General features: G+C 66.5%; 53 protein-coding genes, 2 tRNA genes, 1 other RNA gene and 1 pseudogene (2 of these 57 only partly in view). 27 read left to right on the forward strand and 30 right to left on the reverse strand.

The annotated features are described in order from the left end of the window. Positions 1-957, reverse strand: partial view of an autotransporter outer membrane beta-barrel domain-containing protein gene (locus SMAL_RS04380; protein ID WP_012510200.1) — the beginning only. The gene continues 2,058 nt to the left of window position 1, outside the view; the window shows 957 of its 3,015 coding nt (coding positions 1-957); its start codon is at positions 955-957; the stop codon falls past the left edge of the window. A gap of 291 nt (positions 958-1,248) precedes the next feature. Between SMAL_RS04380 and SMAL_RS04385 the strand changes: the two genes are divergently transcribed. Continuing rightward, positions 1,249-1,653, forward strand: coding sequence for a DUF6165 family protein (locus SMAL_RS04385; RefSeq protein ID WP_012510201.1), 405 nt, complete (start codon positions 1,249-1,251; stop codon positions 1,651-1,653). Between the two features lie 18 nt (positions 1,654-1,671). Here SMAL_RS04385 and SMAL_RS04390 read toward each other — a convergent pair whose 3' ends face one another. After that, positions 1,672-2,718, reverse strand: a complete 1,047-nt coding sequence (locus SMAL_RS04390; RefSeq protein WP_012510202.1) for a glycosyltransferase family 9 protein — start codon at positions 2,716-2,718, stop codon at positions 1,672-1,674. Positions 2,719-2,738: 20 nt separating this feature from the next. Here SMAL_RS04390 and SMAL_RS04395 point away from each other — a divergent pair, with 20 nt between their 5' ends. Genes SMAL_RS04395 through SMAL_RS04405 form a run of 3 tightly spaced genes read left to right on the forward strand, consistent with a single transcriptional unit; the run spans position 2,739 to position 4,641 of the window. After that, positions 2,739-3,488, forward strand: coding sequence for a 3-deoxy-D-manno-octulosonic acid kinase (locus SMAL_RS04395; RefSeq protein ID WP_012510203.1), 750 nt, complete (start codon positions 2,739-2,741; stop codon positions 3,486-3,488). Continuing rightward, on the forward strand, positions 3,488-4,255 hold the full coding sequence (locus SMAL_RS04400; RefSeq protein ID WP_012510204.1) for an MBL fold metallo-hydrolase: 768 nt from the start codon (positions 3,488-3,490) through the stop codon (positions 4,253-4,255). The genes SMAL_RS04395 and SMAL_RS04400 overlap by 1 nt, the downstream gene beginning before the upstream one ends. After that, entirely contained in the window at positions 4,252-4,641 is a 390-nt protein-coding gene (locus SMAL_RS04405; protein WP_012510205.1) for a nuclear transport factor 2 family protein, read from the forward strand. Before SMAL_RS04400 ends, SMAL_RS04405 begins: the two co-directional genes overlap by 4 nt. A gap of 106 nt (positions 4,642-4,747) precedes the next feature. On the opposite strand, the gene ffs is transcribed toward SMAL_RS04405, so the two are convergent. Next, an RNA gene (gene ffs, locus SMAL_RS20700) (signal recognition particle sRNA small type) lies at positions 4,748-4,844 on the reverse strand. Positions 4,845-5,144: 300 nt separating this feature from the next. Between ffs and SMAL_RS04410 the strand changes: the two genes are divergently transcribed. Beyond that, positions 5,145-5,462, forward strand: coding sequence for a DMT family transporter (locus SMAL_RS04410; RefSeq protein WP_004146694.1), 318 nt, complete (start codon positions 5,145-5,147; stop codon positions 5,460-5,462). A 357-nt stretch (positions 5,463-5,819) separates the two neighbouring features. After that, positions 5,820-16,709 (forward strand): autotransporter-associated beta strand repeat-containing protein, encoded by a 10,890-nt coding sequence (locus SMAL_RS04415; protein WP_012510206.1) that lies wholly within the window; start codon positions 5,820-5,822, stop codon positions 16,707-16,709. A 57-nt stretch (positions 16,710-16,766) separates the two neighbouring features. On the opposite strand, the gene SMAL_RS04420 is transcribed toward SMAL_RS04415, so the two are convergent. After that, positions 16,767-17,210, reverse strand: coding sequence for a GNAT family N-acetyltransferase (locus tag SMAL_RS04420; protein WP_012510207.1), 444 nt, complete (start codon positions 17,208-17,210; stop codon positions 16,767-16,769). A gap of 120 nt (positions 17,211-17,330) precedes the next feature. Between SMAL_RS04420 and SMAL_RS04425 the strand changes: the two genes are divergently transcribed. Further along, positions 17,331-18,125 (forward strand): isocitrate lyase/PEP mutase family protein, encoded by a 795-nt coding sequence (locus SMAL_RS04425; RefSeq protein ID WP_012510208.1) that lies wholly within the window; start codon positions 17,331-17,333, stop codon positions 18,123-18,125. 419 nt (positions 18,126-18,544) lie between these two features. Here the strand turns inward: SMAL_RS04425 and SMAL_RS04430 are convergent. After that, a tRNA-Ser gene (locus tag SMAL_RS04430) sits at positions 18,545-18,637 on the reverse strand. 144 nt (positions 18,638-18,781) lie between these two features. Between SMAL_RS04430 and dnaX the strand changes: the two genes are divergently transcribed. From dnaX to SMAL_RS04450, 4 genes are all read left to right on the forward strand, one after another. After that, complete coding sequence (dnaX, locus tag SMAL_RS04435; RefSeq protein WP_041864476.1) at positions 18,782-20,845, forward strand: DNA polymerase III subunit gamma/tau; 2,064 nt, start codon at positions 18,782-18,784, stop codon at positions 20,843-20,845. 6 nt (positions 20,846-20,851) lie between these two features. Beyond that, positions 20,852-21,172: a YbaB/EbfC family nucleoid-associated protein gene (locus SMAL_RS04440; protein WP_004154630.1), complete on the forward strand. Its 321-nt coding sequence runs from the start codon at positions 20,852-20,854 to the stop codon at positions 21,170-21,172. Positions 21,173-21,283: 111 nt separating this feature from the next. Then, positions 21,284-21,883 carry a recombination mediator RecR gene (gene recR, locus SMAL_RS04445; RefSeq protein WP_012510210.1) on the forward strand — a complete coding sequence of 200 codons (600 nt, stop codon included), beginning with the start codon at positions 21,284-21,286 and terminating at the stop codon, positions 21,881-21,883. 67 nt (positions 21,884-21,950) lie between these two features. After that, entirely contained in the window at positions 21,951-22,310 is a 360-nt protein-coding gene (locus SMAL_RS04450) for a histidine triad nucleotide-binding protein (protein ID WP_004146872.1), read from the forward strand. A gap of 80 nt (positions 22,311-22,390) precedes the next feature. Here SMAL_RS04450 and SMAL_RS04455 read toward each other — a convergent pair whose 3' ends face one another. Genes SMAL_RS04455 through SMAL_RS04470 form a run of 4 tightly spaced genes read right to left on the reverse strand, consistent with a single transcriptional unit; the run spans position 22,391 to position 26,757 of the window. Next, entirely contained in the window at positions 22,391-22,918 is a 528-nt protein-coding gene (locus tag SMAL_RS04455; protein WP_012510211.1) for a Slp family lipoprotein, read from the reverse strand. Then, positions 22,915-24,864: a transglutaminase TgpA family protein gene (locus tag SMAL_RS04460; protein ID WP_012510212.1), complete on the reverse strand. Its 1,950-nt coding sequence runs from the start codon at positions 24,862-24,864 to the stop codon at positions 22,915-22,917. The genes SMAL_RS04455 and SMAL_RS04460 overlap by 4 nt, the downstream gene beginning before the upstream one ends. After that, positions 24,857-25,780, reverse strand: coding sequence for a DUF58 domain-containing protein (locus tag SMAL_RS04465; protein ID WP_041864477.1), 924 nt, complete (start codon positions 25,778-25,780; stop codon positions 24,857-24,859). Before SMAL_RS04465 ends, SMAL_RS04460 begins: the two co-directional genes overlap by 8 nt. A gap of 23 nt (positions 25,781-25,803) precedes the next feature. Then, entirely contained in the window at positions 25,804-26,757 is a 954-nt protein-coding gene (locus SMAL_RS04470; protein ID WP_012510214.1) for an AAA family ATPase, read from the reverse strand. A gap of 42 nt (positions 26,758-26,799) precedes the next feature. Between SMAL_RS04470 and SMAL_RS04475 the strand changes: the two genes are divergently transcribed. Further along, entirely contained in the window at positions 26,800-28,635 is a 1,836-nt protein-coding gene (locus tag SMAL_RS04475; protein ID WP_004146882.1) for a glycosyltransferase family 39 protein, read from the forward strand. A 120-nt stretch (positions 28,636-28,755) separates the two neighbouring features. Here the strand turns inward: SMAL_RS04475 and SMAL_RS04480 are convergent, their stop codons facing one another. Beyond that, positions 28,756-29,325: a Maf family protein gene (locus SMAL_RS04480; protein ID WP_012510215.1), complete on the reverse strand. Its 570-nt coding sequence runs from the start codon at positions 29,323-29,325 to the stop codon at positions 28,756-28,758. A gap of 113 nt (positions 29,326-29,438) precedes the next feature. Here SMAL_RS04480 and SMAL_RS04485 point away from each other — a divergent pair, with 113 nt between their 5' ends. The 15 genes from SMAL_RS04485 (at position 29,439) to SMAL_RS04555 (ending at position 41,474) form a co-directional block, all read left to right on the forward strand. After that, positions 29,439-29,948 carry a YceD family protein gene (locus tag SMAL_RS04485; protein WP_004146886.1) on the forward strand — a complete coding sequence of 170 codons (510 nt, stop codon included), beginning with the start codon at positions 29,439-29,441 and terminating at the stop codon, positions 29,946-29,948. A 108-nt stretch (positions 29,949-30,056) separates the two neighbouring features. After that, on the forward strand, positions 30,057-30,251 hold the full coding sequence (rpmF, locus tag SMAL_RS04490; protein ID WP_004154640.1) for a 50S ribosomal protein L32: 195 nt from the start codon (positions 30,057-30,059) through the stop codon (positions 30,249-30,251). 91 nt (positions 30,252-30,342) lie between these two features. Then, positions 30,343-31,320: a beta-ketoacyl-ACP synthase III gene (locus tag SMAL_RS04495; RefSeq protein ID WP_004146896.1), complete on the forward strand. Its 978-nt coding sequence runs from the start codon at positions 30,343-30,345 to the stop codon at positions 31,318-31,320. 76 nt (positions 31,321-31,396) lie between these two features. Beyond that, positions 31,397-32,179 carry a BUD32 family EKC/KEOPS complex subunit gene (locus SMAL_RS04500; RefSeq protein ID WP_012510216.1) on the forward strand — a complete coding sequence of 261 codons (783 nt, stop codon included), beginning with the start codon at positions 31,397-31,399 and terminating at the stop codon, positions 32,177-32,179. Between the two features lie 168 nt (positions 32,180-32,347). Continuing rightward, positions 32,348-33,292: an ACP S-malonyltransferase gene (gene fabD / locus SMAL_RS04505; protein WP_012510217.1), complete on the forward strand. Its 945-nt coding sequence runs from the start codon at positions 32,348-32,350 to the stop codon at positions 33,290-33,292. A gap of 82 nt (positions 33,293-33,374) precedes the next feature. Further along, entirely contained in the window at positions 33,375-34,118 is a 744-nt protein-coding gene (fabG, locus tag SMAL_RS04510; RefSeq protein ID WP_004146899.1) for a 3-oxoacyl-ACP reductase FabG, read from the forward strand. A gap of 152 nt (positions 34,119-34,270) precedes the next feature. Next, positions 34,271-34,510 (forward strand): acyl carrier protein, encoded by a 240-nt coding sequence (gene acpP, locus SMAL_RS04515; protein ID WP_012510218.1) that lies wholly within the window; start codon positions 34,271-34,273, stop codon positions 34,508-34,510. 143 nt (positions 34,511-34,653) lie between these two features. Then, entirely contained in the window at positions 34,654-35,916 is a 1,263-nt protein-coding gene (gene fabF, locus SMAL_RS04520) for a beta-ketoacyl-ACP synthase II (RefSeq protein ID WP_012510219.1), read from the forward strand. A gap of 92 nt (positions 35,917-36,008) precedes the next feature. Further along, positions 36,009-37,373, forward strand: coding sequence for an aminodeoxychorismate synthase component I (locus SMAL_RS04525; RefSeq protein WP_012510220.1), 1,365 nt, complete (start codon positions 36,009-36,011; stop codon positions 37,371-37,373). A 197-nt stretch (positions 37,374-37,570) separates the two neighbouring features. Then, the gene (gene mltG, locus SMAL_RS04530) at positions 37,571-38,632 is read left to right on the forward strand and encodes an endolytic transglycosylase MltG (protein ID WP_012510221.1); all 1,062 of its coding nucleotides are present in this window, start codon (positions 37,571-37,573) and stop codon (positions 38,630-38,632) included. Continuing rightward, on the forward strand, positions 38,629-39,294 hold the full coding sequence (gene tmk / locus SMAL_RS04535) for a dTMP kinase (protein ID WP_012510222.1): 666 nt from the start codon (positions 38,629-38,631) through the stop codon (positions 39,292-39,294). Before mltG ends, tmk begins: the two co-directional genes overlap by 4 nt. After that, the gene (locus tag SMAL_RS04540) at positions 39,291-40,247 is read left to right on the forward strand and encodes a DNA polymerase III subunit delta' (RefSeq protein ID WP_012510223.1); all 957 of its coding nucleotides are present in this window, start codon (positions 39,291-39,293) and stop codon (positions 40,245-40,247) included. Before tmk ends, SMAL_RS04540 begins: the two co-directional genes overlap by 4 nt. Further along, positions 40,244-40,597 (forward strand): PilZ domain-containing protein, encoded by a 354-nt coding sequence (locus SMAL_RS04545; RefSeq protein WP_004146965.1) that lies wholly within the window; start codon positions 40,244-40,246, stop codon positions 40,595-40,597. Before SMAL_RS04540 ends, SMAL_RS04545 begins: the two co-directional genes overlap by 4 nt. Before the next feature lie 169 nt (positions 40,598-40,766). Continuing rightward, positions 40,767-40,841 (forward strand) — tRNA-Val (locus SMAL_RS04550). Between the two features lie 252 nt (positions 40,842-41,093). Next, entirely contained in the window at positions 41,094-41,474 is a 381-nt protein-coding gene (locus SMAL_RS04555) for a tautomerase family protein (protein ID WP_012510224.1), read from the forward strand. A 31-nt stretch (positions 41,475-41,505) separates the two neighbouring features. Here SMAL_RS04555 and SMAL_RS04560 read toward each other — a convergent pair whose 3' ends face one another. The 20 genes and pseudogenes from SMAL_RS04560 to SMAL_RS04650 all read right to left on the reverse strand — a co-directional run. Beyond that, complete coding sequence (locus SMAL_RS04560; RefSeq protein ID WP_012510225.1) at positions 41,506-42,579, reverse strand: phage late control D family protein; 1,074 nt, start codon at positions 42,577-42,579, stop codon at positions 41,506-41,508. Next, positions 42,570-42,785 (reverse strand): tail protein X, encoded by a 216-nt coding sequence (locus tag SMAL_RS04565; RefSeq protein ID WP_012510226.1) that lies wholly within the window; start codon positions 42,783-42,785, stop codon positions 42,570-42,572. The genes SMAL_RS04560 and SMAL_RS04565 overlap by 10 nt, the downstream gene beginning before the upstream one ends. Next, a complete protein-coding gene (locus SMAL_RS04570) occupies positions 42,769-43,236 on the reverse strand; it encodes a phage tail protein (protein WP_012510227.1) in 468 nt (155 codons plus the stop codon). Before SMAL_RS04570 ends, SMAL_RS04565 begins: the two co-directional genes overlap by 17 nt. Positions 43,237-43,238: 2 nt before the next feature. After that, a complete protein-coding gene (locus SMAL_RS04575; RefSeq protein ID WP_012510228.1) occupies positions 43,239-45,710 on the reverse strand; it encodes a phage tail tape measure protein in 2,472 nt (823 codons plus the stop codon). A 120-nt stretch (positions 45,711-45,830) separates the two neighbouring features. Then, a complete protein-coding gene (locus SMAL_RS04580; RefSeq protein WP_005412456.1) occupies positions 45,831-46,121 on the reverse strand; it encodes a phage tail assembly protein in 291 nt (96 codons plus the stop codon). A gap of 80 nt (positions 46,122-46,201) precedes the next feature. After that, entirely contained in the window at positions 46,202-46,705 is a 504-nt protein-coding gene (locus SMAL_RS04585; RefSeq protein ID WP_012510229.1) for a phage major tail tube protein, read from the reverse strand. 2 nt (positions 46,706-46,707) lie between these two features. Next, positions 46,708-47,910, reverse strand: a complete 1,203-nt coding sequence (locus tag SMAL_RS04590) for a phage tail sheath C-terminal domain-containing protein (RefSeq protein WP_012510230.1) — start codon at positions 47,908-47,910, stop codon at positions 46,708-46,710. A 106-nt stretch (positions 47,911-48,016) separates the two neighbouring features. Further along, positions 48,017-48,676 (reverse strand): hypothetical protein, encoded by a 660-nt coding sequence (locus SMAL_RS04595; RefSeq protein ID WP_012510231.1) that lies wholly within the window; start codon positions 48,674-48,676, stop codon positions 48,017-48,019. 1 nt (position 48,677) lies between these two features. Next, positions 48,678-50,648 (reverse strand): tail fiber domain-containing protein, encoded by a 1,971-nt coding sequence (locus SMAL_RS04600; protein ID WP_012510232.1) that lies wholly within the window; start codon positions 50,646-50,648, stop codon positions 48,678-48,680. A gap of 7 nt (positions 50,649-50,655) precedes the next feature. Continuing rightward, on the reverse strand, positions 50,656-51,234 hold the full coding sequence (locus tag SMAL_RS21080; RefSeq protein ID WP_198283154.1) for a phage tail protein I: 579 nt from the start codon (positions 51,232-51,234) through the stop codon (positions 50,656-50,658). Between the two features lie 81 nt (positions 51,235-51,315). Then, positions 51,316-51,969, reverse strand: a pseudogene (locus SMAL_RS21325) (phage head spike fiber domain-containing protein); the annotation flags it as partial. Next, positions 51,950-52,846: a baseplate assembly protein gene (locus SMAL_RS04610; RefSeq protein ID WP_012510234.1), complete on the reverse strand. Its 897-nt coding sequence runs from the start codon at positions 52,844-52,846 to the stop codon at positions 51,950-51,952. The gene SMAL_RS04610 and the pseudogene SMAL_RS21325, both read right to left, overlap by 20 nt. Positions 52,847-52,848: 2 nt before the next feature. Then, positions 52,849-53,187 (reverse strand): GPW/gp25 family protein, encoded by a 339-nt coding sequence (locus tag SMAL_RS04615; RefSeq protein WP_005408332.1) that lies wholly within the window; start codon positions 53,185-53,187, stop codon positions 52,849-52,851. Between the two features lie 52 nt (positions 53,188-53,239). Next, a complete protein-coding gene (locus SMAL_RS04620; protein WP_012510235.1) occupies positions 53,240-53,830 on the reverse strand; it encodes a phage baseplate assembly protein V in 591 nt (196 codons plus the stop codon). Next, positions 53,827-54,381, reverse strand: a complete 555-nt coding sequence (locus SMAL_RS04625; RefSeq protein WP_012510236.1) for a hypothetical protein — start codon at positions 54,379-54,381, stop codon at positions 53,827-53,829. The genes SMAL_RS04620 and SMAL_RS04625 overlap by 4 nt, the downstream gene beginning before the upstream one ends. 117 nt (positions 54,382-54,498) lie before the next feature. After that, positions 54,499-54,810 carry a hypothetical protein gene (locus SMAL_RS20965; RefSeq protein WP_041864478.1) on the reverse strand — a complete coding sequence of 104 codons (312 nt, stop codon included), beginning with the start codon at positions 54,808-54,810 and terminating at the stop codon, positions 54,499-54,501. After that, positions 54,734-55,027 carry a hypothetical protein gene (locus SMAL_RS04635; protein WP_232274010.1) on the reverse strand — a complete coding sequence of 98 codons (294 nt, stop codon included), beginning with the start codon at positions 55,025-55,027 and terminating at the stop codon, positions 54,734-54,736. The genes SMAL_RS20965 and SMAL_RS04635 overlap by 77 nt, the downstream gene beginning before the upstream one ends. A gap of 80 nt (positions 55,028-55,107) precedes the next feature. Further along, positions 55,108-55,593, reverse strand: a complete 486-nt coding sequence (locus SMAL_RS04640) for a glycoside hydrolase family 24 protein (protein WP_012510238.1) — start codon at positions 55,591-55,593, stop codon at positions 55,108-55,110. Beyond that, on the reverse strand, positions 55,590-55,940 hold the full coding sequence (locus SMAL_RS04645) for a hypothetical protein (protein ID WP_012510239.1): 351 nt from the start codon (positions 55,938-55,940) through the stop codon (positions 55,590-55,592). Before SMAL_RS04645 ends, SMAL_RS04640 begins: the two co-directional genes overlap by 4 nt. Next, positions 55,937-56,307, reverse strand: the 3' portion of a protein-coding gene (locus tag SMAL_RS04650) for a Mor transcription activator family protein (RefSeq protein WP_232274011.1). 58 nt of this gene lie beyond the right edge of the window; only the last 371 of its 429 coding nucleotides appear in the window; its start codon lies off the right edge, out of view — the gene reads right to left on this strand; it ends in the stop codon at positions 55,937-55,939. The genes SMAL_RS04645 and SMAL_RS04650 overlap by 4 nt, the downstream gene beginning before the upstream one ends.

The following is a 56,307-nucleotide window of genomic DNA, read 5'->3' on the forward strand; positions in this document are numbered from 1 at the left end:
CAGGGTGCCACCGTCCACGACCACGTACTGGGCAGCGGAAGGAGTATCCAATGACCAGACGCCGCCCTTGCCGATGCGGATGACCCCGAAGGCATCGTCCAGCCGGATGTCCGACGCCGACTGCTGGAAGTAGCGCAGGTTGGCGACCGCGTTGGTGTAGCGACCGCGAACCGCCAGATGCGGATTGAGATCCCCACTCACCTCCTTCTCGACGGAGAGGACATCGCCCGGCATCACGTAGCCGGCCTCGGTCACCACGCGATCGCTGTACATCGTGACACCTGGATATTCAGTGCAGTTGCCTGCAGCGCTCTGGTCACGGGTCGGGCAGAAGCGCGTGGCCACGGCCACGGTGGTGGGGTCGAAATAGCGCAGGAAGCCCGATTGCTGGGTCAGTTCGTAGTGGGCCTGGATGATGCGTGCTTCGATGACTGCGAAATCGGTGGGGCCGAACATGTCCCGGTAATACTTGATGTACTTGTCCTGCCCCGGATAGGGCGTGGGTCCATTGGGGCCGGATTCACCATGGATCCCCAGCACGGTCTGGGTGTAGTTGCCATGTGCTGGCAGCAGGCCGAACTGCGTCACCTTCCGGTTCACGCCTGCGACGAAAGCATCCGCGCATGCCGAGTAGCAACCGCCGTCCAACACGGTATCCAGCCCGTGCTGGCGGATGATGGCGCCCATTCCCACGCCACCGGAGGCGGCGCCACCGGGTGAGTTGCGGAACACCACCTGGCGCAGTGGCGTGCCGCGTGCCTTGGCGGCAAGGACATAGGCCTCCAGCGTACCGGGGTCGGTCGCCAGCACATTGCCGGTGTAGTAAAGCGTGTCTCCATTCACATGGAAGGCACTGGCACGGGCTGCGGGCGCGGCCGCCATGCCGAGGAGCGCTGCAAGAAGGGCGCTGCCGAGGATGGCTTTGCGGTGGGCGGGCAGGGCGGGAAATGGGTGCATGCGAAGTTCCACGGCAGAGGGGTGAAGTGCGGTCCCGCCGCTACCCCGCTGCATGAACGTGCTGATATCGCGTGATATCAACGCGTTACGGCGTGAGCGCAGGGTGTGCCGCGCTCCAGTCCGTCAGGGTCGGGCCGGGAGAGTCCGGCACGCAGGCCGTCTCTCCCGATCACTAACGGATGGACAGGGCGTTCTCCCCCAGTCCTGCCTGGAGGACCCATGCAACGAAGAGGCGAAGCGTCCGCGCCGCGCGGGTTACCATGTGCGCATCACCTGTTGGAGCGTGCCCCCATGACCGCTGAAATCCTTGTTCCTGTTTCTTTCGGCGAGTTGCTGGACAAGATATCGATCCTGCAGATCAAGTCCGAGCGCATCAGCGACGAAGGCAAGCTGGCCAACGTGCGCAAGGAGCTGTCGGCGCTGGAGCAGACCTGGATGGCGCACCCGGCGGCGGTGAAGGACATCGCCCGGCTGCGGGCCGAGCTGAAGACGGTCAACGAGCAGCTGTGGGACATCGAGGACGACATCCGCCTGAAGGAGAAGGCGCAGGCGTTCGACCAGGGCTTCATTGATCTGGCGCGCAGCGTCTACCTTCGCAACGACGAGCGCGCGCGCATCAAGAAGGCGATCAACCTGGCGCTGGGTTCGGCGTACGTGGAAGAGAAGTCGTACCAGGATTACGCGCAGCGCGCGTAATCCGGGGCAGCCTGCCGCTCACCCCAGGTGGTCGGCGACGTAGCGCTCGAACGCAGCGATACCGTCTTCCACGGTGATCAGTTCCATCACATCGTCGAACTCGATCTTGGTGCCCCACTTCAGATCCGAGGCCTGCTTGGCTAGGTACTTGCGCGCGGCATCGTCGTAGCGGTCCACGCAGTAGCGGCGGTCGGAATACGGGCCGCTGCGGTTCGGGTTGCTGGCCGCATGCAGGCCCAGTACCTTGGCGCCCATCGCGTTGGCGATGTGCATCGGGCCCGAATCCGGGGTCATCACCAGGTTGGCGCGGGCAAGCAGGGCAGGCAGCTGCTTGAGCGTGTCCTTGCCGACCAGGTCCAGCGCCGGGGTTTCCAGCTGCGCCAGGATCGCGTCGGCCATGCTGCGCTCCAGTTCGCTGCGGCCACCACACAGCACCACCTGCCAGCCGCGCTGTGCGGCGTGGTTGGCGACGGCGGCATAGCGGTCGGCGTACCAGTTGCGGCGCACGTGGCTGGAGCACGGCGAGATCATCAGCACCGGACGGCCATCGTCCTGCCACTGCGCGGCGGCCCACTCACGGGCCGCCGGCGGCACGGCCAGGTCCCAGCTGACCTCGGTCTGGCGCAGGCCCATCGGCTCGCAGAAGCTGCCGATGGCGTCGAGCACGTGGATGCCGGGGCGGTCGGGAATGCGTTCGTTGATGAAGAGACCATGCAGGTCCTTGGAGCGGCTGCGGTCATAGCCGATGCGGCGTTCGGCCGGAATGAACGCCGACAGCAGGTTGGCGCGGAACGCGACCTGCATCTGCAGCAGGGCCTCGAAACGCCCCGGTGGCAGCTGCTTGCGCAGTTCCTTGACCCCGGCCATGCCGCTCTTCTTGTCGTAGGCATGGAAGGTCACGCCGGGCAGGCCGTCCAGCAGCTTGTGGCCGGCCTTGTCGATGATCCAGTGGATCGGCGTGTCCGGTCGCGCCGCCTGCAGCGTGCGCACCAAGGGCACCACGTGGGTGACATCGCCGAGTGCGGACAGGCGCAGGAGGCACAATGAGGAGGACGCTGATGCCATGTGTTGTTAGACTCAAAGAAATGGTCGCATTCGACGCCAATGAAGCGCTGACGCCATGCCGCGAGGGTCGCGGCATCGGGGCCATTCTGTTCGACCGCGAGCGGCTGCGGCAAGCCGAGGCCGACCTGTTCTCGCCCCAGCACTGGGGCAGCAAGGCCCGGCCGGTGGGCGAGGGTGGCCGTGGCAGCGCCTGGTTCATCGATGCGCCGTTCGGTGCCAGCGTCCTGCGCCACTACCTGCGCGGCGGCCTGGCGGCGAAAATCAGCCATGACCAGTACCTCTGGCGCGGCGCAGACCGGACCCGCAGCTTCGCCGAATTCCGGCTGATGCGCGCACTGCGCGAGAAGAAGCTGCCGGTACCCCGGCCCCTGGCGGCGTTCTACATGCGCGAGGGCCTGCGCTACCGGGCGGCGATCCTGATGGAGCGGATCGAGGGCGTGCGTTCGCTGGCCGACCGCGCGCTGGTCGCCGGCCGTGGTGCGCCGTGGGAAGAGACGGGGCGGTTGATCGCCCGCTTCCACCGGGCCGGGCTGGATCATGCCGACCTCAACGCGCACAACATCCTGTTCGATGGCAATGGCCATGGCTGGTTGATCGACTTCGACCGTGGGGTGATCCGCATTCCGGCCACCGCCTGGCGCGAGCGTAACCTGAAGCGCCTGCTGCGCTCGCTGATCAAGCTGCGCGGCGAGCGTAGCGTGGAAGACGTGCAGAAGGACTACGTGCGGCTGCGCCGCGCCTATGACATGGCCTGGAACCGGGGCACCTGATGGACTGGTCGTTGCGTTTCCTTGGCGTCGGCAATGCGTCGGCGGTTGAGCTGGGGTCGCCGATGTCGGTGATCGAGCGCGATGGCCGGCCGTGGCTGACCATCGATTGCGGTGGCGAGGGATTGACCGCGTTCAAGGCGCACTACGGGCACATGCCGCAGGCGCTGTTCGTCACCCATGTGCACCTGGATCACGTGGCCGGCTTCGAACGGCTGTTCGTCGACACCTTCTTCAGCGGGCAGCGACGCGGCAAGGTGCGCCTGTACGTGCCGGCGCCGGTGGTGCCTCTGCTGCACAAGCGCATCGGCGATTACCCGAACGTGCTGGCCGAGGGCGGTGCCAACTTCTGGGACGCGTTCCAGCTGATCGTGGTGGGCGAGGCGTTCTGGCACGAGGGCGTGCGCCTGGAAGTGTTCCCGGTACGCCACCACTGGCCGGAGACCGCCTATGGCCTGCGCCTGCAGGGTGCGCTGGCCTGGAGCGGCGATACCCGGCCGATTCCGGAGATGCTGGCGCGCTATGCCGGTGACAACGAGCTGATCGCGCATGACTGCGGCCTGCACGGCAACCCGTCGCATACCGGCGTGGAAGACCTGGAGCGCGAGTACAGCGCTGAGCTGCAGGCGCGGATGATGCTCTATCACTACGCCAGCGAGGCCGACGGCCAGGCGCTGGCCGCGCGTGGACACCGCGTGGCCCAGCCAGGGCAGTGCGTGCCGCTGGCCAATCCGACCGCACCGCACGTCCTGGCCCAGGACCCACCGTGAGCGGCGCCGGCCGGCCCGCCGATGCGGCGCTGGCCGCCGAACTGGAAGCGCTGGAGCGTGCGCTGCACGAGCCGCAGGTGCGCGGTGACCGCGAGCGTCTGGCGGCACTTCTGGACGAGGATTTCAGCGAGATCGGCAGTTCCGGCCGCTGCTATGGGCGTGTCGCTGCGTTGCAGGAGATTCCGCAGGAGCGCTCGGAGGTCGGGATTGAATCGGGCGACTATGCCGTGTGGCTGCTGTCCGATGGCCTGGCACAGGTGCGCTACCGCAGCCGCTACCACGTTGATGGCCAGGCCCAGGGCTGGGTGTTGCGCAGTTCGCTGTGGCGACGGCATGCGCAGGAATGGCGGGTGGTGTTCCACCAGGGCACGCCTGAGGCGCGGTAGCGCCGGGCAGGGTTGAGGGCATCGGTAGCGCCGGGCCATGCCCGGCGAAAAGGGCCAACCACGGTTGGCAGCTACCAGAAGTGGGGCAGCGCCCGAAAAGGCGGTGGCCCCGCCGGCTGACCTCGGCGCCCGCGTCGATCGATACCGTTGCTGCCTTCCGGCCCTGGCGGGATTTTCGACCTAGCGTCGCGAGGGGCCGACGGGGCCACCATAGAGACGTTGGCCGCCCAGAAGGCGGCCAGTTCGCGGATCAGGGGAAGCAGCGCGCGTCGCGCCGGAGACCACAGCCGGACTGCACATCGGTTGGCCGATGGCAGAGGCGTATTCTAGCCCAGGCATGCACGCCGACGCCAGCTTCACGCGCTGAATCGGTTGTAACCCGTGCCCGCCGGCAACGGCCCGGGCCAACCGTCGTTGCTAGAATGCCGGCCAGGAGGAACGACCTCCCCCACATCGGGAATCAATGACCAGGACGGCCTGGCCCTACCAAGAGGAGGGCTGTCATGGCCTGGATCTATCTGTTGTTCGCCGGCCTGCTGGAAATCGTCTGGGCCGTGTCCATGAAGCAGTCCGAAGGCTTCACCAAACTCACGCCCACCGTGGTCACCATCATCGGCATGATCGCCAGCTTCTGGCTGCTGGCGGTGGCGATGCGCAGCCTGCCGTTGGGTACCGCCTACACGATCTGGACAGGTATTGGTGCGGTCGGCGCCTTCGTGGTCGGTATCGTCTTCCTCGGCGAGCAGGTCAGCCCGATGCGGATCGGCGCGGCACTGTTGATCGTCTCCGGCCTGGTGCTGATGAAACTCTCGAGCAGCTGAGTGCATTTGGTTGGGCGGAGAAGGGAATCTCCGCCTGCAGCAGGTATATGCATTTTCGGCAAGATGATTTTCTTCACGCATTTTATTTGACGCGCGTCATGAAAATAATGCGTGTGATTCACATGCCGCTGGCGCCATCGGCCGCACAGTGCCGCCATTCGTCATGCGAAATCGGGGAGTTTTCGCCTTGGCGGACACGTTGGCCTGCCTGTTTCAGGTGCGGCCGCGTGAAGATGTGAAGATTTTCAGAAGTTAATGAAGCCAGGCCTTGTTCCCGTGTCGGGAGCCGGGGTGGGCCGCATTGTCTTCAAAAAACCTGCCTGCAGTGCCATCTGGTCTTTTCATGGAGATTTACCGATGAACCGCATTTACCGTCTGGTTTTCAATCGTGCCCTCGGCGTAATGCAGGTTGCTTCGGAGGTCGCCCAGAATCCCGGCGGAAGCGCGGTCTGCGCAGGGCGGGTGCCGCGATTGAGGGCGCACCAGCTGGCGGTCGCGCTGGCGGCCACGCTGGCCAGTGGTTCGGCGTTCGCGGCGTGCAATACGGTGGGCTCAACGGTCACGTGCGACCCTGGCTCGGTCAGCAACTACATCAACGCTAATTCCGGCATCACGGTGAACGTGCTGGCAGGGGCCACGCTGCGCACGCCTCCGGTTATCGGTGGTGGCAATGCGGCGACGTTGAGCGGCGACAACGTGACGGTCAACAACAGTGGCACGATCGATCCGAGCTCGCTCATCCTCGCGTCGCCCGGACTGGTCATCGGCAACGGTTCTGCCAACAACAGCGCGATCGTCGTCAACAACAATTCCGGCGGACAGATCAAGGGTGTCGTCAACATCGCAACGCTGCTGGGTTTCGGGGGGCAGGCGCTGGTGGCACAGAATGTCAACGGCACTACCACAATCAACAATGCCGGCCTGATCAGTACGTCGTTGATCGGCGCAGGCAGCGTTTCCGACGCGACCACGGTGGTGACCTATGGTGGCGCGGCAGCCAATGTGACCAACACAGGCACCATCGACGGACGCACCGGCCTGGGTGCTTCTGGCGGTAATACGTTCCTCAATGCGGGGGCTGTCAGTGGCAGCGTTCACCTGGGTGATTCAACTGGCGGCAATACCTTTACCGCAGTGTCGGGTTCCAGCGTTGTGGCAGGCGGCGGCAGCGCCCTTGCCGGCGTGATTACCGGTGTTACCGGGGTGAAGGTTGCGGCTGCGGGAACGGTCGACGCCGGTACGGGCAGCGGCGCCGCCAACAACACGCTGGTGCTGCAGAACAGCGCAGCCGGCCCAGGCGCGGGCACTGGCGGTGCAGTGACCACGCTGGGCTGGAACCGGTACCTCAACTTCCAGAAGCTCACCGTCAACAGCGGCACCTGGAACCTGCAGGGCGCATGGGGCGGAACCGGGCAGACGACGCTCAATGATGGCCTGGTCAATTTCAACGACACCGACTCCTTTGGCACAGGGTTGTTCACGGCCAACGGCGGTGCCATTGCGTCCTCCACAGCGGGCCTGAATCTGGCCAACGCTTTCAGCCTCGGTGGCAATCTGTCCCTGGCCGGGACCAATGCGTTTGGTCTGGGGGGCGTGCTTTCAGGCACTGGCGGGCTGACGGTCAACAACACCGGCATTGTCACCCTGGGCGGCGCGAACCTGTTCTCAGGTGGCGTCAACCTCAATGCCGGTGGCCTGGTGCTGGGCAATGCCGGTGCACTCGGCAGCGGCAACCTGACCGTCGGTGGCAGCGCTTCGCTGGATACGACGGCGGGCTTCACCCTTGGCAACAATCTGGTGATCAATGGCGCGGGCTCGCTGAACCTGCTGGGCAGCAACGCGTTGTCTTTGAACGGTTCGATCTCGGGCGCCGGCAACCTGATCAAGGCGGGTCCGGGTACCCTCACCTTGAATGGTGCCAACCTGCTTACAGGCTCCTTCGCGGTCACCGGTGGTGCGCTGGCATTGGGCGTCGGTGGCAGCCTGTCGCCGACAAGTGCGATCTCGCTGGGCGCAGGTACCAACCTCGATCTCTCGGTTGCAGCCAGCCAGACCATCGGTTCGCTTGCCGGATCCGGTGCGCTCAACCTCGGCGCGCGCAGCCTCACCCTGGGTGGCCTGAACACCAGCACCAGCTTCTCCGGCGTCATCGGCGGTGTCGGTGGCGCGCTCGTCAAGGTCGGTACGGGTACCCAGACCCTGTCTGGTGCCAATACCTTCACCGGTGGCGTCGCGCTCAACGGCGGCGGCCTGCTGCTGGGCAATGCGGGCGCGCTGGGCACCGGCGCACTCGGTGTCGGCGGCAACGTGTCTCTCGATGGCACTGGCGGGGCACTTGCTCTCGCCAACGCGGTCAATCTGGGCGCGGGCGGCATCCTCAATCTGTCCGGGAACCAGGCGTTGACCTTCAACGGCGTCGTCGGTGGTACCGGCAGCCTGGTCAAGAACGGTGCGGCCACCCTGACCCTCAACAACGCCAACACGTTTGGTGGAGGGCTGTCGCTCACGGCTGGTGGGCTGGTCCTCGGCAACGGCGGTGCGCTGGGAACCGGTGCACTGGGTGTCGGTGGTGTGGCAACGCTTGATGCCAGCACGGCGCTGAGCGTGGGCAATGGCATCAACCTGGGGGCCGGCGGCTCGCTCAGCGTGCTGGGTAGCAATGCGCTGACCCTGGGCGGCGTCATCAGCGGCACCGGCAGCCTGGTCAAGAACGGCGCTGCTACGTTGACGCTGGGCGGCGCCAATGCGTTCACCGGTGGATTGGCGATCAACGCAGGCAAGGTCGCGCTGGCCAGTGGCGGCAGTCTCGCAGCCACCGGTGCAGTGAATCTGGTCAATGCAGGGACGGAGCTGGACATCTCGCTCGGCGGCAACCAGACCATCGGCGCGCTGTCCGGCATCGCCGGCAGCACCGTGACGCTGGGCGGCAGCACGCTCACCTTTGGCGACGCCACCAACCAGACCTTCGGCGGCGTGATCGGCGGTACCGGTGGCCTGGTCAAGCAGGGAACGGGCACGCAGACGCTCAGCGGCGCCAATACCTTCAGTGGTGGCCTGAACCTGGCGGCCGGTGGCCTGCTGCTGGGCAACGGCAGTGCACTCGGTACCGGCGCGTTGACGGTCAGCGGCAATGGCTCGCTCGACGCAACCGCAGCACTGAATCTGGGCAATGCCATCAACCTTGGCGCGGTGCTGACCCTGCCCGGCAGCCAGAACCTGACCCTGGGCGGCAACATCACCGGCAGCGGCAGCCTGACCAAGAACGGCGCCTCGCTGCTGACCTTGAACGGCACCAATGCGTTCAGCGGCGGCCTGAACCTCAATGCCGGCAGCCTGCTGCTGGGCAACAGCGGTGCACTCGGCACCGGCGCATTGAGCGTGGGTGGCAATGCATCGCTCGATGGCAGCACGGCACTGAACCTGACCAACAATGTGGCGCTTGGGACGGGGGCCTCGCTGTCGTTGCCGGGCACGCAGGCGGTCACGCTTGGCGGGGTGGTTTCCGGCGCCGGTGGTCTGATCAAGAACGGTGCCACCACGCTTACCCTCAACGGTGCCAATACCTTCGGTGGCGGGCTGGTGCTCAACGGTGGTGGCCTGATGCTGGGCAACGCCGGCGCGCTGGGAACCGGTCTGCTTGCAGTGGGCGCCAACGCCACCCTCGACAGTTCGGTGGCATTGAACCTGGCCAACGCCATTGACCTGGACGCTGGTGCGCAGCTGAGCCTGACCAGCAACCAGAATGTCGCACTGGGCGGGCTGGTGTCGGGTACCGGCAGCCTGATCAAGACCGGCACCGGTGTGCTGTCGTTGAACAACAGCAACACCTTCAGCGGTGGTCTTGCATTGAATGCAGGTGGCCTGTCGGTGGGCGCCAACGGTGCGCTCGGTACCGGGGCGCTGAACATCGGCGGCAATGTTTCTCTGGATGCGAGTGCCCCGGTTTCGCTGGCCAACGCGGTGAGCCTGGGCGCCAATACGCTGACCCTGCCGGGCAGCAGCAATCTCACTCTGAGCGGTGTGGTGAGTGGTGCCGGTGGCCTGATCAAGAACGGCGCCTCGACGCTGACGCTGTCCGGTGCGAATACCTTCCTCGGGGGCGCCACGGTCAATGCCGGCACGCTTGCACTGGGTGCAGGTGGCAGCCTGGCCGCGGCCGGGGCGGTGAATCTTGCTGGCACCGGTGCTGCACTGGACATCTCCGCAGCGGGGGCGGGCCAGACCATCGGGGCGTTGAACGGCGTCGCCGGCAGCCAGGTGACCCTGGGCGCGCAATCGCTCACCTTCGGCGGGGCCAGCAACGGCGCATTTGCCGGTGTCATCGACGGCAGCGGCGGACTGATCAAGATCGGTACCGGCGTGCAGACCCTGTCCGGCGCCAACACGTTCAGCGGTGGCGTGGCACTCAATGCGGGTGGCCTGGTGCTGGGCAATGCGGGTGCGTTGGGTACGGGCGCGCTGGGGATCGGTGGCAACGTCAGCCTGGACAGCACGGTCGCTCTGAATCTGGGCAATGCCGTGAACTTCGGCGTTGGCACCCAGCTGACCCTGGGCGGCAGCAGCGATGTCGCGCTCAGCGGTGTGGTGGCGGGCGCCGGCAACCTGGTCAAGAACGGTACTGGCCTGCTGACCCTCAACAACAGCAATACCTTCGGAGGTGGCTTGGCCTTGAATGGCGGCGGTCTGGTGGTCGGTGCCAATGGCGCACTGGGTACCGGCGCGCTGGCCGTGAATGCGAGCACCACGCTGGATGCCGGTGCTGCGGTCAGCCTGGGCAATGCGGTCAATCTGGGCTCGGGTGTTGCGCTGACCCTGCCGGGCAGCAATGCGCTGACGCTGTCAGGTGTGATCGGAGGCAACGGCAGCCTGGTCAAGAGTGGTGCGGCCACGCTGACGCTGTCCGGCGCCAACACCTACACCGGCGGCACCACCATCAATGCCGGCACGCTGGCGTTGGGGGTGGGTGGCAGCCTTGCCGCAGCGGGTGATGTCACGCTGGGCGCAGGCGCTGGCTTCGATATCTCCGGTGCCGGCGGCAGCCAGACCATCGGCGCGCTCAATGGTGCGGGCGGAAGCACGCTGGCGCTGGGTGGCAATTCGTTGACCTTCGGCACGGCCGGCAATGCTGCCTTCGACGGCGTGATCAGTGGCGGTGGTGGTCTGGTCAAAGTGGGCGCGGGCGTGCAGACGTTGTCTGCTGCCAACACCTTCGGCGGCGGCGTCACGCTCAATGCCGGCGGCCTGCTGCTGGGCAACGACGCGGCGCTGGGCTCTGGCGCGCTCACCGTCGGCGGGGCGGCCACGCTGGACACCACCGGCCTGGCAGCACTGACCAACAACATCGCGCTCAACGCAGGCCTGACCGTACTGGGCACCAATGCACTGACGCTCAACGGGGTGATTTCCGGTACCGGCAGCCTGACCAAGGATGGCGTCGCAACGCTGACCTTGAACGGCATCAACACCTATACCGGTGGTACCAACATCAACACCGGCACACTGGCGCTGGGTGCCGGTGCAAGCCTGGCGGCGAGCGGTACCGTGAACCTCGCCACCGGCGCGACGCTGGATCTGTCGGCCGGCAGTGGCACGCAGGTGTTCGGCACCCTGGTCGGCAACGGTACGGTCAACCTGGGCGCCAATTCGATCGAAGTCGGCGGGGCGACCAATGGCACCTTCAGTGGCTCTATCGCAGGTACGGGTGGCCTGACCAAGGTCGGTGCGGGCATCGAGACGCTGACCGGTGCCAACACCTACACCGGCGGCACCTTCATCAATGCCGGCACACTGGCGATCGGTCCGGGTGGCAGCCTGGCGGCCACCGGTGCAGTGACACTCACCGCAGCGGGAACCGGCTTCGACATCTCGACGTCCGGTGCCAGCCAGACCATTGGTTCGTTGGCCGGCGTGATCGGCTCCACGGTCAGTCTGGGGGCGCAGTCGCTGATCCTCGGCGGCAACGGCAACAGCGTGTTCGACGGCGCGATCTCCGGTACCGGCGGCCTGGTCAAGAACGGCACCGGCATCCTGACGCTGGGCGGCGCCAACCTGTTCAGTGGCGGCCTGGCGCTCAATGGCGGCGGCCTGGTGGTCGGCAACAACGCCGCGCTCGGCAGCGGTGCGCTGACCGTGGGTGCCAACGCTACGCTGGATGCTTCGATCGCGGCCAACCTGGCCAACAACATCGCGCTGGCATCGGGCGCCAACCTCGACCTGCTGGGCAGCAATGCGCTCACCCTGGGCGGCATGGTTTCCGGTACCGGTGGCCTGATCAAGAACGGTGCGGCCACCGTGACCCTGACCGGTGCGAATACCTACACCGGAGGCACCACCATCAACAGCGGCACGCTGGCCATCGGTGCTGGTGGCAGCCTGGCCTCGACCGGTGCGGTGGACCTGGCCGGTACCGGTACCCTCGACATCTCGGCCGGCAACCAGAGCATCGGTTCGCTTGCCGGTGTGGCCGGCAGCACCGTGGCGCTGGGTGGTAGCGCGCTGACCCTGGGCGGCACCGTTGACAGTGCCTTCAATGGCGCGATCACCGGCAACGGTGGCCTGATCAAGAACGGTGCGGGCGTGCAGACCCTCAACGGCGCCAGCACCTTCAGTGGTGGTGTAACGCTCAATGCAGGCGGCCTGGTGGTCGGCAACGATGCAGCTCTGGGTACCGGGGCGGTAACGGTGGGTGGCAACGGCACGCTCGATTCGAACACTGCGGTGACGCTGGCCAACAACTTCGTCCTCAACGCCGGGCTGACCGTGCTCGGCAGCAACAACCTCACCCTCAACGGCAACCTGAGTGGCACCGGGGCGCTGACCAAGGACGGTTTGGCGACGCTGACCTTGAACGGTACCAATACCTATACCGGTGGCACCTTCATCAATGCCGGTACGCTGGCATTGGGCGCCGGCGCGAGCCTGCATGCCAGTGGCATCGTCAATCTGGCTTCGGGCGCGACCTTCGATCTGTCGGCGGGCAGCGGCACGCAGCAGTTCGGCACCCTGGTCGGCAACGGTACGGTGAACCTGGGGGCAAACACCTTGACCATTGGCGGTCCCGCCAATGGCACGTTCAGCGGTTCGGTGGGTGGTACCGGTGGGCTGATCAAGGAAGGCACCGGCACCCAGACCCTGACCGGTAACAATACCTTCACCGGTGGCACCACCATCAATGCGGGCACGCTGGCGATTGGCGCCGGTGGCAGCCTGGCATCGAATGGTGCGGTGACATTGGCCAATGCCGGTACGGCGTTCGACATTTCTGCCGGGGGTGCGCAGAGCATCGGGTCGTTGGCTGGTGTTGCCGGCAGCACGGTTGCGCTGGGCGGCAGCACGCTGACCCTCAATGGCGTGGGCAACACCACCTTCGCCGGTGACATCACCGGCACCGGCGGGCTGGTGAAGAACGGGGCGGGCGTGCAGACCCTGATCGGCGCGAATACATTCAGCGGCGGCGTGGCGCTCAATGCCGGTGGCCTGACGCTGGGCAATGGTGGTGCGCTGGGTACCGGTACGCTGACGGTGGGCGGCAACGCCATGCTGGATGGCACCACTGCGTTGACCGTGGGCAACAACGTGCAGCTGACCAGCGGCACGCTGACCCTGGCGGGCAGCAACGCGCTCGCGCTGAATGGTGTGATCAGTGGTGCGGGTGGTCTGCTCAAGGATGGCGCCGCGACCGTCACTCTCGGCGGTGCCAGCAGCTATGCCGGTGACACCACGATCAACAGTGGCGTCCTGGCAGTGGGTGCCGGTGGCACCCTGTCGGGTGCGAGCACGGTCAATCTGACCGGTGCCGGCACGCTGGACATCAGCGCCGGTGGCAATCAGAGCATCGGTGGCCTGGCCGGCGTGACCGGCTCCAGCGTCGTGCTGGGTGGCGCAACCCTCACCACCGGCGGCAACAACGGCAGCACCGCCTTCGCTGGCGTGTTGAGTGGCAGCGGTGGCCTGGTGCAGAGTGGCACCGGCACGCTGACCCTGAGCGGCGACAACGTCTATACCGGTGGCACCACCATCAACGGTGGCAGCACGCTGCAGCTCGGCAACGGTGGCAGCACCGGTTCGGTGCTGGGCGACATCACCAACAACGGCAGCCTGGTCTACAACCTGGGCAGCACCGCAACTGTGGGCGGCGTGGTCAGTGGCAGTGGTGGCCTGACCCAGGCTGGCAGCGGCACGCTGGTGCTGACCGGCAACAACACCTACACCGGCGGTACCACCATCAATGCAGGCGGCACGCTGCAGGTCGGCAACGGCGGTGCGACCGGCGCGATCGTCGGCGACATCACCAACAACGGCGCGCTGGTGTCCAACGTGGCGGGCAACACCACGCTGGGCGGCACCATCAGCGGCAGCGGTGGCCTGACCCAGGCCGGCGCTGGCACGCTGGTGCTGACCGGCAACAACACCTATACCGGCGGCACCACCATCAATGCCGGTGGCACGCTGCAGGTCGGCAATGGCGGTGCGACCGGTGCGATCACCGGTAATGTCGCCAACAACGGCAGCCTGGTGTTCGACGTGGCGGGCAACACCACGGTCGGCGGCGCGATCAGTGGCAGCGGTGGCCTGACCCAGGCCGGTGGCGGCGTGCTGACGCTGGTCGGCAACAACACCTACACCGGCGGCACCACCATCAATACCGGTGGCACGCTGCAGGTGGGCAATGGTGGAGCGACCGGTTCGATCGCTGGCGACATCACCAACAATGGTTCGCTGATCTCCAACGTCGCGGGCAACACCCTGCTGGGCGGCACCATCAGTGGTACGGGTGGCCTGACCCAGGCGGGCAGTGGCACGCTGGTGCTGACCGGCACCAACACCTACACCGGCGGCACCACCATCAACACCGGCGGCACGCTGCAGCTGGGCAACGGTGGTGCGACCGGCTCGATCGTCGGCGACGTCATCAACAACGGCACGCTGGTGTCCAACGTCGCGGGCAACACCACGCTGGGCGGCACCATCAGCGGCAGCGGTGGCCTGACCCAGGCCGGCAGTGGCACGCTGACCGTGACCGGCAACAACACCTACACCGGCCCGACCACCATCAATACCGGTGGCACCCTGCAGGTGGGCAATGGTGGCGCCACCGGTTCGATCGGCGGCAGTGTCACCAACAACGGCAGCCTGGTGTTCAACGTGGGCGGCAACACCACCGTCGGCGGCGCCATCAGCGGCAGCGGTGGCCTGACCCAGGCCGGCAGCGGCACGCTGATCCTGGGCGGCAACAACACCTATACCGGCGGTACCACCATCAACACCGGTGGCACGCTGCAGGTCGGCAACGGCGGTGCGGGCGGGTCGATTGCCGGCAACGTCAGCAACAACGGCAGCCTGGTGTTCAACGTCGGTGGCAACACCACCGTCGGTGGCACCATCAGCGGCAGCGGTGGCTTGACCCAGGCCGGCGCTGGCACCATCACCCTGACCGGCAACAACACCTACACCGGCGGCACCACCATCAATGCCGGTGGCACGGTGCAGGTCGGCAACGGCGGGGCCAGCGGTTCGGTCACCGGCAACATCACCAACAATGGTGGCCTGATCATCAACACTGGTGGCACCACCACGCTGGGCGGCACCATCAGCGGTGGCGGCAGCATCGTGCAGGCTGGCCCGGGCGGGCTGAATCTCGGCGGCAACAGCGGTGGTTTCAGCGGCACCGGCCAGGTCACCGGCGGTGGCCTGAATGTCACCGGCAACATCGGCGGCCAGTGGACCATCGGCAGCGGCACCACGCTGTCCGGCACCGGCACCATCGGGGGTACCGGCGGTGGCGTGACGGTATCCAGCGGCGGCGTGCTCTCGCCGGGCAATGGCCCGGGCAATGGCAGCGGTGCGGGCAACGGCACCGGCACGATCACGGTGGGTGGCAACCTGACCTTGTCGCCGGGCAGCACGCTGGGCATCGATCTGGGTGCCACCGGCAGTGACACGGTGCAGGTGGGTGGCAGTGCCAACGTGGGTGGCAGCAGCGTGCAGGTGAATACCATCTCGCCGAGCACCAGCTATCAACAAGGCCAGCAGTACACCGTGGTCAATGCGGGTGGTGGCGTGAGCGGGCAGTTCGCTTCGGCCAAGACGCCGTCGGCCTTCCTGACCATCACCCCGATCTACACGGCGAACACGGCCAATCTGCAGATCGATGTGGCGCAGACCGCAGCCTTCACCACGGCGGCGAAGACGCGCAACCAGTACAACACCGCCGCAGCACTGGACAGCCTGCCGCAGAGTGGCTCGGCACTGGGGCTGTACAACACGGTGTTGATCTATGACGCCGCCACCGCGCGCAGCGCATTCGACCAGCTGTCCGGTGAAGTGCATGCCGCCAGCCGCGCTGTGCTGCTGTATGACAACTATCTGGAAGAAGGCATCCGCCAGCGCCTGGGCAGTGAGCTGCCGACCGTGCGTGGCGAGCGCGCGTCGGCCTGGCTGGCCGGCAGCGGCAAGGTGTTCAAGCAGGATGGTGATGGCAACGGCGATGACATCCGCTCCAACCGCAATGCGCTGATGGCCGGCGTGGACTGGCAGCTCGGGGAGCACGTGGTGCTGGGTGCAGCGGCCGGCAACGAACGGCTGGATACGCGCCTATACGATCGCAGCTCGCGGGCCCGCCTGCGTGGCAACACCTTCGGCCTGTATGCGCAGGGCCAGTGGAACAACGGCTTTGCGGTCGGTGGCAGCGTGTCGCGCGGCGACTACCGCACGCGCACCACGCGTGAGGTGCCGCTGCTGGGCCAGACCCTGTACAGCCGCCAGGATTCGGATGTGACCATTGCCCAGGTGGAAGGCAGCTGGACCTGGAGCCACGGCAGGACCCAGCTGCAGCCGTACGTGCAGTTCACCAAGCACTGGGTCGACAGCGATCGTGCGGTGGAACAGGGCGGCAGTGCTGCGCTGGAGCTGGAAGGCGGCAAGGACACGCTCAATGTCAGCACCGTGGGCGTGCGTGGGCGCTGGGACGTGGGCAGTGGCGAGCGCTTCCCGGCGCAGCTGACGGTCGGCCTCGGCTGGCAGCATGCATCGGGCGACACCGACGTGGCCAGCCGCAACCGCTTCGCGGCCGGCGGCAATGCGTTCGATGTGTACAGCGCGGTGATGGCACGCAACGCGCTGGTCAGCCAGCTGGGCGTGGCGGTCGGCCTGGGCCGCAACAGCCAGCTGTCGATGTTCGTGCAGGGCCAGCACGGCGACGGTCGCCGCGACGTCGGCGGGCAGATCAACCTGCGCGTGGGTTTCTGAGGGGAGTGGGCCAGCGGTAGATCCACGCTCCGCGTGGATGGCACCGGGGCGGGAGCGCTAGAGCTCCCGCTCCATTTCCACAGCGTCGATCCCGGCGCCGTGGCCATCGGGCACCACACGTGTCACCCGGAAGCCCAGGCCGGCGTAGAAGCCCTGGGTGTGCTGGCTGGTGCTGAGCGTGATGCGATTGATCGAGGGATCCGCTTCGGCCTGGCGCAGGCGCGCCAGCGCCAGTTCGCGGCCCAGTCCATGCCGGTGCAGCGCGCGCTGCACCATGCCCCAACAGAAACCGGCACTGCCATCGCCGCGGCGCGACAGGCCGCCACAGGCCACGATGCTGCCATCGCGTTCGATTACCTGGAATGCACAGCCCATTGCCTGCTCACGCAGGAAGCGTTCGAAGTCGCTCCGCTCTTCCGGTGCGAAGTAGGTGGGCACGTTGCTGTCGAAGATCGACAGGCAGGCGGTCATGTCGCTGCAGCAGTAGGGGCGGGGTGTCATGAAGGAACGTCATGGTTGTGGGCACATTGTGCGCGAGGTCCGTGCCATTGATGTCTGAACATGGCGAGCCCGGAAACCGGTTCGGGCGCAGACTGCAGGTCCCCGTCATCAGGAGGTTCCATGTCCAACGCTCACGCCAGTTTCGTACAACTCCACCAAGGTGCCAATTTTTACGTGCTGCCCAACGTATGGGATGCCGGTGGCGCCCGCCTGGTCCAGCAGCAGGGGGCCCGCGCGGTGGGAACATCGAGTGCTGCGATGGCGTGGTCCTGCGGTTATGCCGATGGCGGTGCGCTGCCTGATACCGCGCTGCTGCAGCGGGTGTCCGAAATCGCTCGTGTGATCTCGTTGCCGGTCACGGTCGATATCGAGGACGGCTACAGCGATGTTCCCGATGCGGTCGCTGCGCGGGTGCTGCGCCTGGTGGAGGCGGGTGCGGTCGGGATCAACATCGAAGACGGCGCCGGCAGTCCTGCGGCGCTGGTGGACAAGATCACTGCCATCCGCTCGGCGCTTGGCGGGCGATCGCTGTTCATCAATGCACGCACCGATGTGTATCTGCGCAGCCTGGCCGAAGGTGATGAGGCCGTCAGGATGAGCATCGATCGGCTGCAGGCCTATGCACGTGCTGGTGCCGACGGCGGCTTTGTGCCGGGGCTGCGTGCGCTGGACGAGGCTGCTGCGGTTGCCAGCGCCGTGCCGCTGCCCCTCAACCTCATGTGGCTGCCTGGAATTGCGTCGCCTGCTGCGCTGTCGCAGGCCGGCGTGCGGCGGCTGAGTGCAGGGCCCGCGCTGTTCATGCACGCGTGGGCGGCGATGGCTGCGGCGACCACGGATTTTCTCGGCGGCGCGATGGCGATGCCCGAGGGCGCACCGGGATATGCGGCCTTGAACCACCTGTTCAGCGAAGGGTGAGGGTGCTGGGGACGGGGGCAGCGGTAGGCTGGGGCATGGGCGGATAGTCGTTTCGACCGGGCCGAGGCATCCACGCATGGTGTGGATCTACTGATGCGGCTGGAGGAACAAGCCCCTCTGTTGAGGGGGGCCCCGACAGGGGCGGGGAGAGGGGATTGTCGGGTGCATCCATGCCCCGATCCCGGCGCGCGTTGCGCCCCGGGACCCGCCTGCGGCGGTCTGTCCGTGTATGTCGCGTATCTGGAGGAACAAGCCCCTCTGTTGAGGGGCTGCCCCGACAGGGGCGGGGAGAGGCCGGCAAAGGGAGGGGCCCAAAGGTTGCGCAGCAACGTTTGGGGCGAAGCGCGCGCAGCGCACTTCGCGTCCCGCGCCAGATAACTGAAAAAGGCCGCCCCTAAGGGCAGCCTTTTTCAGTTATCTGGCGGAGAGAGGGGGATTCGAACCCCCGAAGCGCGGTTTAGACGCTTACACACTTTCCAGGCGTGCTCCTTCAACCACTCGGACACCTCTCCGGATCCCTGCCATCGGCAAACGCCTCAGCAGGGGCGCAGATTCTAGCGGGCTGCGCGACACTTCACAAGCACCCCAGTCAGGAACCTGCGAAGGACGCGCCGGAGGCGAGGGGGCTGGACAGGCATGGCACAATGGAACATCCGATGGAAAACGGTGGCCTGATGTCCTATCTCGTCCTTGCCCGCAAGTGGCGTCCGAAGCGTTTTGCCGAGCTGGTGGGCCAGGAACACGTGGTCCGTGCGCTCAGCAACGCGCTGGACAGCGGCCGGGTCCACCATGCGTTCCTGTTCACCGGTACCCGCGGCGTGGGCAAGACCACGATCGCGCGCATCTTCGCCAAGTCGCTCAACTGCGAGCAGGGCACCAGCGCAGACCCATGCGGCCAGTGCGCGGCCTGCCTGGACATCGACGCCGGCCGCTACATCGACCTGCTGGAAATCGACGCCGCGTCCAACACCGGCGTGGATGACGTGCGCGAGGTGATCGAGAACGCGCAGTACATGCCCTCGCGTGGCAAATACAAGGTCTACCTGATCGACGAAGTGCACATGCTGTCCAAGGCGGCGTTCAACGCGCTGCTGAAGACGCTGGAAGAGCCGCCGGAGCACGTGAAGTTCCTGCTGGCCACCACCGACCCGCAGAAGCTGCCGGTCACCGTGCTCAGCCGCTGCCTGCAGTTCAACCTCAAGCGCCTGGACGAGGATCAGATCCAGGGCCAGATGACCCGCATTCTGGCGGCTGAGGAAATCGAGGCCGACGGCAGCGCCCTCGTGCAGCTGGCCAAGGCCGCCGATGGCAGCCTGCGCGACGGCCTGTCGCTGCTGGACCAGGCGATTGCCTATGCCGGCGGCGCGCTGCGCGAGGATGTGGTGCGCACCATGCTGGGCACCGTCGACCGTACCCAGGTGGCGGCAATGCTCGACGCACTGGCCGAGGGCGATGGCCCGCGCCTGTTGCAGGTGGTGGCCGCGCTGGCCGAGTTCTCGCCGGACTGGAGTGGCGTGCTGGAAGCATTGGCCGAAGGCCTGCACCGCATCCAGGTGCAGCAGCTGGTGCCGGGCGCTGCGGCTGCCGCCGAAGGCCTGGACGCCACGGTGTTCGCCGAGCGCCTGCGTCCGGAGGTGGTCCAGCTCTGGTACCAGATGGCCTTGAACGGCCGTCGTGACCTGCCGCTGGCGCCGAGTCCGCGCGCCGGCTTCGAAATGGCCGTGCTGCGGATGCTGGCGTTCCGCCCGGCCGCGGCGGTGCCGTCGGTGCCGAAGACAGTTGAAAGTGCGGCCGGCGGTACACCGGGTGGCAACACGGCCGGTGGTGGCGTTGGCAGCCAGGAGGCATCGTCCGCGCCTGCCGCCGCTGCTGCTTCGGCCAGTCCGGTCGCCGCCGCAGTGCCCGTGCAGGCCGCACCACGCGAGCCTGAACCCGAACCTGAGCCGGCCCCGCAACCGGAGCCGGATCCGACGCCGGAACCCGAGCCGGTTCCAGTGCAGGAACCCGAATCGCCGCCGCCGGTGAAGGCCGCCGCGGAGGCTCCAACGCCGACGCCGGCCACAGATGCAGCGGCGACCGACGACCTGCCGCCGTGGGCCACCGACGAAGCCGAGGCCCGTGACGAGGCGCTGGCCGCCGAACTGGCGGGTCCGGATGCGGCGATGGTCGCGCCCTGGCATGAGCCACCGGCCCCGGTGCCAGCACCGGTCGAAGCGAAGCCTGCCGAGCTGGAGCGCCCGTTCCGTGCCGAGGGCATCGCCATCGCGCCGGCCGAGCCCGCTGCGGTGCGTGATCCCGCGCCGCAGGACGGTGTCAGCGAACTGGCCAGCGCCGAGGACTGGCTGGACCTGGTCGCCAACAGTGGCCTGAGCGGCCCGTCGCGGCAGTTGGCCGCCAACGCCGCCTTCATCAGTTGCCAGCGCGGGACCTTGAAACTGGGCCTTTCGCCCGGATTTGAATACCTGCGCTCGGAGCGCGCGCTGGCTGCGCTGGGCGAAATGCTGGAGAAGGCCCTCGGCCAGGCGCCGAAGATCGTGGTCGAGACCGTGGAAACCGAACACGTTCCGGCCGAGACCCTGCATCAGCGTGCCGATCGCCAGCGTGGCGAACGGCAGCAGGTGGCAGAGGCTGTTTTCATGGACGATCCGGAAGTGCAGGTGCTGATCCAACAGCACGGTGCCCGGGTTGTTTCCGATTCCATCCGTTCTTTTGACGAGTAAGACACTATGCGCGGCAACATCGCCCAACTGATGCAGCAGGCCCAGAAGATGCAGGAAAACCTGCAGAAGGCCCAGGAAGAAATCGCCAAGATCGAAGTGACCGGCAGCGCCGGTGGCGGCATGGTCAGCGTGACCCTGACCGGCGCCAAGGAATGCCGCAAGGTACGCATCGACCCGTCGCTGGCCAGCGACCCGGAGATGCTGGAAGACCTGATCGCTGCCGCATTCAACGATGCCTCGAACAAGATCGATGCCGAGTCGAAGTCGAAGATGGGCTCGGCCACCGCCGGCATGCAGCTGCCGCCGGGCATGAAGCTGCCGTTCTGATGCTTGGCGGGGCGCCTGTTGCTGCAGGCGCCCGCTGCAACCCTCAGTCGAGCATGGCTCGACTCTACACGTAGCCGTCGAGCTCGCTCGACGCCATCAAAGCATGCCGCCGTGTCCGCACCCCTGCTTGAACAATTGATCGACGCACTGCGGGTGCTGCCTGGCGTGGGCCAGAAGACCGCGCAGCGCATGGCCTACCACCTGCTCGAGCGCGAGCGCGAAGGTGGCCAGCGCCTGGCTGAAGCGCTGTCGCTGGCGGTGGAACGCATTGGCCACTGCGCGCAGTGCCGCGACTTCAGCGAAACCGAGTTGTGCCCGACCTGCGCCAACAGCAGCCGCGAACGCAGCCAGCTGTGCGTGGTCGAATCGCCGGCCGACCGCCTGGCCATCGAAAACGCCACCGGTTTCCGCGGTGTCTACTTCGTGCTGCAGGGGCGGCTGTCGCCGCTCGATGGCATCGGCCCGCGCGAGCTGGGCCTGGAGCAGCTGGAGCGGCGGCTGGCCGAAGGCGAGGTGCAGGAGCTGATCATCGCCACCAGCGCCACTGTCGAGGGCGAAGCCACCGCGCACTACCTGGCGCAGCTGGCGCGCGCACGCAAGGTGCAGCCCAGCCGCCTTGCGCAGGGCCTGCCTCTCGGCGGCGAACTTGAATACGTTGATCGCGGCACGCTGTCGCACGCGTTCGGGACGCGCAGCGAATTCCGCGATTGAGCGCTGGCCGGGCATCGTCCGGCGCGGCCGGCCTACAATGCGGGAGACATCCCCGCCGAGGCCGACCATGAGCAACGAAACCCTCTTCAGCAAGATCATCCGTCGCGAGATCCCGGCCACCATCGTCTACGAGGATGACGAGGTGCTGGGCTTCAAGGACATCGCACCGCAGGCGCCGGTGCACGTGCTGTTCATTCCGAAGAACGAAATCATTCCGACCCTGGACGATCTGCAGCCGTCGCAGGCGCACCTGATCGGCAAACTGGCACTGGCCGCTGCCGAGTACGCGCGCCGCGAGGGTTTTGCGCAGGATGGCTATCGCATCGTGATGAACTGCCGCGAGGACGCCGGGCAGACCGTGTTCCATATCCACATGCACCTGCTGGCCGGTGGGCAGCTGGGGCATTTCGGTACGCCGGGGCGTTGAGCGCACGGCATCCATGCCATGCGTGGATGAAAAAAGGCCGCCCGAGGGCGGCCTTTTCCGTCATGCCTGTACGGTGACGATCACCACCAGCCCCAGCGACCATAGCCGCCCCAGTACGGGCCATACGGGCTCGGGCCCCACGGGCCATAGGGGTAGGGCACCACATCGACCTGGCGCTGTTCCGGCCACAGGTAGATCACATCGGCCGACAGCTTCGGCAGGCGGTAGTCATAGTCGCCGATGCGGGTGTTCTGGTAGCCGTCGATCTTGCCGATGAAGGTCACGTCACGGCCGGCTTCGAACACGGCCGGGTCGTAGAAGCCGGCGCGGCAGGCGATGAAGCGGCCGTCGCTGGCGTCGGACGAGGTGGTGTTCGGGCGGCCACTGGCGTTGAGCGGGCGCGAGATCATCTGGAAGCAGGTCTCGCCCTGGCCGGGCTTGGTTTCGATGATGCGGCCGCCCCAACGGACGGGCGTGCCGACCTGCTGGGTGGCGACCGAGTCGCGCGGGGAGACCAGGCTGAACTGTCCCTGCAGCGGCTTGGGGGCCGTGGCGCAGGCCGACAGGGCCAGCGTGGCCACAGCGGTGAGGAGGAACTTGGTGTTCATGGGGAGGCTCCGGAAGTCGGGCGATGCCTGCGCAGGTCCCGCAATAATGAAGCGAGCTCGGTGCAAGTTCCAGCGTAACGCGCGTCGGCGAAACGCTGGCTGAGTGCCAGCAGTGCCGGATCGGGGCGGCGGGCATGTACCCGACGCGCCCAGTCCTGTGCGGTTTCATGCGGTTCGCGGGCCAGGCCGAGGGGGGCGTAGCGGCGACCCAGCCGGTGCCAGCCGCGCAGCAGCGGATCACGTTCGCGTTCGCCGCGGGCCAGCAGCCAGGCCATCCACGCCAGCGCCATCAACGCGGCCGTCACGAAGCCGGCTATCAGCTGTGCCGGCCCCAGGTCGTCCAGCCCAAGCGGCTTGAGCAGCTGCTGCTGGCGGCGCGCATCGAAGGACAGCACCAGGTCATTCCAGCCGCGGCGCAGCCAGTCGCCCATCTGCCCCAGTTGCAGCCAGCGCTGTTGCATCGGCGTGTCGGTGCCGGCCTGCAGGCGATCGTCGAGGGTGTCGAGAATACGTTCGGGGGCGACGGCAGCGGTCGGGTCGACCCGCACCCAGCCGCGTTGCGGCAGCCATACCTCGGCCCAGGCATGGGCGTCCATCCGCCGCAGCACCCAGTAGTCGCCGATGCGGTTGCGGGTACCTCCCGCGAAGCCGGTCACCACGCGTGCCGGAATGCCGGCATTGCGCATCAGCACCACGAAGGCCGAGCTGAAGTGCTGGCAGAAGCCGGCTTTGTAGCCGAACAGGAACTCGTCGACCGGATCACGCCCTGCCGGGGGCGTGGCCAGCGTGTAGGAGAAGTCGCGGGTGATCCATTGCAGCGCGCGGCGGACGATGGCCTCGTCGTCGGCGCCGGCCTCCTGCCGCCATTGCTGGGCCAGGGTGGCGGTGCGCGGGTTGAAGCCGCCGGGCAGCTGCAGTGCCGCACGACGCAGGTAGGGTGACAGGGTGCTGTCGAACCGTGCGGGCGGGGCCGAGTGCAGGCGCCATCGGCTCAGCGACGCCAGCGGACGCTCGCTGCTCAGGCTCATGTCCGCGTCCAGCGTGCTGCCCTCGGGGGCGCGGCTGGGCAGGTCCAGCGCCACCAGCTGGCGGCGATCGGTCGGCTCGTAGTCGATCTGGTAATCCCAGCCCTGCGCGCTGGCTTCGACCGTGGCGGCCGGCCTTCGCGCGCTGGCGCGATCGCGCGACCAGCGGCGGCCATCGAAGGCGGTCAGCACCGGGCCTCGCCAGTAGCGCTGCGCCGGTTCCGGCACCGCGCCGAAGAACTGCACGCGCAGCGCCGGGGTGTCGTCGGCCATCAGGTCCAGCCACTGGTCGGGCTCCATGCTGTCGGACAGCCCCGGCGTGCCCACCGCGCGTTCGGGAACACCCCACAGCGGCGTGGCCAGGCGCGGGAACAGCCAGAAGCTGGCCAGAGCCAGCGGCAGGCCGATCGCCAGCAGGCGGCCGACACTGCGCAGCTGTCCGCGCAACGGCAGGCGGCCGGCACGGCCCTCATCATGTGCCAGGCGTTGCAGCGCAAGCAGCGTGCCGACACCGGCGAGCGCGGCCAGGGTTGTGGTCAGTGGTCCCTGGTCGAGCAGGAATGCGGCGAACGGAGCAAACAGCGCAAAGCCGAGCAGGCTGCGCGCGTCGCGCAGGCTGCGCAGTTCGCTGGATTTGATCGCCAGCATCGCCGCCAGCAGAGCGCAGCCGGTATCGCGACCGGGGCGCACCATGCCCATCTGCCAGACAATGGCGGCGAGCATGCCCAGCACCAGCAGCAGGCGCACCGGCATCGGCAGCACGCGTCGCCAGGACAGCGCAGCGGTCAACATCGCAGCGATCGCGATCACTACCGCCAGCAGCGGTGGCAACTGCAGCAGCAGTGGCAGCAGGGCCAGCGCCGCACAGGCCAACGTCCAGGCACGCGTGCTGCGGTCCAGTTGATCGAGGGGATCAGCCATGGGGCATCAGCGCCAGCGCGCGCAGGCACAGGTGGTGATGGTTGGCACCCTGGCCGGGGCCGAACGGTGGATGCGCCGGCAGCAGCAGGGTGTAGCGTCGCCCCTCGCGTTCGGCCATGCCGACCCAGCGCGCCAGCCGCGCGATGCGTGCTTCGTGGTCCAGCGGTGCCAGCATGCGCCAATCCAGCACCACTTCGATGCCGATCGGCTTTTCATACTCGCGCACCAGCAGGCTGTCGCGGCGCGCGGAGTGCTTCCAGGAAATGCTGCGTGGCGCGTCGCCGGCGCGGTAGGGGCGCAGCTGATGCAGTTCCTCGCCACTGGCATGGGCACGCGTGTGCAGGGGGGCGTTGCCACTCTCCGGAAGTGCAGGTGCGGTTGTCTCGGCCAGTGGATAGACCAGCAGCGGTTGTTCCGGCCACACCCACGACCACGCCCGCACCAGTCCCAGTGGCTGGGTGGTGGACAGGCGGATGCGCGGCAGCTCCAGCCAGCCGCGGCGTTCGCTCGGTACCTCCAGTTCCACCTCACCGCGACCGTGTGCCGGCAGTGAGGTCCAGGCTTCGCTGTCGCCCAGCTGCAGGTGCAGGCCATGGCGCGCGCGCGGATCGCGCAGCGACAGGTCCACGCGCAGGCGCAACGGTTGCCCGGCCGGTACCGGCTCGGCGGCGATCGCATCGATCTGCACGCCGGACAGCTGCAGGTGAGCGGCGATGGCGCTGGCGATCGCGGCGGCCGCCAGCAGCAGGGCCAGCAGCAGCGCCGGGTTGTTGTTGTAGTTCAGCGCGCCCAGCAGCATCGCCGCCAACAGAGTGGCGACGAACAGGCCGAAGCGGGTCGGCAGCACGTAGATGCGATGACGGTCCAGTCGCTGCGGCAAGGCTTCGGGCCTGCGTGGCCGAGCCAACAGCTGCATGCGTGCCCAGCGTGTGGTCACGCTCAGTCCACCGCGACGGTCTGCAGGATCGCACGCGCCAGTGCCGGCCCCGAGCTGGATTCCGCCTCCGCCACCAGCCGGTGGCCGGCCACTGCCACGAACAGGGTCTGCACGTCTTCGGGCACTACATGGCCGCGGCCCAGCAGCAGCGCATGTGCCTTGGCCGCACGCAGCAGGGCCAGGCCTGCACGCGGTGACAGGCCGACGCGCACGCCGGCGTGCTGGCGGCTGCGGGTCAGCAGCGCCTGCACGTAGTCGATGAGTGCGTCGCTGGCATGCACCTGGCCAACCGCATCGCGCAGTTCACGCACCTGGGTATCGTCCAGCTTCGGTACCGCGCGTGCGATCAGGTCGCGGCGATCACTGCCACGCAGCAGCTCGCGTTCGGCCTGGGCACTGGGGTAGCCCATCGCCAGCCGCAGCAGGAAGCGATCCAGCTGCGAATCCGGCAGCGGGAAGGTGCCGGACAGGTCCACCGGATTCTGCGTGGCGATCACGAAGAACGGATCGGGCAGCGGATGGGTCTGTCCATCCAGGGTGACCTGTTGCTCGGCCATTGCCTCCAGCAGTGCGCTCTGCGTGCGCGGTGGTGCGCGGTTGATCTCGTCGGCCAGCAGTACGTGGGTGAACACCGGGCCGGGATGGAACTGGAACTGGCGACTGCCCGCTTCATACACCGAGACGCCCAGTACATCGGCGGGCAACAGGTCGGAGGTGAACTGCACGCGCTGGAAGCTGAGGCCGAGGCTGCTGGCCAGTGCATGTGCCAGCGTGGTCTTGCCCAGGCCGGGCAGATCCTCGATCAGCAGGTGCCCAGCGGACAGCAGCGCGACGAAAGCCAGCCTGACTTCCGGCACCTTGCCCAGCACCAGTGCGTTCACCTGATCCTGTGCCTCCCGCAGGGCCTGTCGCAATTGATCGGTTAGCATGCTGGGGTTGGGGGACGAAGCTGGCATGATCGTCTCAGTTCTGGAATCCACTTGATTATCCATAGAGCGATGCAAGGCGAACAGCGCGCACGAACGATATTTCTCTGGTTATGGACGCTGGTCACAGCGGCCAAGCTGGTGGTGGCCGCGCGCCTGCCACTGTTTGTCGATGAGGCGTTCTACTGGCAGGAAGGCCAGCATCTGGCGGCTGCCTATTCCGATCTGCCCGGGTTGACCGCATGGCTGGCACGGCTCGGCGTGGAGATCGGCGGCCACCACGTCCTGGCGCTGCGCCTGCCGTTCCTGGCCATGGGTGCATTGCTGCCGCTGCTGGTGGCGCGCATCGCCACGCGCTGGTTCGGCAACGTGGCCGGATGGCAGGCCGGCAGCCTGACACTGTTGATGCCGTTGTCGGCCACGCTGGGGCTGCTGGCGGTGCCGGACGTGCCGATGGCACTGGCGGCGGTGATCTGCCTGCACGCCGGCGCGCGCCTGCTGCACAACGTCGATGCGTCTTCGGCGATGAAGCTGGCGCTGGGCCTGATGATCGGTGCGCTCAGCCACTACCGCTTCATCGGCGTCATCGGTGTTGGCTTCATTGCGTTGCTGGCGTTGCCGCAGGGGCGGCGCATGCTGGCTGATCCACGCGTATGGGTGGCGCTCGCAGTGGGCGTGCTGGCCTGGCTGCCGCTGCTGGCGTGGAATGCGGACAATCACGATGCCGGCCTGAAGTTCCAGGTGGTCGAGCGCCATCCCTGGACTTTCGAATGGGCTGGGCTGTGGTTCCTGCTGATCCAGCCGATGCTGGTCACGCCGATCCTGTGCATCGCGATGTGGAAGGTGGCGTTGGCGGGCACCCGCAGTGGTGGCGGCGCGCGGGTGCAGTGGCGTTACTTCGGCCTGGTCGGTGGTGTTTCAACGCTTGGCATCTTCCTGCTGGGGTTCTTCACCGACGTCGAGCGGATCAGCTTCCACTGGCCGTTGCCGGGCTATCTGGCGCTGCTGGTGGCGGTGCCGGTGGTGCTCAACGGCTGGCCGCGCTGGCTGCGCCGTACCGGCTGGTGGCTGGCCGGCGCCGGCATGGTGCTGGCATTCGGCTATTACCTGATGGCATCCACGCCTTCGCTGCGTGAGCAGCTGGCGGGCAGCAAGTACTACCCGCGCAACTTCGCCGGCTGGCAGCCGCTGGCGGTGGCGGTGCGCGATGAGCTGCAGCAGATGCCGGCCGGCACGCGCGTGCTGGCCGGCAACTTCAAGGTCGGGGCCGAATTGGGCTTCCAGCTGGGCAATGGTGATATCGAGGTGCTGCCGCATCCGCTCAACGACAAGCATGGCCGTACCGCGCAGCTGGCGCAGTGGGGGTTGCTGCACGAGGGCGAGCGTGCGGCGCCGATGCTGTTGGTGCTGTCGCCCAGTGACCAGCGTTACCGCGATCTGCTGGCGCGCTATCACGCCATCTGTGAACAGGTCGGGCCGTTGCCCGCGCCGCGGGTGGTCAGCAGCGACCATGGGTTCCAGCGTTTCCTGCTGTTCCGCCTGCCGGCACAGCGGGCGGCGGGTCCGTGCGTGACCCCGGCGATGGCGTGGCTGGATGCGCCATCCAACGGTGAAAAGGTTTCGGGCACGCTTGCCGTCAAGGGCTGGGCGTTCAAGGATGGCGTCGGCCTGGCGCGTGTCGAGGTGCTGGTCGATGGCCGCTCTATCGGTGACGCGCAGTACGGGCGTGTGTTCGACGTGCGCCACACCTGGCCGGACAGCACCGACCCGCGGCATCCGGCGGTGGGCTTCGATGCGTCGCTGGATACCGCCACTCTGGCACCGGGCCGGCATTGGCTGGGCCTGCGCCTGCATGGCAACGATGGCAGCGTGGAAGAGTGGCAGGAGCAGCCGTTCGAAGTTCGTTGAGTCCTGCTTTTGTAGAGTCGAGCCATGCTCGACTGCTTCTCCAAAGACAGTCGAGCATGGCTCGACTCTACAAAAAGGGCAGCCGAGCATGGGCTCGGCTCTACAGGTTGGCGGAAGCGTTCAGGGCACCGCGTATCCCGCCTTGCGCAGCAGCCCGCACAGCGCGATCAGCGGCAGCCCGACCAGTGCTGTCGGGTCGCGGTTGTCGATGGCCTCGAACAGGCTGATGCCCAGGCCCTCGCACTTGAAACTGCCGGCACAGTCCAGTGGCTGTTCTGCGGCCACGTAGCGGGCGATCTCGTCCTCGTCCAGCGCGCGGAAACGCACTTCGGTCAGGTCCATCGCCGTGAAGGATTCTCTGTTGCGCGTGAGACTGATGGCGGTATGGAAGCGCACGGTGTGCCCGGACATCGCTTTCAGCTGGGCGCAGGCCGCCTCGACCGTGCCGGGCTTGCCCAGCGGCTGGCCGTTCAGGTCGGCCACCTGGTCGGAGCCGATCACCCAGGCGTCGGGATGACGGGCAGCCACCCCGGCGGCCTTGGCGGCTGCCAGGCGCGTGGCCAGGGCCAGCGGGGCCTCGCCGTCCAGCGGGGTTTCATCCACGTCCGGGCGTGTGCAGTCGAAGGGCAGGCCCAGCCGTTGCAGCAGTTCACGGCGGTAGCGGGAGGTGGAGGCCAGGATCAGCGGCATGCGACAATACCGGGGCAGGGCGCGGCAGTCTGGCCCGTCCGCGACGCCAGCGGCAAGTCCTGTATGGCGGGCATTTGACAGCCGCCGCCCCGATCCTTAGTATTCAGCGGCTTATGTCCGCGAACGTGCCCGAAACGCTGGATGCCTGGCGGATGGTTGTAGCGCGAAGGCGCTTCGACGGTCAGGTCTCCCTGGCTGAATTGACCCGCCTGCAGGGGTTGGTCGCCGATACCGACGGTGAGTGTGTCTACTCGCTTGAATTCGGTCGCGACGACATCTTGCGGGTATCCTATGTGGAACTGACCATCGACACCGCGTTGCCGCTGACCTGTCAGCGCAGCATGCAGCGATTCCTGTTGCCGGTGAAGGTGACCCAGAGGCTTGGCCTGATCCGCGACGAGGACGAGGAATCGTCCCTGCCGGAGGAATACGAGGCGTTGCTGGTGCCGGAAGATGGCCAGCTGCGTCCCCTGGACCTGGTCGAAGACGAGTTGGTGCTGGCGGTGCCGGTGGTACCGCTGTCGCCCGACGGTGAAGCAGTCGACAAGGACTGGGCACCGAGCGAAGAAGAAACAAAGAAGGCCAACCCGTTTGCGGCGTTGGCGGCCTTGAAGAAACAATAGCAGCCGGATTGTCGTCGGCGGCTGCGGCGAAAGCGAAAGTGTGCTGGGCGCTGGCGTCCTGCGCGACGATACGACGAAGCAAAAACGAACCGAGTTTGGAGCAATCCCATGGCTGTCCAGAAATCCCGTGTCACCCCGTCCCGCCGCGGTATGCGCCGTGCGCATGACGCCCTGAGCGCCAAGCAGCTGTCGACCGACCCGACCACCGGCGAAGTGCATCTGCGTCACCACATCACTGCCGATGGTTTCTACCGCGGCAAGAAGGTCATCCAGACCAAGACCTCGGCCGTCGAAGAAGATTGATGTGCCGGGAAGGCCGCTGCCTCAGGGCAGCGGCCTTTGCCTTCTTTCCCGGGCTTGCCGGTGATCGGCGGCCTGCGCAACAGGAAACATGATGAGCAAGCGGATCTATTCGAGGATCGCGGGCACCGGTAGCTATTTGCCGGAAAAAGTCCTGACCAACGCCGACCTGGAAAAAATGGTCGAAACCTCGGATGAGTGGATCCAGTCGCGCACCGGCATTCGTGAACGGCACATCGCGGCCGAAGGCGAAACCACCAGCGATCTCGGCTACAACGCCGCGCTGCGCGCACTTGAAGCGGCCGGCATCGACGCTTCGCAGCTCGACATGATCGTGGTCGGTACGACCACCCCTGACCTTATTTTCCCGTCCACCGCGTGCCTGATCCAGGCCAAGCTCGGTGTGGCCGGATGCCCCGCCTTCGACGTCAACGCGGCCTGTTCGGGTTTCGTGTTCGCGCTGGGCGTGGCCGACAAATTCATCCGTTCCGGCGACTGCCGGTACGTGCTGGTGATCGGCGCCGAAACGCTGACCCGCATGGTTGACTGGAACGATCGCACCACCTGCGTGCTGTTCGGTGATGGTGCCGGCGCCGTCGTGCTCAAGGCCGACGAAGAGACCGGCATCCTCAGCACCCACCTGCATTCCGATGGCAGCAAGAAGGAGCTGTTGTGGAACCCGGTGGGTGTCTCGACCGGTTTCAAGGGCGGCGCCAACGGTGGTGGCACTATCAACATGAAGGGCAACGATGTGTTCAAGTACGCCGTCAAGGCGCTGGACTCGGTCGTGGACGAGACCTTGGCTGCGAACGGCCTGGACAAGTCCGACCTGGATTGGCTGATTCCGCACCAGGCCAACCTACGCATCATCGAAGCCACGGCCAAGCGCCTGGACATGTCGATGGAACAGGTCGTGGTCACGGTTGATCAGCACGGCAACACCTCGTCCGGCTCGGTGCCGCTGGCGCTGGACGCTGCAGTGCGATCGGGCAAGGTCGAGCGCGGCCAGCTGCTGTTGCTGGAAGCCTTCGGCGGCGGCTTCACCTGGGGTTCGGCCCTGCTGCGCTATTGATAGTGCAAGTTACGACAACGTGAAGTCTGTCGTTACGGCCCCTCTGGGGCCGTAACGCGTTTAAGGAGGACCTGTCATGGTTGAGCCCATCGTCATCGAAGGGCAACGTGCCTGGCTGAAGCAGTACGGCAAGGGAAGCCGGGCGCTGGCCCTGGGCCTGCTCAATTTTGTTGCCCGCCGTTTCCATCTCGATGCCCTGCGCCCGCCACCGCATCGCGGCGGTGACGCTGCACGCGAAACCGAAGCCCGTCGCCTGGCTGAACTGCAGGCGCAGGGGGTGAACGTGCCCGATGTGCTGGGTACCGGTCATGCCGCGCTGGTGATCGGCGACAACGGCAGTTCGTTCAATACCTGCCTGCGCGAAGCCGACGAGGCCGGTCGCGACCGGTTGGTGATGGCAGCGATGCTGGCCATCGCCGAAGCGCATGCGCGTGGCGCCTATTTCGGCCAGCCGCTGCCGCGCAATCTCACCTGGGACGGCCAGAAAGTAGGCTTCATCGACTTCGAGGAAGATCCGCTGGAAGTGATGGACCTGGCTGAAGCGCAGGCCCGCGACTGGCTGATGTTCGGCTACGGCGTCGCCAAGTACTACGCCGACCGCCCCGAGCACCTGCAGGCGATGATGGCCGAGGCGATGGGCGATGTTCAGGCACCGGTGCGCGAGCATGTGCATGCGGTCAGTGGCCGCCTTCGCAATCTGGCCCGGGTCTGCATGAAGCTGGGCCGTTCAGCGCGCGCGCTGGCGCATTCGATCTTCATCGCCCATGGCGCCAGTACCGCCGGCGTGCTGATGCTGGTCGGCCTGTGCGTGGATTTCCTCGCCGACGGTGATCTGGACGTCCTGCAGCTGTTCTGCTGATCATCGGCTGGAGTCAGATCCCTTTTCCCATCGAAAAGGGATCTGCCCCCGGATCTCCAGCGCCCTGCGACCCCCATTGACCATACGCGTGCATACGCGCACGTACAGACGACACGGCATGTTCCCCCTTATCATGGCCCGCTTCGATTGCAACAAGCGGATGACCGCGTGACCGTATCCACCCTCGCTTTTGTCTTCCCCGGCCAGGGCTCGCAGTCTGTGGGCATGCTGGCCGAGCTGGCCGAACTGCACCCGCAGGTGCGTGAAGCCTTCACCGAGGCATCCGATGGTGCCGGCGTCGACCTGTGGGCGCTGTCCCAGGGCGGCCCGGAGGAAATGCTCAACCGTACCGAATACACCCAGCCGGCCCTGCTGGCCGCAAGCATCGGCGTGTGGCGCGTCTGGAATGCCGTGGGCGGTCCGCGCCCGTCGGTGCTGGCCGGTCACAGCCTGGGCGAGTACAGCGCGCTTGTCGCCGCTGGCGCGCTGAGCCTGCACGACGGTGCGCACCTGGTGCGCCTGCGCGGCCAGCTGATGCAGGAAGCCGCGCCGGCGGGCGTCGGTGCCATGGCCGCCGTGCTCGGCGCCGAGGACCAGCTGGTGCTGGACGTCTGTGCCGAAGCTGCGGGCAGCCAGGTGGTAGTGCCGGCCAACTTCAATTCACCCGGCCAGATCGTGATCGGCGGCGACGCCGATGCGGTCGACCGTGCGCTGGCGCTGCTGGCCGAGAAGGGCGTGCGCAAGGCGGTCAAGCTGGCGGTCAGCGTGCCGTCGCATACGCCGCTGATGCGTGAAGCCGCCAACCGCCTGGCCGAAGTGATGGCCGGCCTGTCCTGGCAGGCACCGCAGCTGCCGGTGGTGCAGAACGTCGATGCCAAGGTCCATGACGGTATCGACGCGATCCGCACCGCGCTGGTGCAGCAGTTGTACCAGCCGGTGCAGTGGACCGGGTGCGTGCAGGCGCTGGCTGGCCGCGGCGTCACCCGGATCGCCGAATGCGGCCCCGGCAAGGTGCTGACTGGCCTGGTCAAGCGCATCGACAAGGCCATTGACGGCCGCTCGCTGGCCACTCCGGGCGACTTCGAAGGCGCCCACGAGGCGTGGTCGGCCTGATTGCCCCTGTTCCTGCCGACCGTGCCGGTCGCCGCTGCAAGCGGCATGGGCGCGGCGGCCGTCCCAGCCTGAGGAAAACATCATGAGCAAGCCCCTGCAGGGTGAAATCGCACTGGTCACCGGTGCCAGCCGCGGCATTGGTGCCGCCATCGCCGATCTGCTGGCCGCCCAGGGCGCCACCGTCATCGGTACCGCCACCACAGAGTCCGGCGCTGCCGCGATCGGTGAGCGCCTGGCTGCCCACGGTGGTCATGGCCGTGCCTTGAACGTGACCGACGCTGCCGCGCTGGACAGCGTGCTGGACGGCATCGCCAAGGAATTCGGCCCGATCTCGATCCTGGTCAACAATGCCGGCATCACCCGCGACAACCTGCTGATGCGCATGAAGGACGAGGACTGGGCGTCGATCATCGACACCAACCTGACCAGCGTGTTCCGCACCAGCAAGGCGGTCATGCGCGGCATGATGAAGGCACGCAAGGGCCGCATCATCAACATCGCATCGGTGGTGGGCGTGACCGGCAACGCCGGCCAGGCCAACTACGCGGCGGCCAAGGCCGGCATCATCGGCTTCAGCAAGTCGCTGGCCAAGGAAATCGGTTCGCGCGGTGTCACCGTCAATGTGGTCGCTCCCGGCTTCATCGACACCGACATGACCAAGGCGTTGCCGGAGGAAGCGCGTACCGCGCTGATCAACGACATCGCTCTCGAACGCCTGGGTTCGCCGGAGGACATCGCCCATGCGGTGGCCTTCCTGGCCGGCCCGGCTGCCGGTTACATCACCGGCGAAACCCTCCATGTGAACGGTGGCATGTACATGCCGTAAGCAAGGGGCGCAGGGATTGCGCCGCAAGTGGTTGATCTGCTGAGGTTTTTGCTGCGATGCAAGGCCGCGCTGGTTTCCACTACACTATCCCACGGCCATCGCCTTTGATGGCGACCACTTTTGAACCACAACTCCATCTGGAGCGAGATCCCATGAGCACCATCGAAGAACGCGTCAAGAAAATCGTCGTCGAACAGCTTGGCGTCAAGGAAGAAGAAGTCACCACCAGCGCATCGTTCGTCGATGACCTGGGCGCTGACTCGCTGGACACCGTCGAGCTGGTGATGGCCCTGGAAGAAGAATTCGAGTGCGAGATCCCGGACGAAGAAGCCGAGAAGATCAGCACCGTCCAGGCCGCCATCGACTACGTCAAGGCCCACGTCAAGGCCTGATGTCAGACGGCAGTGCGCGCGCGGGCTCACGCTCGCCGCGCACCGCACCCCATGGGGCCGCTGTTGCGGCCCCGTGTGTTTGAGCATCACATCGAAGCAAACCGAGTTACCCGTAGAAACCATCCGGGTCAGGAGAAACAGCAATGAAGCGTCGCGTCGTCGTAACCGGCCTGGGTATCGTCTCGCCGTTGGGCAATGATCTGGCCAGCAGCTGGGAAGGCATCACCCATGGCCGTTCGGGCATCGGTCCGCTGACCAACGTTTCTGATGCCTATCTGGATCGGTTCACCACCAAGATTGCAGGTGAAGTCAAGGGATTCGACATCACCGCCGACAACGAACTGTTCGGCAAATTCCGGGTCAGCGGCAAGGATGCCAAGAAGATGGACCCGTTCATCCATTACGGCCTCGGTGCCTCGTTCATGGCCCTGCATGATTCGGGCCTGGAGATCACCGAAGCCAATGCCGATCGCATGGGCGCCATCGTTGGCGCCGGCATCGGCGGCCTGCTCGGCATTGAAGAGCAGACCATCGAGTTCCACGAGGGCAAGAAGATCTCGCCCTTCTACGTGCCCAAGACCATCATCAACATGCTGCCGGGCCAGCTGAGCATCATCACCGGCCTGAAGGGCCCGTCGTTCTCGGCGGTGTCGGCGTGCGCGACCTCGAACCATTCGATCGGTACCGCGATGCGCATGATCCAGTACGGCGATGCCGACGTGATGGTGGTCGGTGGTGCCGAGCGCGGCTCCTCGCCGACCGCAGTGGGCGGCTTCTGCGCGATGAAGGCCATGAGCACCCGCAATGACGCTCCGGAACAGGCCTCGCGCCCGTGGGACAAGGACCGCGACGGCTTCGTGCTGGGCGACGGCGCCGGCATCCTGATCCTGGAAGAGTACGAGCACGCCAAGGCACGTGGCGCGAAGATCTACTGCGAACTGGCCGGCTTCGGCGCCAGCTCCGACGCGTACCACATGACCGCCCCGAGCGAGAACGGCGAAGGCGCCGCGCGCTGCATGGTCATGGCCATGAAGGACGCCGGCGTGACCCCGGAACAGGTCGGTTACCTCAACGCGCATGGCACCTCCACGCCGCTGGGTGACCTGGGCGAAACCATGGCGATGAAGACCGCCTTCGGCGACCACGCCTACAAGATGATGGTCAGCTCCACCAAGTCGATGACCGGCCACCTGCTGGGTGCTGCCGGCGGCGTGGAAGCGATCTTCTCGGTGATGGCGCTGCAGGACAACGTCATCCCGCCGACCATCAACCTGCAGCAGCCGGGCGAAGGCTGCGACCTGGACTACGTGCCCAACGAAGCACGCCGGGCCAAGGTCGACGTGGTGATGTCGAATGGTTTCGGCTTCGGCGGCACCAACGGCACGCTGATCTTCAAGCGCGTCTGACCGACGTTGTAGAGTCGAGCCATGCTCGACTTTACATACGAAGAAGCCGCCGCAAGGCGGCTTCCGTGCATCTGAACCCCGAACTGGCCGCCATGACCCACGCCCCGCTGATCCACCCGCTGCCGCACCCGATCGACCTGCTGGCCCTGCAGCAGCACGACCCGGCGCGCTTCCCGCTGCTGATGGAATCCACTGCCTCGGGCACCGCCCAGGGCCGCTGGAGCCTGCTGCTGGCCGCGCAGGGCGATTGCCTGCGGCTGGATGCCGATGGCCGGGTGCGTGACCAGCGCGACGTGGTGCAGGCCGGCAGCTTCCTGCAGGTGCTGGACCGTGCCTGGCAGCGCGAACGCCTGCCGCATGACGGCAGCCACAGCCTGCCGTTCCGCGGCGGTTGGGCGTTGATGCTGGATTACGAAGTGGCCAGCCAGATCGAAACCGTGCTGCCGTCGCGTGCGCGCGATGACGGTCGCCCGACCGCGCTGGCGCTGCGCTGCCCGGCGGCGGTGCTGCACGATCACCACAACGACGCCAGCTTCGTCATCGCCGAAGCCGGTGAGCATGCGCTGCTGGATGCGTTGGTGGCACTGGCCTCGGCCGTGCTGCCCGAAGCAGGGCAGGGCTGGTTGCCGCCGCAGTCGGTCGGCGAGGACGCGCCGCAGCGCTTCACCGACGGCGTGCGCCGGGTGATCGAGTACCTGCGCGCCGGCGACGTGTTCCAGGTGAACCTGTCGCGGCGCTGGAGCGCACAGTTCGCCGCGCCGGTCAGTCCCCAGGCGCTGTACGCGCAGCTGCGCCGCGCCAACCCGGCCCCGTTCGCCGGCCTGTTCACCGCGCACGGCCGCCACGTGGTCAGTTCCTCGCCGGAACGGCTGGTGTCGGTGCACGCCGGCCATGCGCAGACCCGGCCGATTGCCGGCACCCGCCCGCGCTTCGAAGGCGATGACGATGCCGCGCGCATCCAGGAGCTGGTCGGCCACCCGAAGGAGCGTGCCGAGCACGTGATGCTGATCGACCTGGAGCGCAACGACCTGGGCCGCATCTGCCTGCCTGGTACCGTGGTGGTCGATGAACTGATGACCGTGGAAAGTTACGCCCACGTGCACCACATCGTCAGCAATGTCAGTGGCCATCTGCGTCCAGACGTGACCCCGGGTGAAGTGATCGCCGCCACCTTCCCCGGCGGCACCATCACCGGCTGCCCGAAGGTGCGCTGTATGCAGATCATCAGCGAACTGGAGCAGGTGCCGCGCGGTGCCTACACCGGCGCCTTCGGTTGGCTGAACCGCGATGGCGACCTGGACCTGAACATCCTGATCCGCACCGCCGAAGTGGACGGCCACGAGGTGAGCTTCCGCACCGGCGCCGGCATCGTGGTCGACTCGGACCCGGACAAGGAACTGGACGAGACCCGCGCCAAGGCCCGCGGCCTGCTGCGCGCGCTCGGCCAGCAGGGGTAGTTCCGGCCGCTGGCCGGCAACCTCATGCACCCATGATCCGCGCGATCGCCGGCCAGCGGCCGGCACTACCGGTACCAGTGGGAGCCATTGTTTGGGTGGGTGCCGACCGTTGGTCGGCACGCAGGCGCCACCCCGGTCATGACCCCACACCACCGGCACGGTATCCTGCACGACGGAATCGAGTTCAGAGGTAGTCCATGGCGGGAGCCAAGCGCGGGTGTCTGTTCGTGGTAACGCTGGTGGTGGTGCTGGCCGCCGTCGTGGCCGGCGCGGGCGCGTGGTTCTTCTACCAGCAGACCCGGTTCGCCGACGCTCCGATCACCCCGTCCGCCGAAAGCGTGGTCATCGCCAGTGGCGACGGCATGAACACGGTGCTGCGCAAGCTGCGCGACGCCGGCGTGGACGAGGGCCAGGACGCGCAGTGGCAGCTGCTGGCGCGCCAGCTCGATGCGGCCGGCAAACTGAAGGTGGGTGAGTACGCGCTCAGCAACGACCTGACCCCGCGTGATCTGCTGCTGCGCATGCGCGCCGGCAAGGTGCTGCAGCACCGCGTCACGATCATTGAAGGCTGGAACATCCGCCAGTTGCGTGCCGCGCTCAAGCGCGCCGAGCCGCTGCTGCACACCACCGACAACCTCGATGACGCCGCGTTGATGCAGCGCCTCGGCTTCGGTGGCCAGCATCCGGAAGGTCGTTTCCTGCCGGAGACCTATGTCTACCAGCGCGGCGACAGTGACCTGGACGTGCTCAAGCGCGCCCACGGTGCGATGGAGAAGGCACTGGACGAGGCGTGGGAAAGTCGTGCGCCGGACCTGCCGATCAATACGCCCTACGAGCTGCTGACGATGGCGTCGATCATCGAAAAGGAAACCGCGCTGGCCAGCGAGCGCCCGCAGATTGCCGGGGTGTTCATGCGCCGCCTGAAGATCGGCATGCGCCTGCAGACCGACCCGACCGTGATCTACGGCATCGGCGCGGCGTATGACGGCAACATCCGCCGCCGCGACCTGACCACCGATACGCCCTACAACACCTATACGCGTGCGGGCCTGACCCCGACCCCGATCGCCATGCCCAGCCGCGACGCGCTGATGGCGGCCGCACAGCCGGCTGCGGGCGACGCGCTGTACTTCGTCGCGGTCGGCGATGGCAGTGGCGCGCATGTGTTCTCGCCCAGCCTGGACCAGCACAACGCCGCAGTGGCCCGCTACCTGCAGCAGCTGCGCCAGCAACGCACCAAGGAGACCCCGGCGCAATGAGTCCCGCGCTGCTTCGCCATCCCCGTTTCGTCAGCCTGGAAGGTGGCGAGGGCGCGGGCAAGACCACCGCCATCAACGCCATCCGCGATTGCCTGCGCAGCCACGGCCACGAAGTGGTGCTGACCCGCGAGCCGGGTGGTACACCGTTGGCCGAGCGCATCCGCGGCCTGGTGCTGAAACCCGATGCCGAAATCGCCGCCGAGCCGCTCAGCGCCGAAGCCGAGTTGCTGCTGGTGTTCGCTGCACGCGCGCAGCATGTGCGCCAGGTGATCCAGCCGGCCCTGCAGCGCGGCGCCTATGTGCTGAGTGATCGCTTCACCGATTCCAGCTACGCCTACCAGGGCGGTGGCCGTGGCCTCGACCTGCAGTGGATTGCCGACCTGGAGCGTCGCGCCGTGGGCCTGCTGCCGGGCCTGACCCTGCTGCTGGATGTGGAGGTTGCTGTGGGCCGCGCGCGTGCCAATGGTCGCGACCTGTGGCCTGACCGCATCGAAAGCGAGCAGGACGACTTCTTCCAGCGCGTGCGCGAGGTGTTCCGCAGTCGTGCGCAGCAGGATCCGCAGCGCTTTGCGTTGATCGATGCCGGACAGGTGCAGGAACGCGTGGCGGCCGATGTGGTCGCATGCGTCGAGCGCTGGCTGCAGGACGGGGAGGGCGCATGAGCACGTTCTCGCCGTGGCAGCAGCGCGCGTTCGAACAGACGGTCGCCGCGCTCGATGCTGATCGGCTCGGCCATGGCCTGCTGATCTGTGGCCCGGCCGGACTGGGTAAGCGCGAGGTGGCGTTGGCCCTTGCCGACCATGTGCTGGCGCGCGGCGATGCCGCGCATGCCACGCGCACGCGCCAGCTGATCGCCGCCGGCACCCATCCGGACCTGCAGCTGGTCAGCTTCATTCCGAACAAGAGTGGCGACAAGCTGCGCACCGAGATCGTCATCGAGCAGGTGCGCGAGATCACCAACAAACTGGCGTTGACCCCGCAGTACGGCGTGGCGCAGGTGGTGATCGTCGACCCGGCCGATGCCATCAACCGTTCGGCGGCCAACGCGCTGCTGAAAACACTGGAAGAGCCGCAGCCCGGTCGCTACCTGTGGCTGATAAGCAGCGACCCGGCGCGCCTGCCGCAGACCATCCGCAGTCGCTGCCAGCGCCTGGAATTCAAGCTGCCGCCGCGTGAGGAAGCGCTGGCGTGGCTGCAGCACCAAGGGCACAGCGAAGCATCCGCGCGCGAAGCCCTGGACGCCGCGCGCGGCCATCCCGGCCAGGCCGACAACTGGCTGCGCGAAGACGGCCTGAGCCTGCGCCGTGAGGTGGGCCGCGAACTGGAGCAGCTGGCCGCCGGCAAGACCGGCGCGGTGGAGCTGGCGCAGAAGTGGTGCGGTGATGACAACGCGGCGCTGCGCCTGCGCTTTGCCGCCGACCTGGCGCTGGCCCAGGCCAGCACCGATGCCTTGACCACGCCGGAGCGATTGCACAAGCTTGCAGCCTGGTTCGATGCGGCTAACCGCACCCGCGACCTGCTGCGCACCACGGTGCGTGCAGACCTTGCGGTGGTCGAGTTGCTGCTGGCCTGGAACAAGGTGAACGAGCGGCCTGCCGCAAGGGGAAATCGATGAGTGCCAGCAACGCCCGCCAGGGCATCCTGTCCCTGGCTGTGAAGGACAAAGCCGCGCTGTACAGCGCGTACATGCCGTTCGTGAAGAATGGCGGCATCTTCGTGCCCACGCCCAAGCGCTACTTCCTGGGCGACGAGGTGTTCCTGCTGCTGACCCTGCCTGATTCCAGCGAGCGCCTGCCGGTGGCCGGCAAGGTGATCTGGGTGACCCCGGCCGGCGCGCAGGGCAACCGCACCGCTGGCATCGGCGTGCAGCTGGCCGACGGTGCCGAAGGCGAGGGCGTGCGCCACAAGATCGAGACGCTGCTGGCCGGCCTGACCAGCTCGGACAAGCCGACGCATACGATGTGAGGTGGCGCTGGGCCATGCCCGGCTGCATGCCCCGAAACACCCGTGACCCCGCCCTTCTGTAGAGTCGAGCCATGCTCGACTGCGGCCCTCGAAAACACCCGTGAACACGAATGTGAAAAACGGTTGACGGCCCCTGAAAATCCCCTATAATGAGCGGCTCAGCAACACCGGGCGGTTAGCTCAGCGGTAGAGCATTGCCTTCACACGGCAAGGGTCACAGGTTCGATCCCTGTACCGCCCACCATGTTGCAGAACGAAAGAAGCCTCCAGCAATGGGGGCTTTTTTGTTGCCTGGACATCAGTGCGGCTTTCCTGCAGCAGGCACCGTGCAGCGCCATCGTTGACGGCGCGATCCACCATCTCCCGCAACCGCGCGGCGCGCTCTGGGACGCACTTCACCGATGCGGGCAGAGGGTTCCATCCATGCGCTGTTCCGCCGCCCCGGGCAGGCGTAGTCTCAGCCTGTCGCCGTACCCATCCACGCTGGAGTGCCACCATGCCGCTCGCCCGCATCGATGTTCGCAAAGGTAAATCCGCCGACTACCTGCAGCGCGTCGGCGAAACCATCTACCAGGCCCTGCGCGCGGTGGGCGTGCCGGAGAACGATCGCTTCCAGATCTTCCAGGAGCACGCGCCGGGCACGCTGATCTACGATCCCGGCTACCTGGGCGTGGACCGCACCGACGACTTCATCTGCATCCAGATCACCTGGAACGAAGGGCGCACGCTGGAGCAGAAGAAGGCGCTGTACGCCGGCATCGCCGATGGCCTGCACGCGGCGGTGGGCATTCGCCGCGAGGATGTGTTCATCAACCTGGTGGAAGTGAAGAAGGAGAACTGGTCGTTCGGCAATGGGCAGGCGCAGTACGTGAGTTGATGCGCGAAGCGCATCCACGCATGGCGTGGATCTACACCTCGCTGCCGACCTGCTCGCCTTCGGTGGCTGCGGCACTGCGGGCCGCCTTCACTGCATCGGCACTGTTGGGTTGTTCGCACTCGATGCTGGTCACGTAGCCATCGTGGCTGATGTTGTGCTCGGCGCGCTTGACCAGCCACTGCCCATCCACGCCATCGCGGAAGCCCTGCATCACCACCGTGGCTTCGGCCATCAGCGTCTCGCGGCCGGGCAGGGTGTAGCTGAGCGTACGCGTCTGCCGGGCTTGTTCCTGATGCTTGGCGCGCGCTGCGGCTTCGGCGGCTTCGCGGTCGGCGTAGGCCATGCGCAGGCGCACGATCGGTTCACCGCTGCCCAACTTCACCTCCTGGCGCGTGGCACCACGTACATCGCGGTAGTAGGCAATGGTGGTGCCGGTTTTCTCGCGTGAGACGATGCTCACTTTGTAGCTGCTGCCATCGGCGGGGGTCAGGGTGACGTCGGGAATGCGCTCACCGCTGGCACTGGTGGAGTCGCCCCGTTTGACGAACATCAGGCGGCCGCCGCCCGGCTTGGCGATGGCATCGTGCTGCTTGGCCATGCGCAGCAGCAGGTTCATGTCCGATTCCTGCGACTGCACCGTCAGCGGAAGCACGATGGACGCAAGCGATCCACTCACGGCGGCGCTCAGTCCGTGCTCGGCGGCCATGCGCTGCACCATGCCACCGATCGTCGTGCCCTTCTTCCAGGTGCGCGTCTTCTGTGTCTGCAGCTCATTCTTGCCACCCTTGCTGGCCTCGAACGGCGCGGCGCGCGCGCGCAGGGTCATGCTGCCCGGGTAGCCGGAAATCTCCACTTCGTCGCAGATGTACAGGCCCATGCGCCGCACTTCACCGTCGTAGCCGATGAAGGCTTCCAGCTCCGCGCCTGCCGGCGGCAGCTGGATCGGATCGGAAGGATCATGGTCGGCCAGTTGCAGTTCCAGCATGTCCGAGTTGTTGTCGGTCTCGTCGGTGATCCGCAGCGACTTGAAGCGCGATCTGATGATGTCGGTGATGTCCTGGTTGTTGGCCACCACGCGGAAGGTAGGTGTGATGTTCAGTCCCACAGGGCCACCCCCTTGCGCTCGCTTGCTGGGCGCTGCACATCCGGCAGGGTGATCGCCATGCCCGCGGGTAGTACCGCGCCGCGTGCGGCAAGCCCCGGGTTGGCGTCGAACACCGCGCGCAGGATGGCCGGTGATTGTTCGCCATAGTGCGCATACGCGATGCGGTCAACGACGTCGCCGTCGCGGGTGTTATACGTTCGTGCCATCGCTGTGCTTCCGCAGGGAGAGGGTGAATTCTTGCCGCTGGATTCCCGCATCGACGGTGAATCCGGAGGCGGTGGCATCGATCTTGTCGATGACCCACAGGCCCAGGTTTCCGCCCTTGCCGGTCAGCAGCCGCTGGGGCTTGCCCTGTGCCGCCAGCTTGCGCAGCTGCGAGAGCTCATTGCCGGCACCCCGGAACTGATAGTGGATGATGCCGGGCAGCGTCATGCTGGCCTTGCCAGGGCCGGTGTACTGCAGGGCGGCCATCTGCCCGATGCGCTCCTGGGCTGCCCAGCCATATTCGTTGCTCTGCTGGATCTCCTGGAACACGGCGGTGTTGAGGCTGAACTTGAAGCCGCCCAGCATCAGCAGCACCGGGGCGTTGCCGGAGTCGTTGCTCTGGAAACTGGACAACAGCTTGTCGATGGATGCGGTTACGAACTCGCGCTTCATGCTTAGTTCCTGTCTGCCAGGCCGCCACGGGCAGCAACCGCGTTGCGGCGCTGCAGTTCGTCGGCCGTGCGACGTGCCACCGATTCGCTGGATTCACCGGGTTGCTGGTGGATGGTGATGTTGTTGGTCTGTTGTTGCTGCACGGTGGTGACACCGCGCGGGGAGGGCGATGGCATGTCGGGTGCGGTACGACCCCGAGCGGCCTCGCTGATGCCTCCCCATCGCTTGCGCGCCCCCGGCGCGTCCAACGTGGCGACGTCGCCGACCAGGCCCACGGCGTCATCCAGGCCACCTCGGCCGCCCGCCCGCATGTTGGTGTAACCCACCATGCCGTTGCCGATCGCTTCCGCACCACCGGCAAGCACCTCCTTCCCGAAGTCCAGGCCCTTGCCGACCAGCGCACTGACCTTGCCAATGCCTCCTTCGACGAACCCCATCAGCTTCTCGACGTAGGGCATGAGGAAATCCAGCTTCGGAACGAGCCAGTTGAACAGGGATTCGGCACCGGACTTGATCGCGGTCCACATCATGCTCATTACGCTGCCGATCCCGCTCGCGACGGTCGTGTACACGTTGCCCATCCAGACGACGTACTGCACCAAGCCGCTGATGAGCTGGATGTTCATTCTCAGGCCTTCCATCAGAACGGTACCGAGGAAGCTGCCGATCTGGGCAACGCGTGACAGTTCGTTGCCGGTGTACTGTGCAGGTGCAAGCATCTTCGACAGCCAGTCCCACGCCTGGCCGATCAGCCCGCTCATGACTTCCCAGGCGGGGCGCAGTGGTTCAACCGCGCGCATCAGTTCACCCATCGCCGCGGTGCCTGCACCGCTCAGGCCGTCCCAGACGCCGCCCAGGAATGCCTTGATCGGCTCCCAGTACTTGCGCACCAGGATGGCGCCTGCGGTGATCGCTGCGATGGCGATCGTGATCGGCCCGCCACCGATGGCCGCCACCGCAGTGGCAACCACACGGAAGCCCGACGCCAGGCGCATGGCCATCGGCCCGAAGCGCCCCATCTGTGCCAGCAGGCTGCCACCCCGGAACAGCTGGAAGGCCTTCTGTACGCCCAGGATCGGGCCCTGCAGGAACGTCCAGGCGTAGCGTGCGCCGAGCACCGCCGTGCGCATGCCCAGCATGCCGACCACGATCTGCGTGGCGTTGGCGATCAGCTTCGGGTTTTCCTGCACGAACGAGGTGACCCCGTTCAACAGTTCGGTCAGTTTGACCGCAGCCTCGCCCACCGCCGGCAGCAGCGCCGCACCGAAGGCCTTGGACAGGTTGTCCACAGCGATCTTGGCGCCTTCGATTTTCTGCGGATCGGTCTGCATCGCATCGGCATACGCCGCATCGGTGGTACCCGCCGATCCATTCAAGGCCTTGTCGCGGACGCGGATGTAGGTATCCCAGTTCTCGATCATCGGCTGGACGAAGTTCTTCGCCTGTGCATCGCTGAACAGGGTGCCGATCTTCTTCTGGTCGCCTGCGGTGGCCTGGATGATTCCCTGCATGGCCGCATCGAAGGGATTGCCACCGTCGGTCTGTGCGTCACCGATGATCTTGCGCAGATCCAGGTTGAGGCTCTTCTTCGCCTTGTTCTGCAGCTCCGGCGACAGGACGGACGACATGAAGTTCTTCATGTTGCTGGCGGCCTTGTCGGCGCCGCCGGCCGAATCCAGCGTGGCCTGCAGGGCGGCGCCGAGGGTGGCGGCCGCCGAGGTGCCCTGCAGCTTCATCGCTTCGAACGACGAACCCAGGGTGGGCAGCACTTCGGCCATGTCCTTCAGGCCCAGGCCGCCCTGCCGGCTGTTGACGACCAGCACATCCAGCGCGCTCTGCATGCGCGAGGGATCGATATTGAACGACTGCTGCAGGGCGGCCGCGGCCTGGGCCACATCATCGATGCTGGCGCCGGTGACGGTGGTGGTCCGCCCGATCGCGCCCAGGCTGGCCTGGGCTGATTGCGCATCCATGCCGGCGTCGATCATCAGCCTGATCGAGCGCTGCAGCGTGTCGGCGCCTTGGTTGGTTGCACGCGACTGTTCCAGGATGGCCTGCCCCAGTGCGCTCACCTGGGCCCGGCTGAGGTTGGCCGCCACGCCGATCTGCTGGTTCTGGCGAGCGAAGCCGGAGGCGTTCTCTACCGGCTTGGCCAGCGCGGTAACGGCCGTGCCAAGCGCACCACGTGCCTCGCCGAATGCCGAGCCGAGCTTCTCGCGCTTCTCCAGATTGGCGGTACGCTTTGCCTCGATGCTCTCCAGTGCCTCCTGCGAGGCACGCAGCGCGTCGACCTGTGTACGCATGCGAGCGTATTCCTTGCTCGTCGTGCTCAGACGGGCAAGCCTGCGGTCCAGCAGTGTCAACTCGGTGCCGATGCGCTTGATGCCATCGTTGGCGAAGGACAATGCGTCCTTCAGCGATTTGGACACCGAGCCGCCGATCGTGATCGTTGTCGTTTGAACGTTATTGGCCATGTACCGGCAACCCCTGAATCCACCAGATGAACTTCGACACCCGCAGCGTCATGATCTCGCGCAGGCCCCAGCCGGTATGTCCGGCCAGGGCAAGCACTCCCTGCCTGATCTGCGGCAGGGTCAGGTGGTAAAAAGTGCCACGCCTGCCTGCAGTCGGGCGTAGTCGCGCAGCGGCATCTTGCGCACGTCGTCCGGCGAGATCTCGCACAGGTTGGCGATCATCCGCACCTCACGCTGGGCGTCGCTGCCCTTGTCGTCCTGGTAGCGCTCCATGTCTTCCACGGTCGGTTCACGCATGCGCAGCACGGCGGTCTCCATGCCGTTGACCTGGCGCGGGCGGGTGAGGGTGATCTCGGCAAAGCCATCGCGCTCGATGACGGTGTCGGTGGGGGTCTTGGTCTTGCTGGACATGGAGGCGTTCCTGGAATTCGATGCAGTGCGATGGATGCGGGGGCGCGAGGCGCCCCCGGGTTCTTCGGTGCGGCGTGGGCTCAGATGCCCAGCGCGCCGCGGATGCCGGCCAGGACGTCGACGCCACCTTGGCGGGCGATCATGTTGACCACGTCGATCTCCTGCACGACCTGGGCGCCATGGGTCAGCTTGTAGTAGCTCAGCGCCAGGCTGACCTTGATCGTGCCCTTCTCGCCGACCTTGGTTTCACCACGGTCCAGCAGCTTCAGCTTGCCGCGCATGTTGTGCACGACCTGGGTCACTTCGCCGTCATCGCCTTCCAGCGCCTCGCGGGCGGTGAAGCCGTATTCCTTGCTTTCAACGACGTGGAACTTGCTCATGATCTCCGCGTCGTCGGAGGCGAACTCGACCTCGGCGGTCAGCTTTTCATGGCCGAGCACGATCTCGGTCGGGGCGAGCATGCCGCCGGCCTGGAAGTCCTCGGTCTTCAGCGACAGCTTCGGTGCGGTGAAGGACATCACGCTGCCGGCATAGCCCTTGCCGTCGACGTAGAAGTTGAAGTTTTTGCGGATCTTGCGCGCCATGCTTAGAAGATCTCCGAGACGTAGTTGTTGTTCATGTGCATGCGGAAGGTCAGCTGCTCACCCGGGTAGGTCGGGGTGAAGTCGAAGTCCCAGTAGAAACGGCCCTGTGCCACGCTGTCCGCTGCGTTCAGTTCCGGGTCGATCCAGCAGTTGCCGCCGAGGATCGCGCCCTGGGTCTTCAGGCCGCGCAGGAAGGCGTTGACACCCTCGCGCACGTCATCGACGTAGGTCTTGCTGATGCCGCGATCGACGGCCCACAGATGGGCAGCCTCGAGACTGTCGGCAATGATGTCGGCAGTGCGGACCACGCACAGGAACTGCCACTTCTGGTCGATGCTGGTGGTGCGGTTGCCCCAAAGGCGGAAGCCTCCTTCGCGGATGACCGTGGCCACGTTCGACTGGTTGAGCAGGTTGGCGCGGCTGGTCGCGTCGGACAGTCCGAAGTCGATGGCACGCGCGGTACCGACCACGCCGTTGAGTTCCAGGTTCGACGGCGACGCCCACCAGCCGCGTTCGTTGTCGCTGCGGGCGATGGCGCCGGCCACGGCACCGGAGGCGTAGCGGGTGACGATGGCCTCACCGGACTGCACCAGCAGCGCCGGGTCGACCACGTAGACGCGCTTGGAACCGGTCAGGGCGGTGGTGCTCTTGGCAGCGTCGTCGGTGCTGTTCGGGCCGTCCTTGATGATCACCGCGCGCAGTTTGTCGGCGATGCCGAGCAGTTCGGCCACAACCGGGTTAGCCAGTACGGCGTCCGGCTTGGCCGGATCGGTGGGGTGCACATGGGTGAAGCCCGGTGCGACCAGGATGCGCGGCTTGACGCCAACGATGGACTTGGCCGCCAGCAGGGCATGCACGCCCTTGTAGTCACCGGTCTGTGCGTCCACGCCGCCGAGCACGTTGGCCAGGGTGGCACTTTCGTTGGCGCCGTTCTCGACGCGGATGACGACGACGACAGCACTGGACTGATCGAAGATCGCATCGAGTGCGCCTGGCAGGGTGCCGGCTTCGGCGCCGGCCTTGGCCGACAGCTTGGCGGCCTGCGACGGTGAGGTCACCAGGACGGGAGTGTTGATGGGGAACGCTTCGGTATCAGCCAGCGGTGCGGTGCCGACGATGCCGATCACGCTGGTGGATGCAACAGCGATCGAGCGCGCACCGGTGTCGATGTTGACGACCTGTACGCCGTGGAGAAATTCGGTCATTCGGAGAGGTTCCTCGGTGTGGTGGTGTGCCTGCAGATGCAGGCGACGGGTATATCTTCGGAAAATGTGGTTATCGCGATAATTGCAGCGGTGGTCCGCTGATTGATCAGACCCAGCCGGAGGCGCTGACGCTGGCGCTGAAGGTGGAAACCTGTGCGTTCCCGCCGGCACGGCGCAGCGCGACGGAAATGCTGACGCTGTCCGATTCGTAGCTGGCGGACCTGGCAGGGACGCTGATCGACACGCCTGCCGACGGAGCCGCCGATGCCTGCACGAACGAGGGAGCACTCGTGCTGAAAGAGGCTTTAGCAGGCGAGGAGCCGGTGATCTGCACTTCGTACTCGGAAACGCTTGCACCTGCCGGAAGCCACCGGCCCGACGCTGCTACTGAGCTGCCTCCATTGCCGCCACCGGCAACGCCAGTGCGGATGGCATAGGTACCGTCGGCGTATATCAGGATTGAGACGGTTGCCGACACGGAGCCGGTGGAGTTGGTCTTGGCACCGTTGCTTGCCGAGTAGCCCTTGCCATGGAACGGCAGCCTGTAGGTGGCGCTGCCGCGAGCCGCCCACAGGTTGGACACGTCCATGCCATTGATGCGATGGCCTACGTCAGCACGCTTGCTGCCGTACTGGATGTGGGCATAGCGACGACTGAGGTCGGTGCCGCCTACACGCCGACCGCAATCCTGTGCGATGGGGCCTTCCACGTAGGGATCGAACAGATCGTCGAAATCGGCGCCTGCGGAGCGGTATCCACTGGGCATGTCAGCGCTCCGCTTTCAGCGCGCGCACTTCGGCGGCCAGTTCCTGGATGGCCTTGGCCATGACCGGCAGCAGCTGGTCGAGCTTGACCGATGCCACGCGCTCGCCCTGGAACTCGACACCTTCCAGGTCGACAGCTTCCGGGACCACTTCGGCCAACTGCTCGGCGACGAAGAACAGGCGGCGACGCCCGTCGTCGTTGTACTCGGGCTTGTAGTGGCCGGCCGCCAGTTCCATCTGCTCGACAGCGGCCAGGCCGTAGGGCAGCGCCCCCTCGATGTTCTTCAGCTTGCGGGAAGATCCGAAGTCGTAGCCACCACTCGTTGCCAGAGCACCGGCACTGGTCAACGTTAGTCGATCAACGCCTTGGGCGGTGGAAGACCATATCCGGAGTACGTTATCCGTGTTGTAGATATGGAATTCTCGGTTTGCGTTCCCGCGATCCTTGATGACAAACGCTGCGCTTGCGCCAGTGGAATTAATGCCCCCTACGAAGGTGTTCTCCCTGTACTGGATATTGCTGAAATTCGCACGCTGAGTCGGCGATCCACCATTGAAATCGTAGGAGTAGAGCGACAACGTCGCGTCAGCTTCCATCGCAGTTGCCCAACGGGTCACGTTGTTGGCCCAACCAAATCGCTGGTGCACGACCTGGGTGCTGCCCTGTCCCACGTACATGTTCAGCGTGCCACTCATGACGTCTCCGGCCTTGTTGACCTTGGCGGCAGGATCGAAGTTTCCGCTGGTCCAGATCGTGCCGCCTGCGTTCAGCGTCGCGCCATAGCCACCAGCGGAGTTGGAGAAGGTGAAATTGGGCCCATTCTTGAAGATGTATGAGCTGGTATCACCCAGGACCAAGACACCATCGTTGGCAACATTGTTCCAGCCGTAGGAGCGAAGTGAGTTGCCGTTTACCGCAACATGGCCGCTGAAGATTCCACCAGTTTTGTCCATCTTTGCATCGGGCACGAAGTTCCCCGCATGCCACATCGTCGAGCCGTTCCAGCGAGGAGCGTCCCCATGCTTGATGGTGATTTCGCTGCTGGCACTGCGGTCTGAGCTCCACACACGCCACAGGCTGGAGTTGCCCCAGCCACCGATGAAGGACTGCTCGGAACCGGAAACACCAAAGCCCAGCAATGGATAGGGTCCACTGATGAACTGCTGGTCGGTGAAGGTATTACCTGCCTTGGACGCCTTGCCATCCAGCGCTGACTGCAGCCCGGTCACGTCGGCGATCACATGCTTGTGGCCCACCGTGGCGAAATCACCGGCCAGCGCAAATGCAGAGGCGTGCTTGCCATCCAGGGTGTCAGCGTCCAGGCCATTGCCATGGCCGGTGTCCTTCAGCGCGGCGCTCTTCAGTTCCAGAGCCGTGCGGGCTGCTGCGGTGCTGGACGCAGCCAGCAGCGTCTTCGCCAGTGCAGTAGGGGCAGGGCCGCCGAAGCGCTTGTCGGTGAACGCACGCAGGCCGCGTGGTGTCACTGCGCGCTGGGTGTCTGCTGCGTCTTCCGCCTCGGTTGTGGTGGCGAGCTCGACCACACCCACGACCTCGGTGGTTGCAGGCGGATAGATGAAGCCGGCGTCACCGAACTGGATCAGCGTGGTGTCCACCTCGGTGAATCGGGTGTCGGTGGCAAGCAGCAGCATCGATGCGGCCGACTTCTCCATGATCGGATCGGCCTGGCCGTAGCTGGCGAACAGAGTGCCGTCAGCCAGGTACAGGCCGAACCCGCGCAGCGTGTAGGCTGTTGCGCTGTCGTCGCGGATCGTGACGTGCACGGTGTCATCGCCCACTGCCTGGCCGCCGAAGCTGGCCACACGCTTGATCTCGCCTGGCAGCAGGGTGAGCCCCGCCGAAGGCACGAAGGCGGTCGAGGTCAGGCCGATCTGGGTGATCAGGACGGCGTTGGTGCCGGTATTCGGCGGATTGACCAGCTTGGCGAAGCCGGCATCGGTGATTTTCAAGCGCATGCGGGGGTTACTCTCCGATCAGTTGAAGGCGGCGGAAGGCCGTGGCGTGGGCGGCTGCAAGTGCACCGATGGCGGCGTCGGCCTGCATGCCCTGGGTAAAGGTGAAATGCGAGCGCACCGGCTTGGTCCGGGTGATTTCGCCGATGACGTCCTCGACGAACATCGCCGTGGCGGACTGGCCATCCTGGTTGGCGATGGTCATCACCGCTTCGAAGGTGTGCGGTGCGCCCTTGGGCTGCAGCTGCCACCACTCGCGGATCAGCACCGAGCCACCGAAGGCGGCCACCACGTCACGCACGCTGCCGGCGGTACCCTTGCGTCGCTGGATGGCGATGGCCGTACGCACCCGGGCGCGCTTCACAGCTTCGGGCCAGTAGGCTTTCCATTCGTCGACCGACAGCGCCCAGGCCAGCCAGGGCAGCAGTGCAGCCGGACAGCGGTCGGCATCCCACAGTGCGGTGATATCCACCGGCAATGATCGAGCGACGATGGAGCCTGCCAGGCCACGTTCGGCGTGGGTAGCATTGGGCGGCAGCAGGTTGGCGGCGACCGGGACATTTACCCTGGCCTCGCCATCTATCACCATCCCCGGCATCGGCGCGGTGCCGAGCGTGACCACTGCGCCGGTATGGACGTAGTCGGTGATGACGGGGATGGAGGCGGTGGTGGCGATGTAACCTGTTGCACGACTACCGGCTTCTGCCTGGGCACCCCACACGTGGATGCGGGCGTCTGGCGCGAGCCCGGAGTTCGGGGCCGCCAAACGATCAAACACGATGCCCAGCCCGCGACCGGGGTCGCTGGGGCTTGGCGTGTAGGTGAAGGCGTGGCGCTGCCATTCCGTGCCTACAGCCAGGCGCGTCCGGCCTGCGCCGAGTGTACGCAGGCCGAAATCGACAGCGCAGGGCTGACTGGCGCGCAACCAGACACTGATGGTCGAAGGCGCTCCGTCGGAGTACGCGGAGCCATCGTCGTCCACCAGGCCGGTGAAGTTCTGGTTGGGGCCACCGATGGCGTCGGAGGCTGCGAACGAGAATGCCGTGCGGGTTCCATCGGGCGCGGACTCGCCACCCACCAGGCTGGCAGGCTTCCTGTAAAAGCCCAACCAGCTTGTGGCGCGGAAATCCTGCGATTGGCGCTGAAGATTGCGGCGTGGTTGGTTGAAAAGGCGCTGCCGACCCTGCCAATCGGTGCGGTAGACCGACAGCTCCGTTGCCAGTGCACCGCCCGGGTGGCGGAAGGTGCGGTTCTGCCCATCAATGGCGCCGCGGAGGCGCGCGCTGATCAGGCGGGTGGTGTCGTCACTCATCATTGCCGCCATGGGTCAGCGTGATGTTGCTGCAGTGCGTGGCCTGGGTGCGATCGACCACGATGTCTGTCGCCGGGCTGGTGATTTCCACACGTTGAACACCTTCGGCGTGCAGTGCGGCGAAAAGCCCCGAACGGGTAACGTCGCGGCCGAGCCGGTGCGACTCGCTGATGTAACGGTCCAGGCGGGTACGTGCTTCGGCAAGCACCACCTGCGAGTCTGGACCGGCAAAGGTAAACAGCGCGGCGCTGACCGAGTAGTTGACGATTGCCGCGGTGCGCACCAGGACATGATCGGTCAACGGTCGCACGTCATCCGCACTCAGTTTTGCTTCTACGACGTCGAGCAGGCCCTGGGTCGCGGTTCCATCCGCCTCGCGCGACAGCACCGACACCACCACCTCGCCCGGTGCGGGGCTGGTGGCACTCGCATCCAGCACCCGCGGGTCGGCGCTCAGCGCATGGAATACATAGGCACCTTCCGGCCCGGCCACGCTGAATCCTTCCGGCCCCAGCTGGATGCGGCGGCGGAAGTCCTCGTCATTCTCGTAGCGGGGCGCGATGCCCTGCTGCGGCTTGCCCGGGTCCAGTACCTGGCGGGCGATGCCGAAGATCGCAGCGAGGTGATCCAGATCGCTGCCGACCGCATAGGCCAGCATCACGCCACGCGCGGCGTCGTTGACGCGCTGGCGATCGAGCAGGCGCAGGTAGGTGCAGACCTCCAGGATCTTGAAGGCCGGGTCCGACGGCAGCAGCGCGTCGAAGGTGGGGTCCAGGGCCTGCAGCGCGGTCAGCGATTCATCGAACATGGCTTCGAAATCGAGCACTTCGATGACCGCCGGGGCGGGCAGCTGGGACAGATTGACACTGGTGAACGAGCCGGATGCCACGGTTAGCGAACCTCGATTCCTTCGATGGTGATGGCCTCGCCGTCCGGCAGGTGGATCCCGGTCACTGCCAGGATCATCACGCCGGGGGCGGGGAGGGAAACGTCGACGTTCTCGACGTGGAGACGCGGTTCCCATCGCGCGAGCGCGTCGACGGTGGCCGCGATCAGGTCCATGCGCAGCGAGCGGTTGGTCGGCGCATCGATCAGTTCAAACACGCGTGAACCGTATTCGCGGCGCAGTACGCGGGAGCCAAGGGGCGTGGTGAGAATGTCACGCACGGACTGGTGAAGATGGGCGAGCCCATCCAGTGATTTGCCGGTGTTGGCGTCGATTCCTCGCATGGCCTCTATCGTCGTGGAGTACTGGTTTTCAGGGCATTGCAGGCGTGGCCGCTCAAGCCTGGGCCGGCGTGGTCGGGGCGGTTGGGCCCTGTGCGGTGTGCTTGTGTGCCTTCAGGCCGATGGCGCCAGCCTTGATCTCGCCCGGTGTGCTGATGTCCTTGCCAGCGCTGATCGCGCCGCTGACATCCAGATCGCCGGTCGCCTTGATCGAGGGCGTATCGAGCACGATCGATTCGCTGGCGATCACCTGTGCATTCGCGCAGGTGACGATGACCTTGCCGCTGCCGACATGGACGTTGAGCGTGGTGGTTTCCTGGTCGTACTCGACGGTGCTGCCGTCGGCGAACTCGGTGCGTTGCCGCAGGCGCGAGTCGGCCGGCGGCGGAAAGCGGTCCTGGTACAGGCTGCCGAGTACCAGCGCCTGGCCGGGATCGCCATAGGGGCAGGCCAGTACGACCTGCTCGCCGGGTTCGGGGGCGCACCAGCTGCGTACGCCCGGGCCCGCGCGGCGTTCCAGCCAGGGAATCCAGTCGGTGAGCATGCCGTCGGCATCGACGCGAACACGCCCGTTCGCCTCGTCCAGCTCGCGTACCACACCGATCATCAGCAGGTTGCCGATCAACCGCGCGTGTTCGGCGCTCATCGTGCGCGCTCCGGCAACGGCTGGTAGCGGGACTCATGGGCACGGCCGATCTCCGGCGCGAAGCTGTAGGACGCCTGCGGCACCGCGCCACCGGCGTCATCCCACGGGTTGTCGCCCAACGCGACCGGCAGCGACCACTCGACGATCCAGGTGTGCAGGCCCGGCTGTGCCGCCGCTGGGACTTCGGGCAATGCTGCGATCACATCGATCGCGCCGCTGGCAACACCGGGAAAGCGGCCGAGCTGGTGCAACCAGGTCGCGAGGGCGAGGGCCGCGTTGCGCAGCTGCAGCGCTGTGGTTGCATCGGTTGCCGGCAGCACAATGCGTGCTTCGAAGCGCAGCGTGGCCTGCAGAAGGCCAGTGCCATCATTGTTGTCCCTGCTGCGGTCACAGCGGGTCATCGCCAGCAGGCAGGCCGGCAGGGGCATCCCCTCAGCGTTGGCGTCGCGATGGAACTCGACGCTTGCAAACCCCGGAAAGCGTGCGCGGATTGCGGCTTCGATCGCGGCAATCAGCGGATCGAGCGTGGGAGGGAAGGGATCGTTCGCCATGTCAGCTCATGCAAGGAAGGGAAGAAGGACGTGGCCTGTGCGGCGCGCGCGGTCTGCAGCCAGTGTTGCCATCACCGCAGTGGGGTGGCATTGCAGGCGTGGCCGTATCCGGCAGGCTCAGTGCGCGGAAGTGGCGCTGCTGCCGCAGTCGGCAGGTGCTGCCGGCGCGCCGCCATTGATGGTGATGCCGCGCTGGTTGCCGAGGCTGCACAGCAGCGCACTCAGCTGTTCGGCCAGCGCGTGGTACTGCTGTGCGACGGCAACGTGATTGCGCAGCAGCGCGTCATCGCTGCCCGCGTGCAGGTCCGGCAGGCGGGAAGGGGGCAGCAGCTGGGCGGGTGCGATGCTGAGATCAGCGCGGCAGGGCGTGGCCGGCGTTGGCCTCGCGCCAGATGCGCACGAACTCAGCGTCAGCGTCGCCGCGATCACGACCAGGAGTCTTGGCATGGGTCTCGATGTCCCGTTGCAGGATGTTGAACTGTTCGGTGCGCCGGACCTGGTGGGCCAGGCGCTGTGATTCGGCCTGCGCGCCTGCGGCGCTGTTGGCGAGGGCCTGCTGGTGCGCGCGCTGGGCTGCATCGGCGCGGGCCGCCTGCTGCGCTGCCCGGGTGGTGGCAACGGCAAGGTCCGCGCTGCGGTCGCGCAAGGTCCATCCCAGCCAGGCGCAGCTCGCGTGGCTACCGGCAAGGACCAGCAGTCCGATGCCCAACCTCAGTGCCCCGGGCGTCACTGCAGGGCTCCGCCGGCGGCACGGTACGCCGCGCGTAGCGTTTCCAGTGCGTGCTCCTTCTGGCCGTAGCCGGCGCCTGGCAGCGACGCCCAGATGCGCCGTGCCGCGGTGACAGCGGCATCGAAGCGTCCCAACCGGATCAGCTCGTAGGCACCGCACTGTTTCAGCAGGGCGACCGCCGCACGGTCCTGCGAGACTGGCCCGAAGTCAGGCAGGCCCAGGCGTGCGCGCAGGTCGTCCCAGGTGCTGCGCAGGAACTGGTAGCGGCCGGCGGCGCTGGATTTGATGCCGTAGCGCGGCAGCGACACCAGCACGCGGGGATGGTCGCGGTAGTCGCTGAACAGCTGGCCGCCGACGATGACGTCGTAGCCGCGGCCACGTGAGCGCTGGCCCGGAATGTCGGTGCCTTCGGACACGGCCAGCATGTCCAGGAACGCAGCGACGTTGGTGCCACCGAGGGCACTGGCGGCGGCGACGGTCATGCGGCCGCTCCCGGTTGCTTGCGCACCAGGGCCAGCAGGGCGTCTATCTGTACGCTCTGCTGGGCGATCTGTGCACGCAGGGCGCTGACTTCACCGCGCAGCTGCCCGATTTCCTGGGCCATTGCCTCGCGTTCGTGCATCAGTCCATCGGCGCGAGTACGTTCGGCCGCGAGTTGTTCCTGCAGGGTGCGCAGGGTGTTGTTGGTGGCTTCATCGGCGGTGCGGTCGACCTTGGCCGACGACAGCCACTGGCGCAGCCACAACGACACTGCAATCAGCACGCCCGAGGTCCCGCCCAGGTACTTGGCCCAATCTGGCACGCCGGCCAGCAGCTCGCTCTCGTTCATGCGCGTGCGTATCCCTTGAGCAGGGCCGGGTGGACGGCCGGTGGCGGCGCGGAACGCGCGCCGCGCAGGGCGCGCTTGATGGTTGTCTGTGAGACGCCGAACTCACGCGCGACATGCTCGCGCGGCATGCCGCTGGCGACCGCGCGGGCGATCTGCTCACGGCGTTCGTGCGCGCCGGCAGCGAAGCAGGACGCCAGGAACAACAGTTCGCCGCCGAAGTGCGCGACCAGCCGCTGGGCGACGTCGTGGCCAAGGATGTCGATCAGCCGGTGCTGGTCGGGCAGGGTGGAGGGGACGTAGACGATGACGCGGTGACGGCCGGTGGTGCTGGAGGTGGTCGGCGGCCACGCACGCACCAGCGTGAGGG

Origin of the sequence: Stenotrophomonas maltophilia R551-3 (genome assembly GCF_000020665.1) — a bacterium.
GTDB classification, from domain to species: Bacteria; Pseudomonadota; Gammaproteobacteria; order Xanthomonadales; family Xanthomonadaceae; genus Stenotrophomonas; species Stenotrophomonas maltophilia_L.

What these genes read in the sequence shown, in the direction of transcription:
- SMAL_RS04575 (WP_012510228.1), bottom strand. Translation starts at nt 45,710, where the DNA reads ATGGCCAATAACGTTCAAACGACAACGATCACGATCGGCGGCTCGGTG.
- rpmF (WP_004154640.1), top strand. Translation starts at nt 30,057, where the DNA reads ATGGCTGTCCAGAAATCCCGTGTCACCCCGTCCCGCCGCGGTATGCGC.
- fabG (WP_004146899.1), top strand. Translation starts at nt 33,375, where the DNA reads ATGAGCAAGCCCCTGCAGGGTGAAATCGCACTGGTCACCGGTGCCAGC.
- SMAL_RS04525 (WP_012510220.1), top strand. Translation starts at nt 36,009, where the DNA reads ATGACCCACGCCCCGCTGATCCACCCGCTGCCGCACCCGATCGACCTG.
- SMAL_RS04455 (WP_012510211.1), bottom strand. Translation starts at nt 22,918, where the DNA reads ATGAACACCAAGTTCCTCCTCACCGCTGTGGCCACGCTGGCCCTGTCG.
- SMAL_RS04555 (WP_012510224.1), top strand. Translation starts at nt 41,094, where the DNA reads ATGCCGCTCGCCCGCATCGATGTTCGCAAAGGTAAATCCGCCGACTAC.
- SMAL_RS21080 (WP_198283154.1), bottom strand. Translation starts at nt 51,234, where the DNA reads ATGGTGATAGATGGCGAGGCCAGGGTAAATGTCCCGGTCGCCGCCAAC.
- SMAL_RS04500 (WP_012510216.1), top strand. Translation starts at nt 31,397, where the DNA reads ATGGTTGAGCCCATCGTCATCGAAGGGCAACGTGCCTGGCTGAAGCAG.
- SMAL_RS04495 (WP_004146896.1), top strand. Translation starts at nt 30,343, where the DNA reads ATGAGCAAGCGGATCTATTCGAGGATCGCGGGCACCGGTAGCTATTTG.
- SMAL_RS04585 (WP_012510229.1), bottom strand. Translation starts at nt 46,705, where the DNA reads ATGGCGCGCAAGATCCGCAAAAACTTCAACTTCTACGTCGACGGCAAG.
- tmk (WP_012510222.1), top strand. Translation starts at nt 38,629, where the DNA reads ATGAGTCCCGCGCTGCTTCGCCATCCCCGTTTCGTCAGCCTGGAAGGT.
- SMAL_RS04595 (WP_012510231.1), bottom strand. Translation starts at nt 48,676, where the DNA reads ATGCCCAGTGGATACCGCTCCGCAGGCGCCGATTTCGACGATCTGTTC.
- acpP (WP_012510218.1), top strand. Translation starts at nt 34,271, where the DNA reads ATGAGCACCATCGAAGAACGCGTCAAGAAAATCGTCGTCGAACAGCTT.
- mltG (WP_012510221.1), top strand. Translation starts at nt 37,571, where the DNA reads ATGGCGGGAGCCAAGCGCGGGTGTCTGTTCGTGGTAACGCTGGTGGTG.
- SMAL_RS04450 (WP_004146872.1), top strand. Translation starts at nt 21,951, where the DNA reads ATGAGCAACGAAACCCTCTTCAGCAAGATCATCCGTCGCGAGATCCCG.
- dnaX (WP_041864476.1), top strand. Translation starts at nt 18,782, where the DNA reads ATGGAAAACGGTGGCCTGATGTCCTATCTCGTCCTTGCCCGCAAGTGG.
- SMAL_RS04415 (WP_012510206.1), top strand. Translation starts at nt 5,820, where the DNA reads ATGAACCGCATTTACCGTCTGGTTTTCAATCGTGCCCTCGGCGTAATG.
- SMAL_RS04540 (WP_012510223.1), top strand. Translation starts at nt 39,291, where the DNA reads ATGAGCACGTTCTCGCCGTGGCAGCAGCGCGCGTTCGAACAGACGGTC.
- SMAL_RS04465 (WP_041864477.1), bottom strand. Translation starts at nt 25,780, where the DNA reads ATGCAGCTGTTGGCTCGGCCACGCAGGCCCGAAGCCTTGCCGCAGCGA.
- SMAL_RS04390 (WP_012510202.1), bottom strand. Translation starts at nt 2,718, where the DNA reads ATGGCATCAGCGTCCTCCTCATTGTGCCTCCTGCGCCTGTCCGCACTC.
- SMAL_RS04400 (WP_012510204.1), top strand. Translation starts at nt 3,488, where the DNA reads ATGGACTGGTCGTTGCGTTTCCTTGGCGTCGGCAATGCGTCGGCGGTT.
- SMAL_RS04620 (WP_012510235.1), bottom strand. Translation starts at nt 53,830, where the DNA reads ATGAGCGCCGAACACGCGCGGTTGATCGGCAACCTGCTGATGATCGGT.
- SMAL_RS04395 (WP_012510203.1), top strand. Translation starts at nt 2,739, where the DNA reads ATGGTCGCATTCGACGCCAATGAAGCGCTGACGCCATGCCGCGAGGGT.
- SMAL_RS04615 (WP_005408332.1), bottom strand. Translation starts at nt 53,187, where the DNA reads ATGCGAGGAATCGACGCCAACACCGGCAAATCACTGGATGGGCTCGCC.
- SMAL_RS04565 (WP_012510226.1), bottom strand. Translation starts at nt 42,785, where the DNA reads ATGGCACGAACGTATAACACCCGCGACGGCGACGTCGTTGACCGCATC.
- SMAL_RS04590 (WP_012510230.1), bottom strand. Translation starts at nt 47,910, where the DNA reads ATGACCGAATTTCTCCACGGCGTACAGGTCGTCAACATCGACACCGGT.
- SMAL_RS04470 (WP_012510214.1), bottom strand. Translation starts at nt 26,757, where the DNA reads ATGCCAGCTTCGTCCCCCAACCCCAGCATGCTAACCGATCAATTGCGA.
- SMAL_RS04545 (WP_004146965.1), top strand. Translation starts at nt 40,244, where the DNA reads ATGAGTGCCAGCAACGCCCGCCAGGGCATCCTGTCCCTGGCTGTGAAG.
- SMAL_RS04385 (WP_012510201.1), top strand. Translation starts at nt 1,249, where the DNA reads ATGACCGCTGAAATCCTTGTTCCTGTTTCTTTCGGCGAGTTGCTGGAC.
- SMAL_RS04600 (WP_012510232.1), bottom strand. Translation starts at nt 50,648, where the DNA reads ATGCGCTTGAAAATCACCGATGCCGGCTTCGCCAAGCTGGTCAATCCG.
- SMAL_RS04475 (WP_004146882.1), top strand. Translation starts at nt 26,800, where the DNA reads ATGCAAGGCGAACAGCGCGCACGAACGATATTTCTCTGGTTATGGACG.
- SMAL_RS04580 (WP_005412456.1), bottom strand. Translation starts at nt 46,121, where the DNA reads ATGTCCAGCAAGACCAAGACCCCCACCGACACCGTCATCGAGCGCGAT.
- SMAL_RS04640 (WP_012510238.1), bottom strand. Translation starts at nt 55,593, where the DNA reads ATGACCGTCGCCGCCGCCAGTGCCCTCGGTGGCACCAACGTCGCTGCG.
- SMAL_RS04420 (WP_012510207.1), bottom strand. Translation starts at nt 17,210, where the DNA reads ATGACACCCCGCCCCTACTGCTGCAGCGACATGACCGCCTGCCTGTCG.
- SMAL_RS04410 (WP_004146694.1), top strand. Translation starts at nt 5,145, where the DNA reads ATGGCCTGGATCTATCTGTTGTTCGCCGGCCTGCTGGAAATCGTCTGG.
- SMAL_RS04440 (WP_004154630.1), top strand. Translation starts at nt 20,852, where the DNA reads ATGCGCGGCAACATCGCCCAACTGATGCAGCAGGCCCAGAAGATGCAG.
- SMAL_RS04480 (WP_012510215.1), bottom strand. Translation starts at nt 29,325, where the DNA reads ATGCCGCTGATCCTGGCCTCCACCTCCCGCTACCGCCGTGAACTGCTG.
- fabF (WP_012510219.1), top strand. Translation starts at nt 34,654, where the DNA reads ATGAAGCGTCGCGTCGTCGTAACCGGCCTGGGTATCGTCTCGCCGTTG.
- SMAL_RS04460 (WP_012510212.1), bottom strand. Translation starts at nt 24,864, where the DNA reads ATGGCTGATCCCCTCGATCAACTGGACCGCAGCACGCGTGCCTGGACG.
- SMAL_RS04645 (WP_012510239.1), bottom strand. Translation starts at nt 55,940, where the DNA reads ATGAACGAGAGCGAGCTGCTGGCCGGCGTGCCAGATTGGGCCAAGTAC.
- SMAL_RS04625 (WP_012510236.1), bottom strand. Translation starts at nt 54,381, where the DNA reads ATGGCGAACGATCCCTTCCCTCCCACGCTCGATCCGCTGATTGCCGCG.
- SMAL_RS04485 (WP_004146886.1), top strand. Translation starts at nt 29,439, where the DNA reads ATGTCCGCGAACGTGCCCGAAACGCTGGATGCCTGGCGGATGGTTGTA.
- SMAL_RS04425 (WP_012510208.1), top strand. Translation starts at nt 17,331, where the DNA reads ATGTCCAACGCTCACGCCAGTTTCGTACAACTCCACCAAGGTGCCAAT.
- SMAL_RS04570 (WP_012510227.1), bottom strand. Translation starts at nt 43,236, where the DNA reads ATGAAGCGCGAGTTCGTAACCGCATCCATCGACAAGCTGTTGTCCAGT.